The following is a 56,833-nucleotide window of genomic DNA, read 5'->3' on the forward strand; positions in this document are numbered from 1 at the left end:
AGAATCCAGAATCCAGAATCCAGAATCCAGAATCCAGAATCCAGAATCCAGAATCCAGAATCCAGAATCCAGAATCCAGAATCCAGAATCCAGAAACTGCTCACTGCTCACTGCTCACTGCTCACTGCTCACTGCTCACTGCTCACTGCTCACTGCTCACTGCTCACTGCTCACTGACAACCCATGACCCATCCTCATACCTTTCTTATCAATCTCGGACGTCGTGACGATCGACGGGGAGAAGTGGAGTGGCAACTTCTACAAGCAGGGATTGAAGCCGAGCGTTTTCCAGCCATCGACGCGCGCTTTGTCAAGTCAGCCCGCGGCTACGAACATAAAGGACGCTATGCCCTCGCTCTGACCAAGCGGTTGGCCCTGCGGGCGGCTCGCCAACGAGGGGCAAAGGCCGTGCTTCTACTGGAAGACGACGTCCGCCTACATCCTAATTTTCAGGAACTGGTCTCCCGTCTCTCTCTGCCTGAGGACTGGGGGATGTGTTATCTGGGCTGCTCCCACGAACAAAAGCCAGAGATCGTGGCCCCCGGTCTGGCGCGCGTCTGTTATGCCGTCGACAATCATGCGCTGATGGTGAACGCCCGCTACTACAACACTCTCATCCAAGCTCTCGACCTCACCTCCCGCTACCGAGCGGGCGACGATCCCAAGGCTGCCTCCGATCGTATTCTGGCCCGCCTACAGGAAACGGTTCCTACCTACGCCGCCATTCCCAATTTGGCTTGGCAAGCGGAAGCCCCTTCTGATCTCGTCGGCAAAACCTACACCCTCTACACCGCCAACGGAACGCCCAAACAGCATCTCGCTCTCAATCGCCAGGTTCTCAACGAAATGGTAACAGGCTGGAAAACTCCGCCGGAACCCAAGCTGGGCTTGCTCTTCCTCACCCGGGACGAGGTGAATCATCCCGAGATCTGGCGCGAGTGGGTGGCGCAAGCTCCCGAGCGGGTGAGCATCTGGAGCCATCCCAAGGATCCAGCGGCCCTCGCACCGGAGGCCTTTCTCGCTGACACAATCATTGAAGACCATCACGAAACGGCGTGGGGCGACATCTCGCTGGTGCGGGCCTCGCTGGCTTTGCTCAAGGCCGCCCTCGCGGATGAAAGCGTGACTCACTTTGCCCTCCTCTCCGAGTCGTGCCTGCCAGTGCGGCCCTTGGGTGAGGTGCTCCGGCGCTTGCAGTTCGATCCCCGACCGCAGTTCCGCCCTCTTCCCTGGGACAAATCACCCAAACGCTTCCGAGTCAAGGTGGCGAAACAAGAGAGTATCCCACCCGAATTGTGGCGCTTCCATGCCCAGTGGTGGTTACTGGACCGCACTTGTGCCCAACTGGTCACGAGGCGGGATTATACCGAGGCGATGAAAACGGTCTTTGCCGCTGATGAGGGCTACTTTGGCACCGTGCTGAATCTGGAAGGCTATCCACTGGACGACCATGTTTTAGCGGAAGATGTGACCTGGACCCATTGGCAGAAAGACGCCGGTAGTCCGGACAGTCATCGCACCATCACCCGCGAGCATCTCGCCGCCATCGTCAGCAGCCGCGCCCTCTTCGCCCGCAAATTCCCGCCCGGTGCCGACCTCGGGAACTACGGCCTGCATCGTCCGTTTTAAAGAAAAAAGTGTAACCGCAAAGGTTCGCGAAAGCATCAAAGAACTGGAATCGCGGCTCCCGCGCGTGGTTACTGCAATTTCTCAGAGCCCCCGTTGGTGTCAGCACGTCGGTAGGGCTGAGTCACGGCGCGGCGAGCCGCTGAGCCCTACCAACTATTGAGTCCTTTTGTCACCAAATCGGCTCCGATTGATGCGAGGGCACTCAGTACGCCACTCCGAAGGTGACTTCTTGCCAGAGAATGGTCTCGCCTTCGAAGACGAAGCGCCCGCGAAAGCTCTGCCCGGCCAGCACCTCACCCAACCAAAAGCGGTCGTCAGCCCACATGCGCTCGAAGGGAATGGCATTGACCGGAGTCCAGAGCGGGATCGCCTCCGGGGTGGCGGTGGGAGTGCCTTCATAGCCATCGGCCACAAAAACGTGGCAATGGATATCCGGAATATCGGACATGGCAAAGAAGAGTTCTCCCCGTTTGCTCACCCCGGTGGGAGTGATGCAGAGTTCCTCCTGGGTCTCGCGGATGGCGCATTCCAGCGGAGTCTCGCCCGGATCGATTTTGCCCCCCGGACCGTTCACCTTGCCTGCGCCAATGCCACGTTGTTTCTCGATAAGGAGAACCTCATCCCCCACGCGGACAAACATCAGGGTGGCCCGCATTCCCGGGGTCCATTTTTCCCAATCGACAAGGCTCTCGGTCTGGCTCGGGGCAATCATCAATTCGATTCAGTCTTCAGCGTAAGCATCCATGCCTTCGCAGGTGCAGACCAGGTTGCGGTCTCCGTGCACGTTATCGACCCGACCTACGGGTGACCAGAATTTCCATTCGCGCAGACCCGCGACCGGCCAAGCCGCTTCGCTCCGGCTGTAGGGATGGTTCCATTCATCGGCCGTCACCATGGCCGCGGTGTGCGGGGCATTCTTGAGCACGTTGTCCTCGGGATCTTTCTCTCCGCCGGCCACGGCTTCCATTTCGGCGGCAATGGCTCTCATCGCTTCACAGAAACGGTTGGCCTCGCGCAGGCTTTCCGACTCGGTGGGTTCGATCATCAGGGTGCCCGCCACCGGCCAGCTCATCGTCGGGGCGTGGAAGCCGTAGTCGATGAGCCGCTTGGCGATGTCCTCGACGGTCAGGCCACTGGCTTTGCTGACCTCGCGCACATCGATAATGCACTCGTGGGCCACCAATCCGTTGCGTCCTTTGTAAAGAACCGGGAAAGCGGACTCCAGCTGGCGGGCGATGTAGTTGGCCAGGAGCAAAGAGACCTGCGTGGCCTCGGTCAGTCCCTGCGCCCCCATCATGCGGATATACATCCAGGAAATGACGTTGATGGACGCACTGCCCCAGGGGGCCGCCGATACGGGATGGCTCTCGTCGGGCAAGAAAGGCACGAGGTGGGAAGCGACCCCGATGGGACCGATGCCAGGGCCTCCCCCGCCATGAGGAATGCAAAAGGTCTTGTGGAGATTGAGGTGGCACACGTCCGCCCCAATCAAGCCGGGGCTGGTGAGGCCCACCTGGGCATTCATATTGGCCCCATCCATGTAGACCTGCCCCCCGAGCTGGTGGACGGTCTCGCAAATTTCCAGAATTCCCTCCTCAAAGACCCCGTGGGTGGAGGGATAGGTGACCATGAGTGCGGCCAGCTGATCGGCGTGTTTTTCGGCCTTGGCCCGCAAATCGGCAAGGTCGATGTTGCCGTCGAGGTCGCACTTCACCGGCACGACTTTCATTCCCAGCATCACCGCGGAGGCTGGATTGGTGCCGTGGGCAGAGGTGGGAATGAGACAGATGTGGCGGTCGTGATCGCCGCGCGACTGGTGGTAACGGCGAATGGCCAGCAAGCCCGCGTATTCGCCCTGCGATCCCGCATTTGGCTGCAGGGAAACAGCGGCAAACCCCGTGATCTCGGCCAGCCAATCCTCCAGCAGGGTCAGCATTTCGGCATAGCCCCGCACTTGCGCGGCGGGGGCAAAGGGATGAATCTCCCCGACCTCGGCCCAGGTGACCGGAATCATCTCGGCTGCGGCATTGAGCTTCATGGTGCAGGAGCCGAGCGGGATCATGGCCTGATTGAGGGCCAAATCTTTTCCTTCGAGACGACGCAGATAGCGCATCATCTCGGTCTCGCTGCGGTAGCGGTGGAAGACCTCGTGGGTGAGAATCTCGCTTTCCCGGGAAAAGGCAGGCAGGGTGCAAGGAGTCTTCTCGCCCGCCTGGGCCCCGAAGAAGCCCAGCAGATCGGGAAGCTCGGCAGCAGTGCTCAACTCGTCAAAAGCGAGCGACACCTGATCCTCGCCAATGAGGCGGAAGTTGTAGCCCGCCTCGCCCGCGCGCTGGACGATGGCCTTGGCCTCGGCAGTGCGGACCGTGACGGTATCGAAGAAAACCTCCCCCACCGGAGCCAGGCCCACGGTGCGCAGACCGTCGGCAAAGCGATGCGCGAGACCGTGGGTGCGCCGGGCAATCTCACGCAACCCCTCCGGACCGTGGTAGACGGCATACATGGAGGCAATGACGGCGAGGAGAACTTGCGCGGTGCAGATATTGGACGTGGCCTTGTCCCGGCGAATGTGCTGCTCGCGCGTCTGCAAGGCGAGACGGAAAGCGGGCTCGCCCTGACTATCGCGGGAAATCCCCACCAGACGGCCGGGCAACTTGCGCTTGAGAGCATCCTTGACCGCGATGTAGGCGGCGTGCGGCCCCCCCCCTCCCATGGGAACGCCAAACCGTTGCGTGGAGCCCACGCAAATGTCGGCTCCCCAGGCTCCGGGTTCTTTGAGCAAAACCAGCGCCAACGGATCGGCCGCCACAATGACGAGGGCCTTCGCGGCATGGACTTTCTCCGCAAAAGCGGCGTAGTCGTGAACCTCGCCCCGGGTGTCGGGATACTGCACAAGAGCGGCGAAGAGTCCTTCACAAGCTGCGGGATCGAACTCCCGCCAATCTCCCACCCTCACCTCGAGGTCGAGAGGTTCGGCGCGGGTCTGCACCACCGCGAGCGTCTGGGGGTGACACTGTTCGTCGACGAAAATAACGGTGCCCTTGGGCTTGCCCGCGCGGGCCAGAGTCATGGCCTCGGCCGCGGCGGTGCCCTCATCGAGCAAGCTGGCATTGGCCACATCCAAGCCGGTGAGATCGGTCACCATGGTTTGGAAATTGAGCAAGGCCTCGAGGCGTCCTTGCGCGATCTCGGGCTGATAAGGAGTGTAGGCGGTATACCAGCCGGGATTCTCCAGCAAATTCCGCTGGATGACGGGCGGCAGAATGGTGCCGTGGTAGCCTTGGCCAAGGTAACTGCGGGCGACCTGATTCTGGGAAAGAATGCCCTTTAGCTCAGCGAGTGCCTCCCGCTCTCCCAAGGGCTCCGGCAAGGAAAGACTGTCTTCCTTGCGGATGGCCTCGGGAACAATGGCCGCCGTGAGTTCCTCCAGAGAAGAATAGCCCAAACGGGCGAGAACTTCGGACACTTCCTCGGAACCGACTCCGAGATGACGATGTTTGAATTCGGTCTGCGCTGACACGGCGGCACTTTCAACAATTATTCGCGGAAATCAACCAATTTGCTCCTCGTAATCATCCGCGGTGAGGAGGCCTTCGACGATTTCCATGTCATTGACCCGGATTTTGAACAACCAACCCGAGCCATAGGGGTCTTCGTTGATGTTGCCGGGCTCTTCTTCCAAATCGGTATTGACCTCGACCACGGTGCCGCTGACGGGGGCGTAGATGTCGCTGGCCGCTTTCACGGACTCGACCACTCCGATGGCCTCTTTTTCTTCCACTTCGCGATCGACATCGGGGAGTTCGACGAAGACGACGTCGGAAAGTTCTTCCTGGGCGTGGTCGGTGACCCCGACGGTTGCGATGTCACCGTCCATGCGGACCCACTCGTGTTCTTCGGTATATTTCAGGTCTGAAGGTATAGCCATGTCTGCTTTCTATGATGGAGTTCTCAGGCAACGAAAGGTTTTTTCACAACTTTTGCCGCCATCTTTTTTCCGCGTGCTTCGATGAAGACTTCCTGTCCCACCTTGGCTTGGGAAGCGGGCAGGTAAGCCATTCCAATGCCAAGTCCCAGACAAGGTGAGAGGACCCCACTGGTCAGGGTTCCGAGGGGCTGTCCGTCGCTATCAAGCACGGCATAACCGGGCCGGGGCGGAGCTCCCTTCTTGAGGCATTGGATCGCCACCAGCCGTTCGGCAGGCTTGTCTTCTTTTTGGCGGCGGAGAACTTCGTGACCCGTGAACTCTTCTTTGTCGAGTTTGACAAAAAAGCCCAAACCGGCCTCCAGGGGGGTGCGGTCGGGGCTGAGGTCGGAGCCATTGAGGGGGTAGCATTTTTCCAAGCGCAAGGAATCGCGCGCGCCCAGACCACAGGGCGCGGCCCCGGCCTCGGCAAACTCCTCCCACCAGCGGGCGGCGGAGGAGGCGGGACAAAAAAACTCGAAGCCGTCCTCACCAGTGTAGCCCGTGCGGCACACCCAGGCGATCTGACCATCGAGCTGCAACTCGTCGATGCCATTGCGCGAGGGCAAGGTGCGCCCCCCGAACACGCGGGAAAAGACATCCACCGTATTCGGTCCCTGCACCGCGATCCCGGCCAAGCCTTCGCTCTCATTACGCAGAGTCACGCCCTCGACGGCATGCTGACCGAACCAGGCCAGGTCCTCTGCCAGACAGGCGGCATTGACGACCAGAAAGTAATGGCCCTCACTGAGTCGGTAGATGATGAGGTCATCGATGACTCCTCCCCGCTCATTCAGGAGGAAAGTGTATTGCCCCTGGCCATCTTCCAAGGCCGCAACGTCATTGCTCAGGAGCTTGTTGAGCCACTCCTCGGCTTCTTCGCCCTCGACGAAGAGTTGCCCCATGTGGGAAATATCGAATTGGCCCACCGCTTCGCGCACGGCCTGGTGTTCGCTCAGGATGGATTGATACATCACAGGCATTTCCCAACCGGCGAAGGGCACCATGCGCCCACCCGCTTCCCGATGAAGGTCCGCCAGGGGACTCTGCTTCAGCTCGCTCATGGCGGGACCCTGCCCCTCTCCCCTCGCAATGTCAATCTTGGGAAAATCACTCGTGTCAGCATGAAAACGCTTTCTGATCACAAAACATTGGCAATCCACGCCAGCAGGTATTCACTGGCCTCTCATGTCTTTCCTCACCACCTTGGAAAATCGTCTCCCCTGGCTCGCATTCCCCAGTTTGCTGCGGGGTTTTGCCATCATTCACTTTGTGATGGTCCTGCTCCTAATGGCGCGGCCGGACCTGGGAATAGCGATGGCCTTCGACTGGCCCAAGATCATGGGAGGTGAGTTCTGGCGCATTCTCTCTTTCCTCTTCCTCGTCGATGTGCCCCATCCCGAAAGCGTGGCCGGCTTCCGCATGCTCCCGGTGCTCTTCGCTTTCTTCGCCCTCCTCATCGCTTTCATGTTCAATGACACCCTCGAGACCACCTGGGGTGTCTGGCGCACCTCCCTCTACTTTTATCTCGTCATTTTGGGCCAAATCGTCGCCAACTGCCTCCTGGCCCTCATGGGGGCACGGGTCGAGCTGGTGGGCGGCTACTACCTCTATCTGGCTGCCTTCTTTGCCTTTGCCACTCTCTTTCCCAAACACACCTTCCTGCTCATGCTCATCATCCCGGTGCAGGTCTGGGTGCTGGCTGCCATCGCGGCCTTTTTCCTCCTCGCCAAGGCCGCCGGACAGCCCAGTTTTTTCCTCTATCTCGGGCTCACTTTTGCTCCCTTTCTTGCCTGGGCCATCCCCCAGTGGCGGCGGGCCGGGGTGCAACGCAGCTCCGTCGCCAAGCGCCGGGTCGCCTTCGAGTCCAAGAAAAAAGCGGGCCAGCAAGGCTCCTTCCACCTCTGCAAGGTCTGCCAAGCGACCGAGAACAGCCACCCGGATCGCGACTTCCGGGTGACTGCCGAGGGGGACGAAATCTGCAGCGCCTGCCTGGACCAGGACTAGCAGAGTTCTCCGCGTTGCTCGTGATTGAGAAGAAAGCGCTTGCGCTCCAGACCGCCGCCAAATCCGGTCAGACGCCCGTTGGCTCCGATCACGCGATGACAGGGCACGATGATGGAAATGGGGTTCGCGCCATTGGCCAGACCCACCGCGCGCACGGCTGTCGGTTGCCCAATGGCCTGCGCCACCGCCTGGTAGCTCCAAGTCTCCCCAAAAGGAATGGTGGCCAGCACCTGCCACACCGCACGCTGGAAATCCGTCCCCCGGGCCGCACAAGACACCGAAAAAACCTCCCGTCGACCGGCGAAATACTCGTCCAGCTCCTCCTCCGCCTGCGAAAGAATCGCACTCTCCCCCGCCTCCCAGGGCTCCTCACAGCGGCCCGCGAAGTAAAGACCGGTCAAGCCCTGCTCGTCCGCCAACAAAGTGAGCGGACCCACCGGAGAAGCCACTTCCCGCCCCCACGCGAGCGCTGATCGAGGTGTTTTCATCTTTCCAAGAGTCGCATGGCTTCGCGGCGACTACGAGGAAATCCACCAGCCAAAACCTCCTCCAGACGCGCGACATAGCCCGCGCCCCGGCCCACCCCGAGCCTTTCCGCCAACTCTTTTTCAAAAAAAGGCAGAGCCCGGGCCAGCTCACCCCCCCCGGCCAAAAAGTCGAGCGCCCGCCGCAGGAGGTCGTGAATCTCGGGCACCGCCGCCTCCCCCTCCACCGCACGCTCCACCAATTCACCCAAGTAAGCCGCGACCACCGTGCGGGCATACTCCCTGCGCAGGGAAGCGCGCAAATCGACCACCCGCAGCTCCCGCAAGGCATGCAACTCGCTCGCCCGGCTGCGCACCCAGGCAAATTCCGCCTCCACGAAGAGATCGAGTTGGCCCGCGAAAGCACTGCGCCGCCCGCGGGCCCCTTTGGCCACGGTCTTGAGCAACCCCCACTCCACCGTGCACCAACTCACAATCAGGCTGGTCTCGGTCAACTTGCGGGTGCGGATGATGATTCCCTGCGCGGTCTCCACCCGGCCAAACTAGAGCGAAAAGAGATCCGAGGCCACGGCAAATCAAACCGAGTTTTCGCCCACTCCTCTTCCTCTCTGAAAAAAAACCTGCTAATTTCAGAGCAAATAGAACAACTTCTGCTACACTTTACCGAAATGACAAGATTGCTCTTACCCCTTCTCCTTCTCGGCACTCAGGCCTCCCTTCTTTCCGGAGCCCCCGAGACCCACCCCACCACCATCAAAACCCTGGCCGCCCAATCCTCAATTCCTCCTTCGCTGCGGGTCTTTGACGAGCTGGCGCTGATGCGGGAGCAGCAGACCGCTTTTGATGCGGTAGGCCCCACGGCTCCCCCCTTTGTCGAGCTCGCTCCCGGTCTCGACACCAAGCGCGCGCCCTTCCCCGTCCACGTGGATTCCACGCCTGCTGCCGAGGCCCGCCCCACCGACCTTTATGACCGCCACGCGCCCGCCACCTTTCTCCTCAATCGCCTCTATCAATGCGGCAAGTGCGACCACTGGCACAGTGGCGGTGGCGGGACCGCCTTCGGCATCAGTGCCGACGGACTCATTGCCACCAATGCCCACATCTTCGAAGGAGCGGGCAAAGACGACCGCTTCGTGATCGTGACCATCGATGGCGAAGTCAGGCCCGTGGTCGACATTCTGGCCGCCGATGGCGACAACGACGTCGCGGTGGCCCGGGTCGCCCTCCCGGAGGGGGAATCGCTCCCCCACTACGAGCTGACCTCCCTGCCGCCAACCGGATCGTCCATTTTTGTCCTATCCCACCCCGCCGGTCGCAACTGGGTGCTCACCTCGGGGGTCGTCAGTCGCCATCACATGATCTATCCCGAAGGGGCCAAGGGGCCGGCAGTGCAACGGGTGGCCATTGATGCCGATTTTGCCCGCGGTTCTAGCGGTGCCCCGGTCCTCGATACCCAAGGTCGCGTGGTCTCTCTCGTGGCGTCCACCAACAGCGTTTATTACAAAGGTCAACAGGGAAAGAACGATGAGGGCGGCAACCCGCTCCAGATGGTCTTTCACGACACGGTGCCCATCAAGAGCCTGCTGGCTTTGCAGGGAGAAGAGGAGCCCGTCAGCCCTCCCGAAGTGGTGGCCGCCACCCCAGCGCAGCCGGAAAACGCCGACAGTCCACAGGAAGCAGAGCCCCCGGCTGCCACCTCTCCCGTAGAAGACACTCCCGTAGAAGACACTCCCGCAGCAGAAGCCCCGGCGGAGGAAGCTCCGGTCGAGGACTCGTCTCCTCGCGAGAGCGCTGCTACCGCACCCACTCGTTGATGGTGTAGTAGCTTTTGGGATGCCAGAGCGAGGCCCCATCGGGACCCGTCACCCTGCTGGCATCCAGCTCGTGGACATGACCCTTCACCCGGCCTTCCACGGTCAACCGCACCGAGAGCCGATCCTCCGCGACCTCGGCCCGGACGACCTTGGGGGTAGCGGCATCCACTTGCGGGCTCCCGTAGCTACTCTGGTAAATGTAAGTCCAGGCCGCCATCTCGTAAGAAGCCGGATCGCCTGCCCGCTCGGCATTGACCGGTTGGGTAAAGACCAGCTCCCAGCCCTCTTGGGTCAGACGCATCTCCTTCATCTCGAAGGGCACCTTGCCCGTCCAGCGGGTGCGCTCGAAGGTGAAGGGTTTCCCTCCCCGGGCCGCCCAACCGCGATTGGTGCCACCGACAAAGAGCGTGCCGTCCTCACTCAACCGCAGGGGCACGATGCCCGAACGATAGCCTTCCAGAAAGTGCCAGACCGCTCCCTGGTAAACGCCATTCACTTTCTCCAAAAAGACGCGCTGGACCTGTGAATGGGTCTGCTCTCCCACCAAAGTTTGCCCGGCGAAAGGACCAAAACGGCCCGCCGAGTCCTCTGGAATAATTCCCGTCGGAGATTGCCCGATGAGGCCGTGGGGAAAGACCACCGCCGGAGGCACCAGCTCGGGATACTTGGCCCGCTCGGTCTCGATACGTGAGCCCGACTCCGGGGTCGGCGGCTCCGGCAAGGTGTCTTGCAGCGTATGATACTTATTGCCGGTCGGATTGCCCATGAAGCCACCCACCCGCATGTGCTTGAGCGAGGAGCTGCCATTCCAGAGGCCTTGGTTGTCGCAATAAAAAGTGTCTCCCGCCGCATTGAAGCCAATGCCTCCGGGGGAACGGATTCCCGTCACGGTGGGGAGAGCCTCCCCCTCCGGCGTGATGCGGAAGCCCCAACCTCGGAAAGGCGAGTTATCCGCCGCGCCGCCCGAACCCGTGAGGCACAAAGCCACCCAGACATTGCCATCCCGGTCCGGATCGGAGCCAAAGGCATACTCGTGGTAATCGCCATTGATGCCCCAGGGAGCGGACACCGTGACGAACTCATCGGCCCAGCCATCACCATCACTATCTCGCATCTTGGTCACCTCCGGCCGCTGGGTCAGCCACAACCAGCCATCGCGCCAAAACATGCCAAAGGGCTCGTGCAAGCCTTCCGCAAATTTGCTCCAGCTCACTTGAGACAAATCGTCCCCATAAGCGCCCTCACAAATCCAAACATCTCCCCGGCGGCTGGCCACCGCCACCTTTTTCCCGGGCAAAAGGGCAATGGAGCCCACTTCCATCACCTCGCCTTCCGGCATGGGAATTTCCTCGGTGCGATAATAGTCATCTCCCCAACCCGGGCTGCAGCCAAGGGCCAGGCCCAGCGCGATCGCTTTCGTCTTCATCTTGCTCACAATCATTCTCGTCCTTCTCACTTCCACTGGTAACTGACCCGCAGACGATTCTCTCCGGGCTGTAAATTCAAGGGTAGGACCACGCCTTCCCGCGTCACCACCGGCTCACCCAAATCCCCGCTCTCGAGCACGATCTGTCCGCCCGGCCCGATGGCAAAACGGTGTGAGCCCAGACTACGGGCCCCGGGACCACTCAAGCGCAGACTCAGATTCGCCGGGGGCTCCTCGCCCGCCCTTAGGCTGATTTCCCGCCGCAGCTCCCCCGCATCGCCCTCCATCGCCTTGTCCCTGATGGAGAGCCCGGCCACCTCGTAGCGGAACTCGGGCCGGCGGCGTTCATCGAGCACATAGCCCCGGAAGCGCGGCTTGAGCTCCTCCTGCCACTGCCTCGGCCAAGGGGTGGTCTCCTCCCCGCGGTAGGCAAAGGCCGGCCCCGTCGCCAAGGCCTGCACCTGCTCCCCGGCCGGGGGCTGAAAGCCCTTGCCGCGCGCCGTCCAATGCAATCCACCGTCCATAAAGGCTCCCTGCCAAACCAGCGGAATTCCCAAATCATCGGCATCAAAGGCCAGATTCACTCCTCCGGGATATCCCACCCCGATGGCCCGCGCGCCACTGCCTTTAATAAAGTTGCGATAAATGCGCGCCTCGTCGGTCACCACGATGGGCAGGGAAGGAATCACCTTCTCTTCCACCGACTTGGTCGCGCTCAGCTGGGTCCATTGGTTTTTGAGCATCATGGCCAGCGAAATGCCTTCCTGCCCCTCGAATTCAAAGTATTCCACCCGAATCTTCACCGGGCCCGGTTTCAGCCAAAGCTTACCCTGCTTGGCCCGCCCCATCGGCCCCGTGCCCTTCACTTCCGCAATCTTCCGCCCGTCAATGAACAGGCGCGATCCATCATCGGAGTCGAGCCGGAAAAAGTATTCCCCCTTCTCCGCAATGTTCAGCACGCCCTCCCAGACCACGGCGAAATGCTGCTTTTCCCCGAGAGTGGACAGGTCGAGCAACCCGGCCGCCTCTTCTTCCACCGCCGCCACCTTCAATTTGCTAAAGTCCGGCATGGTGGTGAACTTCCCCTTGTAAACGTGGGCCACCAAATCCTGGATGGGCCCGGAATCATGGGGCAGGGGCCAGCGCTTGAGCAGCTCGGGTGCCTTCCACATCGTCTTGCGATCCGCCGAACGACCTCGCGCCGCTTTGACAAAACTCGCCTCAATTGGCTCCTCCGTATGCCCCCAGGACGTGCGCACATAGCTGACGATGCGGGCAATCTGCTCATCAGAGAGAGCCGCTCCCTGCGGCGGCATGACGAGGTCAAAACTCTTACCCGCAACCGAAACGGGCCCCTCCAGCCCATGCAAAACCAGCTGCACCATGCGCTCGGCATCGCCCCGCACCCATTCGCTGCCCGCCAAAGGAGGAAAAGCCCCTTCCCCAGCCCCCTTGCCGTCGGGATTGTGGCACGCGCCACAGAACATCTCATAGTCCTTCTGCCCCGTTTCCCCCGCCGCCGGCAGAACCACCGCCGCCAGAAAAATCGCTCCAAGTAATTGACCTCTTTCCATCTTGAGAAAAAGCAATACGGCAACTAAGCCCGAAAACTAACCTCTCTTACTTATCAAAATTCGTCACCAAAGTCCCACGCCTCGAATAGTGTTAATTTTACACTTAACACTTGCCCTGATGACCCCCGCCGCTTAGCCTCCTGACAACCACCCTACCCTGCCCCCTTTACATGAAAACACTCCTCCTCATCGACCTTCAGAACGACTTTCTCCCCGGGGGAGCCCTCGCGGTGAGAGGCGGGGATGAACTCATTCCCCTCATCAACAACCTCATGCCCGGCTACGACCACATCCTGGCCAGTCAGGACTGGCACCCGGCGAATCACGGAAGCTTCGCGGCTAGTCATCCCGGCCAGCAAGAGGGAGAGGTCATTTCCCTGCACGGGCTCCCGCAAGTTCTCTGGCCCGTCCATTGCGTGCAAAACACCCCCGGAGCCGATTTCGCGCCGGGCCTGCACACCCAAGACATTGCCGAGGTCATCCTCAAGGGCACCGACCCCGCCATCGATAGCTACAGTGCCTTTTACGACAACGGTCGCCGCCAATCAACAGGTCTGGCCGAAACCCTGCGCACGCGGGGAACCAGCGAGCTCCATGTCTGCGGATTAGCCACCGACTACTGCGTCAAGTTCACGGTCCTCGACGCCCTCGCCGAAGGCTTCGCCACCACCCTAATTGCCAACGCCTGCCGGGCAGTGGAACTCACCCCGGGCGATGGGGAAAAGGCCCTCGCCGAGATGGCCGCGGCTGGCGCTCGCATCATCACCACCAACGAGCGATGAAAGATCTGCAGGACAACTATCGCGGCACGCTGCTGGGCCTGGCTCTGGGCGACGCCCTTGGCACCACGGTGGAATTTCGCCCCCCGGGAAGCTTCGAGCCCCTGACTGATTTGACCGGAGGCGGGCCTTTTCACCTGCAGGCGGGACAATGGACCGATGACACCTCGATGGCCATTTGTCTCGCAGAGTCCCTTATCGCCTGCCGGGGCAACGACTTGACGGATCAATGCCAGCGCTATCTCGACTGGTGGCACCAAGGCACCAACAGCGCGACCGGAAGCTGCTTCGACATCGGCAACACCGTGCGCAGTGCTCTCGCCACCTTTCAAGCCACCGGAAATCCGCAATCCGGATCGCGTGACCCACAGAACGCGGGGAACGGCAGCTTGATGCGCCTGGCTCCCGCCGCTCTCTATTACGCCTGCCGACCCCGCCACGAATGCCTCCAGCGTTGTGAGGAAAGCTCCCTGACCACCCATGGCGCGGACGAGACTCTCTGGGCCTGCCGTCTCTTTGGCAATTGGATCGTGCAAGCTCTCACCGCCACAGACAAGAAGGACGCCCTGAGCCTGGAGGCCGGACTTCTCACCCGGGCGGACTACGCAGGGCCCTTGAGTGATGCCCTGCAAGCTGTGGTCGCGGGCTCCTACCGGCACCACGAGCCCCCCCGTATTCGCGGGACCGGGTATGTCGTCCACTCGCTGGAAGCTGCTCTGTGGGCCTTTTGGCGGGCGAAAGATTTCCGCCACGGTGCCCTGCTGGCCGCCAACCTGGGGGATGATGCCGACACCACGGCAGCGATTTACGGACAACTGGCCGGAGCCTTCTGGGGCGGCGATGCGCTTCCTCCCGACTGGCAGGCCAAGCTCCACTGGCGCGAGAAACTCTCCACCCTCGCAGAGACTCTCCATCAACTGGCCACGAAAGCTTCTTCCCCTCCCTCCCTTCCTTGACCCCGCTCCGGGATTGTGGAAGATAATGGCGTGTTTCAACCGCCTCCCCATCCGCCCCAAGTGTCGCAGGGAGATTTGCTCCTTGCGGATCCCTCCCTCCGGGATGGGATTTTCAACCGCTCCGTCATCCTACTGGCCAGCCACTCCCCGGAAGGCTCCTTCGGCCTCATTCTCAATCAACCGAACGGGCACTTGGTGGGAGACGTTTTACAAGAGCCGAAATACGCCGCCCTGTCCCGCATCCCCATCTACAACGGGGGCCCGGTTGGGCGCGAGCACCTCACTTTCGCCGCTTTCTGGACCTCGCCGGACAACGAACTCCGCTTTGCCATCCGCATTCCCGCCGAAGACGCCATTGAACGCAGCAAGAGCCCGGGCACTCTGGTGCGCGCTTTCGTCGGCTATTCCGGCTGGTCTGCCGGCCAGTTGGAAGACGAGCTGGAGCACAATTCCTGGGTTGTTTCCCCCGCGCCTCCCAATTTCCTCAGCAGCGAGCACGACGATGAGCTGTGGAAGAATACTCTTCGCAAACTCAGCCCCTACCATCACCTCCTGGCCCTCTGCCCGCCCTCTCCCTGGCTCAACTAGAAAAGGCCGCTCTCCCCGGGGAGAACGACCTTTTCAGATTCAGAATTTTTCCAAAGCGGACAGTGCTCAGGCCAGGGACTCGAGCTGCTCGCGAAGACCATCCTGCGTCACGCGGGCCCCAACGATGGTGTCCACCACTTCGCCATTTTTGAAGAACAGGAAAGTCGGGATGGATTGCACGTTGTATTTCTGAGCCAGTTCCCCGGCCTCATCAATGTTCACTTTGCCTACCTTGGCCTTTCCTTCCACCTCGCCGGCAACGGCGTCGATGATGGGAGCGACGCTTTTGCAAGGGCCACACCACTCCGCCCAAAAGTCCACCAACACGGGGACATCGGACTCAAGAACTTCGGATTGGAAATTGTCGTTTGTAAATTGCTCTGCCATGCCGAGAACTATGGACAGCAAAAAGGCGGCGTCAAGCGCCGCCCTTGTCTCGTGGAAAAGGAATTCGTTCAAGTTCCTGCTGTGCCGCTTACGCCCCGGAGGCCATGAAGGCGACCAAGGCGGCGACGAGAGCAAGAATGAAAGTAATGATGGGTACTGCCATGAGAGAGAGTCTTTCTTGAAAGATTAAAGTTCAAAATACTGAGACCAGTCGCGGGGCTGAGGCTCTTCGGTGTCGACCCAAGTCTTGGCAGTCAGGAACTGGCTGGCGAAAACGGCCAAGGCCGCGACCAATGCGAGGATGGCCAACACGGACGTGATGGTGCCATTCTCTTCCGCTTCATCGTCGTCATCAAAGCCTCCGATCGTGGCGGGGGCGGATTGCATGCCGGTGCCTGTGGGAGCGCCCAGCTGGGAAGTGCCGCCGGACTTCAAAGGCACGGTCGCCGTAGGCTTGGGGCTACCGCCCAATTGCGGAGCGGGACCGCCGCCAACTTTCAAAGGAACGGTCGCCGCAGGCTTGGGAGCCGCAGTGCCGCTCGGGGCCGGTGCGCCACCGGTCTTCAGTGCCACAGTGGGTGCGGGTGCCGGGGCGGCCGGCTTGGGAGGACCAGCGGGAGCCGCTGCGGAGGGAGGGGCGGGCGCGGCAGGAGCCGAAGCACTGGGAGGCTTGGGCGGACCTCCAGCTGTGGGAGCGGGTGCCGAAGGAGGCGCGGGCGCGCCGGGCGCGGGAGGCCCCCCCGCAGTCGGGGGCTTGGGAGCCGCTCCTTCAGGGGCATCAGAGGCCTTTAGGGTGACCCGAACGGTTTCTTTCTTCAAGGGAACGGCCGAAGTTTTGGTCTCCGGCTTTGGTGGTTGTGGTGCCTCGTCGCTCATAATTTACGCTTGGTGTGTGTAGAAAATTCAGAGGGCCCGGAACAGGCCCTTTCGATCATCGTCCTGACAGTTAACTAAACTTCGCCCGTGGCTGTCAAATCCACAGGACAGATTTTTCGCCATCTTTCTGCCCCCGCATTCATGGTCATTACAAACAAGCGACGATTTTCTCCCCAAAAGAAGGAATATTGTCCCCTCCCACCCCGATTAAGGAGTAGACTCTAAAAAACCACCCTCTCGAAATCATGACCACAACCCCACGAAAATCCCTCCCCCGTGTCCGCCGCTGGCGCATTCCCCTCCTCATCCTCGCCCTCCTCGGTTTGGGCGTGCTGGCAGCCGGGGCCGCCCTCTGGTGGTTCAACCGCCCCATTCAGGCCACCGTCCTGACACCGCCCGAAAAAGCCGTGCTGGAGGAGAAAATGACCGCGCTGGAGGAAGCCCCCCCGACTTCCCCCGGCTACACCCCCGGCGACAAGGAAATCATTCTCAGTGAACGCGAGCTCAATGGCCTCATCCACGAAAACACCCAGCTGGGCGATCAGCTCAAATTGGAGCTGGCCAAGGATGCCGTGCATGCCCGCCTCAGCCTCGATATCCCGGAGGACTTTCCCCTCATGGCTGGCAAGAAGCTCAAAGGCCGGGCCCGCTTTCTCGTTAAAGACGCCAGCGAGGCTCCCGCGCTCATCCTCGAAGATCTGACCCTCTGGGGCATTTCCCTACCCAATGCCTGGCTCGGCGATCTGAAAGGACAGAATCTACTCGCCAACCTGCTCAGCAGCGATGGTTCCTCCCTCGCCGGGGTGGAAGAGATCTCCATCGACGCGGGCCAACTGGTCATTCGCCTGGCGGAGTAGCCCGCCCCCATCCTTTCTGAAAATGCGGTTGCTCCCCGGCCTCCGAGGGAGCAAGCTCAGTGCCGATGTCTTCCAAAGTCCTTACCGTCTTTCTTGCGGTCCTCGCTCTGGCCAGCGGGGCGATGGCCTTTCTCCATTTTACCCAAAAGAATCTCGCCAGCTTGTTCGGGGAGCCGGCCCTGCCAACCGAAAGTCTTCTTTTCGCGCTCAACCCAAGCGAAATCCGGCAGATCACCATCACCACCCCCCAGGGAAGCCATGACTATGAAGAGCGGCAAGGCCAGTGGCTGCTCAAGAACGGCTCCACCCTGGACCGGGCCGACTACCGGGTGCTGGAGACCCTGCTGGCCTTCTCTGCCGACCTCACGGTGCTGGAGAGCCTCCCAGCAAAAAACAACGACCTCAAGGCCATGGGCCTGGACCCCGCCTTGGCCACCATCACCTTGACCAATGGCGACGGAGAGGAAGTCGCCAGCTACCACCTGGGAGAACGGGCCCCCTGGCAATCCCTGCGACCCGCCAAAGACCAGTTCAGCCAACCCTACAACCAATCCAGCCTCTACCTGCGCCCCCGCGGAAGCGACCATCTCTACCTCTGCACCTCCCCCTATCTGGATGAAGTGGTGGCCAATGGCTTCCGCCGCCAGCGCGACCTGCGCCCCTTCTTCTTTCCTCCCGAGCTGCTGGCAGAAGTCACCATCACCCGCCCCAATGGCAAACTGGTCCTCGCCCGCGAAAGCCCGGTCGACGGCTGGCAAATCGAAAAACCCTTCAAGCTCGATGCCGATCCCACTGCAGCCGCCGAGCTGGTGGCCGGTCTCTACAATCTCACCGCACGCAAAGCCCTCAACAAACCCGCCCCTCCCCTGGATGAAACAGCCTTGGAGCTCGCCTTGCGCTTCTTCTCGCTGGACGGCACCATCCACGAGACCCCAGTGACCCTCTCCCTGGCCGAGCCGGAGCCCGATGAACACAGCTACTACATCGGCCGCCTGGATGACTGGCGAAGCGCCATTGAGTTCGAGATCCCCCGCGCGGCCACCGATGAGCACCCGGGAGTGGATGCCCTCCCCCTCACCCTTGAGCGCCTGCGCGGGGCCCGCCTTTCCGGACTCGATCTGCGCTACTTGAAAAAACTCACCATCCGCACCCCCGAGCTGGCCACTCCGCTGGAAATCGAAGTGGCCAAGAGCCCCATCTCAGGAGAAATGCGCGTGCAACGCACCCTCGCTGGTCGCACCGAACCCGCTAACGAACTCACCTTCTACAATGTGAAAAAAACCCTGCTCGCTGACGAAGGCGTGAGCGCGGTGGCCGATGCGGTGGAAGACTTTTCCTCCTACGGCTTGGACCAGCCCATCCTCGTCCTCGCTATGGAACTCTTCGACGGCACTCGCGAGACTCTCTTTTTTGGCGAGGTGATCGATGAAGAAGGCATTCCCCACTACTACTTCCGTCGCAATGAAGCCCGCAGCGTGCTGGAACTCCAGTCCAATGCCTTCTACAATCTGGCCACCCGCCCCTACCAGTGGCGCGATGCCCTGGTGTGGAACTTCAACATGATCGACCTCAAGACCTTGCGCTTGGAAACCAGCGGATCTCCCGCTCTTACCCTCAAATACAGCGACTTGGCACAAACCTGGGAAGCGCGCATTGAGAACGAGGACGTCACCGCCCTGCTCAACGAAAACCGGGCCAATCGCTACCTCGAAACGCTGGAAAGCTTGAGCGCGGTCCGCTGGCTGGGACCGGACCACCGCCCGGCCCAGCTCGCTCTGGAAAGCCCGGTCTACACCCTCACCGCGCTTTTCGATAAACCCGACGACGAGGAGATCATCATCGAGAGCAAACAGCTTTCCCTCGCCGGGGCCGCCAGCCAATCCGGCAGCAGCCCTTTCTACTATGGCAAAATCGAGAACGATCCCAACTACTTCATTCTCGACCTGGCCACCGTGCGGAAACTGGCCCAGCCCCTTCTGGAGCAGGAATGACTGCGGCGGGCACCTCCCCCACCCGGTGGCCGCGAACGGGCTAGGCCCACCCCGGCAGCTCCATCTCGAAGCGAGGAATAGGGACAGAGATGCGGCGTCCGCTTTCCGTCAGGCCGTAAAATGCCCCTTCGGCCCAACCCTTAGCCGCGAGGACGTGGTAACTATTGTAGGAAAAGCGCTCGCCCGGCCCCAATGAGGGCTGCTCCCCCACGATGCCATCCCCTTCCAAAACGAACACCTCGCTCTCCTCGCGGACGATCCACTTTCTTCCGAAAAAGGTGATCTCCTCGCTGCCTTCGTTGAGAATAGTGATGAAGTAGACGAAGGGATGAGGTTTATCCTCGGGTGCGTCCAAGCTGGGCACGTAAACCACCTCGCTCACGTCCACGGAGAGTCCCGCCATTTCCTGCCAATGTCCTGCCACGGGATCACTCTTGCCTTGCCAACCCCTTTTGCCAAGTCCCCAGGCAGGCATGTCCCGCTTCCTCCCCTCAGGAAGAAAGGGCCTCCAGGAGCGCCCGTGGATTGGCATAGGCAAATTGATAGCCCGTCTCTTGCAACACCTTCGGCTCCACCCGTTGGCTGGATAAGAGCGCGCTACTGAATCCGCCCAAGACCACCTTGAGGGCAAGGGCCGGGACCGGAAAAAGCGTGGGCCGGTGCATGACTTCTCCCAACATACGGGTCATTTCGCCGTTGGTCACCGCCCCAGGCGCCACCAGATTCATGGGCCCCACCACCTCATCAGTTTCCAGAGCATGCACCATCCCGCCAGCCACATCGTCCAGATGAACCGGGGACCAATACTGCCGGCCATCGCCCAATCTCCCCCCGAGCCCCCACTGGAAGACCTGCTGCAGGCGCTCCCAAGCCGGAGCCCCCGGCCCCAGAACCACTCCGATTCGCCCCAACACCACCCGCACCTCGAGAGCTTCCGCCTCCCGGGCCGCCGCCTCCCATTCCAGACACAGGCGTGCGAGATAATCCGGGCCCGCCTCCTCGCCCTCAGTGAGGAGCTCCTCCCCCCGATCGCCGTAATAGCCCACCGCCGAGGCATTGAGCAAGACGCGGGGTCTCTCCTCAGCCGCCATCGCCGCCAGACTGGCTACGATTCTTTCCGTTACTCCAATGCGGCTCTCGTGAAATTTCTCCCGATTCTTCTGGGTCCAACGTTTGTCGATGGCCTCCCCGGCCACATTGACCACCCCGTCCAGGCCTCCAAAGCCATCGTCCAGAGACCGCCATTCCCCTTCTCGTCCCTCGGGGGCACGACTAAACCCAACCCACTGGTGATGAGAAGATTCAAGTTTCCCACGCAAGGCCTTCCCCAGCAGTCCCGCAGCTCCCACGATGCCAATTTTCATGCCCCCAGCATAGCCCCGTTTTCCCTTCCGCTCAATCTTACGCAAGCCCCCGCGCCCGCGCCCCCTTCTCCTCATGTCCAAGAAGCAGAAAACTCTGTCTTTACAGGTTCGAGCCCACTTCGGAGACTCCGCCCATGGACGACAGGTTGAGGACTCTTTTGATGCTTTCGCTGGCGGCGGCGCTCCCCTCGACCGCTCAAAACCGGGCCAATGCCCCCGCCCAGACCATTCCCACCCTCCCCGAACCTGAAACGAGCGCCCAACCAGGGGAAGGGCTGCTAATGCCGGAGACCGGCCTGCCCAATGGCTTTTCCTTCCGCGCCGACCAACTGGAATTGGTGGAGGGGGACTCCATCAAGCTCGCTGCCAGCGGCAACATTCTTCTACGCACCAATCGCGGCGACGTGCTGCGCTCGCAAAAGGCCTTCCTCGACTACTCCGAGGAGGCCAACTCGGCGGCCACCTTTTCCGGCCATGTCCGCCTGCGCTCGGACAATGGCATCGAAATTTTCGCCGACCGGGCCCATCTCGATGAGGAAAGGAAGAGCATTGTCTTCAGTGGCAATGTCTCCGCCTACCAAGGCACGGCCCTTCACCGGGGGGAAGAGGTCATCTACCAATACGAACGCAAAGAACTCAATACCCGCAACTTGCGCACCTCTTTCGCCCCTCTTTTGCTCGAGGCCGGACAGTTTCAAGCCCAAGAGCGCGAGGAAGGCAACTTCTACCAAGGACGCAACGCCGGAGTCACCACCCACGATGCCGAGAAACCGAACTACTGGATGCGGGGCGATGAAGTGACCGTGATTCCCGGGGAATCGGTTCACTTTCGCAACCTCCGCTTCTACGCCGCCGACCGGCAGGTCTTCTGGCTTCCCGGGCTCACGCAGGACTTCGATGGCGAGTTCAATTACCGCCCCACCCCGGGTATCCGCTCCAACTGGGGACCCTACCTCCTCAACCAATACAGCCATGACTTCGGTGGCTTGGAGGATCCGGCCACCGGCCTCAAAAATGACCCCACCCACGAAGCCACCTGGCACTTTGATCTCTACGGCCAACGAGGGGTCGGGCTCGGCTTGGACCTCGATTCCTATGCCCGCAAAGACAATCCCAATCTGGGCTGGATCTCGGGCTATCACATCTATGACCTCGACCCCGGCGAACAGCGTTCGTCCGAATCCCGGGACGGCTTTGACGACCCGAATCGCTACTATTTGCAAGCGAGACAACGAATCGATGCCAATTGGCTCCCCGGCGCGGAGGGCTTCATCGATCTGAATAGCACCTTGCTCTCAGACCGCTTCTTCATGGAAGACTTCCGGCCTCGCGACTACACCACCGACTACCAACCCGACAACACCCTCATCTTCTCCCAAGCCTGGGAGGAATCTCAGCTCCTGACCGCGTGGACCCGCTTTCGCCTCAACGAGCACTATCAAAGTGACTTGAGACTTCCCGAAGTGGTCCTCGACCAGGTGCGCCGCCCCATTCTCGGCTCCGCCCTTTTGCATGAAAGCCAGAACATGGTCGGACTTTACCGCGAAGAATTGGCCGATTTCCGCGAAGAGCGATTGCGGCGCGAGTTTGCCCAACCGGCCACCACCGCCGCCCGCCGCCGTCAAATCGAAGGCATTCTAGCCGATACCGGTTTTGCCCGCTTTCACACTTACCACGAGATTTCCTATCCTCTCACCTTGGATTCCGGGCTGCACCTGACACCCCGCCTCGGGGCTGGCCACACCCGCTACCACGATGTGCAGGGCCCGCTCGATAGCGAAAGCCGCACCCACCTGCATCTCTCGGTGGACGCCTCCCTCAAGTTCACCCGCCAATATCCCGATTGGATTTCCCAAAAATGGGGGCTGGACTCGGCCCTCCACGTCTTTCAGCCCTACGCCACCGCGACCTCCCTCACCACCGACAATCTGGATGCCTCCCTGCGGCCCATTGATCGCCTCACCCCTTCCACCCGCCCCCGCGCTCTCCACCTGGGCCGCTTCTCCGCCATCGACGACTTTGCCGATTGGCAGATTCTCCGCCTCGGCACCCGCAACCGCATCCTGACCCGCCGCAATGGCTCTTCCCACCAATGGCTCGAGGTCGACTCCTACATCGATATCTTCGGCAACGACCCCGAGTTCGACCGCGCGGTGTCCAACTTCTACACCGATGTTCACTGGTCACCCCTCCCGTGGCTGGACCTCACCTTGGAAACGCAAATCCCCCTCTTCTCTTCCTCCAACTTCACCGAAATCGCTACCGGGGTGGACTTCATGCTCGATGAAAATACCGAGCTCTCCCTCAATCACCGCTTCCTCCACGATCACCCCATTTTACGCGACTCCAATCGGCTGGAATTCAACGCCTATCATCGCTTCAACGAAGAATGGGGCCTGGGCGCGACCCAGCGTTGGGAGTTTGAGGACAGCACCTTGGAATTCCAAGAATACAGCCTGCACCGCAACCTCGATTCCTGGATTTTCACCATGGGCCTCTTCTCTCGCGACAACTCCGGAGAGACCGAATACGGGCTTCTTTTCGGGCTCACTTTGACAGACTTTCCCACTGTCTCCCTCCCCCTGCAAGTTGACAATTAGCGCTTGCTCCCGAAAGTAGGCGCCATGCCGACCTTATCCAACGAGCAACTCATCGAGGCCTTCAACTGGCGTTACGCCACCAAAATTTTCGACCCGACGCGCACCCTCTCTCCAGAAGATTGGGCCACCTTGAAGGAGTCGTTGCGCCTCTCCCCCTCCTCCTTCGGCCTGCAGCCCTGGCATTTTGTCAGCATCACCTCTGCGGAAATCAAAGCCCGCCTCCTGCCCCACAGCTGGGGTCAGGTGCAGATCACGGACTGCTCGCACCTGGTCGTCCTGTGCACCCGCACCGATATCGACGACGATTTCGTGGATTCCTTCATTGCCTCCACCGCTGCGCAACGCGGGGTCAGCAGCGAATCCCTGCAAGGCTACCGCAACGTGGTCGTCGACTTCATTCACCGCATGTCCATCGAAGAACGCATCCAATGGAGCAAGCAGCAAACCTATCTCGCCCTCCAGCGCCTGATGGATGCGGCGGCCCTCTTGGAAATCGATGCCTGCCCCATCGAAGGATTTATCCCGGGCAAATACGACGAGGAACTCGCCCTGCCCGACAAAAACCTGACCGCCAGTGTGTGCTGTGCCCTCGGCTATCGCTCCAGAGTGGACAAATACGCCGAACTGGCGAAATCTCGTTTCGCCAGCGAAGAGCTTTTCACCGAGCTCTAACTAGAACTGATAGTCTTCCGCCACCACGGCGTCCTCTTCCCCAGCTGACGACGCTTCCACCGCCGCCGCTGCGGTTGCCTCCACCTCCGCAGGGGTTTCCGCAGGGGCCGCAGGCGCGCCCAAGGCGGTCACTTTCGCCGAAAAGGCAAGGAGGGCGACGAAGAGCAAAGCCAGCAAGCCCGCGAAAATCCACAAGCCTCGTTGGGTATTGCGCTCGAGGTCGCGCACCACACTCAGCACGTCGCCACTGGATTTCTCCATGCGCCGCGCGCTCTCGCGGGCTTCCTCTCCCGCTTCCTGGAAGCGCAAATCAATCTGTTGACCCAAGGCCCCCAAGCTGGCCTGAGTCCCTTGTTGACCGGAGGCAATCCCCGCCACCACCTCGGCAATGCGGTCCATCCCCACCTGCACCCCGTTCACTCCGGTCTGCAATTGACCCACCCCCGTCTGGATTCCTTCCACCCCGGCTTGCAGCTGTCCCACTCCGCCTTCCACCCGATCCAGGTTTCCCAGCAAGGTCTCTTCCCGCCGGGCACTTTGAAGGGCGGACTCGTGGAGCACGCTCAGCGACTCCTCCGCCTTGACCTGGTGACTTTGGATGGTCGCAATTCCTTCCACCGCAGCAGGAAAGGGAGACAAAACCTTTGCCATAAGCTGCCGGTTTTTTTCCTCTTGATCAAAGCGCTCCCGGAACTCGTCGGCCGAGTCGAGCAGGGACTCATAAGTCACCCGCAGCTCCTGCAGCTCGGCCGTCAGCTTTTCCTCCCGGAGGCGGCGCTCTTTGCCAGCGCTCAACATGCGCTTCCACCAGGCCGTCTTTTTCTCCTCCTGCACCGCTGCGGCATCGAAGGCTGGAGTGTCGGCAGAGAGAGGAACCTCGGAAAAAGGCTCGGCGGATTTGGGAAAGGACGGCACGCTCATAGGATTCATGGGGTCAGTAAATTGGAAAAGAAAAGAAACTCAATGCGGAGTTTAGCGTCGCCAGTCATAAGAAAGGCGCGCTCTCAAGTCAAACCCGCAGCTTGGCAAAAGAAGGCCCAAAAAAGCCCGGAGGTCTCCCCCCGGGCTGGCAACAACGGTCAATCCTTCCGCAAGCGCGTTAGTCCGCCAGGAAGGAAAGAACCCTTTGATTGAAGTCGGCCAGATTTTCCCAGTGGAAAGCATGACCGGATTGCGGGTAGAGATGCAGGGTGCTCTCCGGCAAAGCCGCGTGGATTTCCTCCGCCATCCAGCGGGGGGTGAACTGATCGTCCTCCCCCCCTATCACCAGGCAAGGTTGCTTGATTTTCCCCAGCTGGTCGTAAACATCATGGGTGATACAAGCCGCAGCCTGCCCTTCCAAACCGTGCAAAGGCTGAGGGTTCTCGTTTTCCATCGCCGCCTGCCGCCCTTCCAACAGGGACTGGTAGGTTTCCTCATCGTCCCAGCTCTTTTTGGCAAAAATGAGTAACTGGATGTATTCCATGAACTCGGCCGGGGTGACCTTGGCCTTCAGCGTCTTGAGATGGTTGAAAACCGACTTGGCATAGGCATCACACCGGGCCCAGGAACACATCAGCACCGCCTTCTTCACCTTCTGGGGATGGCGGAGAGCCAGCTGCTGGGTGATGATGCTGCCCATCGAGCAACCCACCACCTTCACGCTCTCAATCCCCAGGGCATCGAGCAGACCGGCGTAGTCATCCGCCATCTGGGCGCTGCTGTAGTCACCTTCAGGCTTGTCGGTATTCCCCACGCCGCGGTTGTCCGGAGTAAGGCACTGGTAGTGCTTGCTCCACTCCTTGACGTGCTCCTCCCAAACCTCACCCGGGGCCGTGATTCCCATGATGCAGAGGAGAGGCTCGCCCTCACCCTGCACCTCGTAGTGCATCTCTATTCCATTTGTCTGAACTGTTGGCATCGCTTTGTCGTTATTTAAGTGAAGGAAGCAAACTTTCCCGGATCCATTGGCCATCATGCAAGGTCACACCATCGGGATCGTCGACCGCCCGGGGCGCTTCGTCTTCACAAATGATCCAGCCTTCATAGTTGCGGTCCTTGAGCCACTGGGTCACTCCGACGAGGTCGACCTTGCCTTGCCCCATGAGGGCAAACTCCGGATCGCCATCCCAATCCTTGTAATGAACGTGATTAATGAGCCCGGCGTATTCCTTCATCTTGCCCAGCGGATCCATGCCGCCATTGATGATGTGCCCCACATCGGGAGTCCAACCGGTCACGGAGGCATCGAGGCCCTCGAGAATGACGCGATAATCCTCCTCCGTGCGATTGGTGGAAGTCTCCGGCGAGTTGGGGTGAAAACTGCAAGGAATGCCGGCCTCGGTAGCCCGCCGCGAGACCGCATTGACATTGGCGACCAGATTCTTGCGCCGCTGCTCCAGCTCGTGACGACCTGTGGGCAATTGCACCGTGCAAAGAATGGCTCCCGGAAAGCGCTTGAGCAACTCGATGGCCCGGGCCGCACTTTCCTTCTCAGCCTCGGTCTCCTCCGGATGGTTCCACTCCTCGACAAAGGCGATGGCCGCGAGTTCGACCCCGTGCTTTTGCAAGCTCTCCGCCAGAAGGCCCGGATCCGCGAGGTCTCCCATCCAGGGAAAAATGGGCTCGATGCCCTTCATCCCCGCTTGCGCGGTGACCGCGATCATGTGATCCAGTTTGTTTTCCCAAAATTTGCCCGATTCCTTCATGAACCAGGTGTAACATTCATTTCCAAACTTCATCTTTATCCTTTGTATTTGGAGTGCATTTCTTTCACGAAGCGATACCCATCACGGCAAATATCCATGCGGGGATTGTAATCGCGCCAGACATTGATGGCATTGGCGAAATCGACATCATCGCGGGAGAAGGCCTCAATGGTGTAGTAGCCATCGTAGCCAGTCTTGGCGATGGCGGCAAAAATCTCATCAAAATCGATGTGCCCTTCGCCCGGCGTGCCCCGGTCATTTTCACTGATGTGGACGTGAGCCATCACCGGAGCAATGGTCTCGATGGCTTCCGCAAAGGACTTTTCCTCCACGTTGGCGTGATGACTGTCGAACATTCCCTGCACATGGGGATGGTCCACCAAATCGACGAGGTGGCGCAATTGGGCCATGGTGTTGCAGAGGTAGCACTCGAAGCGGTTGAGAGACTCCGGAGTGAGGGTGATGCCAGCCTGCTGGGCATGCTCCCCAGCCGCCCGCAAAATCTCCGCCGAGCGCTCATACTCAAAATCCTGAGGAGCATTCCGCGAGAAGTTGGCAAAGGCCGAGTGGAAAGGTCCGCAGATGTTCTTGCCGCCAGCAGCATGAATATTGTCGATGGCCTCTTTGATCTTATCGAGACCAGCTTGGCGAATCTTGGGGTCGTCGGAAATAGGGTCTTGGTCCGGGCCCATCCCGAGACAGCCATTGACCTCCATTCCAATGGACTGGGTGAACTTGGCCAGCTCGTCGTAGCTCGCCCGCTCGGGACTGGCGAGAAAGACCTCCACCCCGTCGTAGCCAATCTCCTTCAATTCCTCAATGGCTCCGAAATGCTCACTCGTGATGTGGGTCGACCACAAATGCATGTTTAATCCGATTTTCATGATACTCTAAACAAAAAATTCTTACCCGTGGGCCACATTGATATCCTGCATCACCGCGAGAATATCATTCCAAGTCTGCTGCTGTTCCAAGGTCGCATTCGGGAACATGCAACCATCCCAACAGATATGCTTCATCTCGGGACGGGCTTGCCCATTTTCGTCAAGCAACCAGTAGGAAGCACACTTCACGATGTCCAGCTTGCCATTCGGATCCTGAGCCGGGCAATGGCGACCGGTTTTGTCGTGCGCGCCCGTGCCATGGACGGTGCCATCGTTCTGGGCCACGTGAAAATCATAGGTCCAGGGGGCCAGCTTGGCGGTCATCTCCGCGTAGGCGGCCGCGAATTCCTCCTCGTCGTGCCCTTCCTTGAGCAGAGCATGCTCTTCGGCATTGTATCCCAGCAGGTAAAGATAGGTGTGAGCCAAGTCGGCCTGAAAGCCGAGACGGCCAGGCTGGCCAACCGCCTCGAGGAGGTCGAGCATGTCCTTCCAAGAATGCATGCCGCCCCAGCAGATTTCTCCTTCCGCGACGAGAACCTCGTCGTGATCGGCGGCCACTTTGGCCGCTTCGGCAAAGGTCTCCGCGATCAGCCTGGTATTTCCAGCCGGATCTTTGGCCCAATCTTCCACGCTGCAAGCGGAGTCAATGCGAATGCTGCCATACTCGCGCACCCCGTGCTCGCGCAGGATGCCGGCATAGCGACAGCCTTTGCGCACGGCCTCCACAAAACGGCTCCGCTCTTCCGCCGACCCCATGGCGCTCCCGCCCCCGGTATCGGACCAAATGGGCGCGACCACGGTGCCGACCTTCAGCCCCAGCCCCGCGATCTTGTCGGCGAGACGGCGCACTTCCTCCTCACTAGCATTGATATCGAGATGGGGATGATAAAGAAACAAGTCCACCCCATCGAATTTTTTCCCCTCCACTTCGCTCGCCACCGTCAGTTCCAGCATCCGGTCCAAGCTGATTGGTGGCTCCGCCGAGCCCTCTTCCTTCCCGACCAAGCCGGGCCACATCGCATTGTGTAATTTCCAAGACATGACTGTTCCTACGCGTGCTTTCGGGCGATCGCCATCGATTCCCGAGGTCACCATGCCCCAAGGTCAGGCAGTCTCTACCGTGATTGCAAAACCTTTCCTCCCAACTGCGCCTTGCATCCAAATAGTTGACGAAAAGAGTTAAATTCGTTTCCACCCCGCGGTGGGAACGCGCGCTGGTCAAAGCGGCCCCTCCTTGCTTAGCTGGGCAGGCGATGTTCCGGTGGTCCACCCTCCTTTTTTTCTACGGAGTTCTTTCTTTGCAAGGACAACTCTCCCTGGAGCCCTACCGGGCGGACGAGCACACCCTGCATCTCTGGCATCTCGACGAGCTTTCCCCCCCGTTTGCCAATGCCAACACGGCGGGCAGCCCGGCCTTGCAGGGACTTTTCCACGGGGCGGAGGCGGGCCGCCCCAGTCTTCCCGGCTTGGCCAGAGCGATCTCTTTCCACCATCATGAAGGGGGGCTGCCCGGAACCTCCTCCTTGCGGGGAGCCCTGCTGAGTTTGTCCCCCCAGATGGACAGCGGCCCCGGAGACAATGCGCCTCCTTCCTTCCGCTACTTCGGGCCCGATGGAGCCTTTACCTACGAAGCCCTCATCAAACTCGCCCTCTTGCCCCACGAGGCCGAGGTCATCGCCTTGGGCATCCTCTCCATGGACGGCGAGAACGACGATCGAATTTTCAACTTTCGCATTGAAAAAGAGGGCTTTCTGGTCCTGACACCACTCCCCGACAGCGGGACCACGGGAGGGGCAATGGCCACCATCCCCACCGAGGGCCCCCACGCGCTCAACACCCTCGACTGGTTCCATGTCGCGGTCACCTACGACGGTCGGGAGAGCACCACCAACAACACCCGGCTCTACTGGACGCGCCTTGCCGGGTCCCCGCGTGCCGCCCACCACATCGGCAGCGGCACGCTGAGCCACGACTTCAATGGTCGCCAGGGCGACTTCGTCATCGGCAACGAGGGGCGCAGCTTTCTGGAGCAGGGAGGAGAAGAAAACAACGCCTTCGGAGAGCCCTTCCCGGGCCTCATCGACGAGGTGCGAATCAGCTCGGTAGCCCGCCAGCCAAGCGACTTCCTGTTCGTGCCCTCCTCCCGGCGGGTCCCTTCCCGCCCCTGGAGCGAATCGGAGCAAGACCAGTCACCCTTGCCCCGCCATCTCCACTTCGGCGGCATCGCGGTGGATGAAAAAGTCACCCCTCTGCCGGCGGCGGGGAAGCTTCTGGTCACCTCCCCGGGAGCCCGCCGTCTCGATTTCGACTTCGGTCTCCCCACCCACCTCCCCGGCACCCTGGGAGCCTCCTTGCGCTATCAGCTCGAGGGCTATGACGAACAATGGCACGAGATTCGCCAAGGCATGGTTCTCTCCTTTCAATTCCTCGACGCCACGGACCACACTCTTTCCAAGAACGAGTTCCAGGCCTTGGGTAACTCCCCCGGCTGGAGCGACCGGCTCTCGGAGGCCACCCTCTCCGAGCGCAGCGAGCCCCTCTTCGTCCCCCCTGGTTCGCACACTCTCCAGATCGTCCTCTCCTCGGGTTCCGCGACCAACACGGGCAGTTTTGCTCTCGACGATCTGGCCATCCGCGTGTCTGAATCCAGCGAAAATCACTGGCCGAATGGCAGCTTTCACGAGGGGAGCAATCTCACCAGCCCGGCCGGCCTTCCCCGTCCCTGGCAGCGCGATGGCGATGATCCCGCCATTGCCCAGGTGACTTGGGTGGAAAACAGCACCGCTCTTTCCCTCGTCGACGGCAGCCAGAAACATCGCGGCCGATGGGTGGCCCGCCTGCCCCTCAGCGAGGAGATGCGGCAGGAAACTATTCTCCAAGCCACCTGGCGGGAAGCCTTCAACGTCATCGGCGGCGTGCAACACCGGGTCAGCTACCAGAATGTGCCGCCGGGCGACTACACCTTCCGCGTGATTGGCGCTCTCGCCGACCACACCCCCTTGGGCGGAGTCATATCCCAGCCCCTGCGTGTGCCCGAGCCCATTTTGCAAAGGACGGAATTCTGGGTCGGCATTGCCATCCTGGCCATCGGCCTCCTGGCGGCCTATCTTCACGATTTGGGCAGGCGGCGGGCTCGCCGCGAGTTGCGCCAGCTGGAATTCGAACACCGCCTGGAGCAGGACCGCGCCCGCATTGCGCGCGATATGCACGACGATCTCGGCACCCGCATCTCCATCATCAATCTGGCCGCCTCTCTCGCCAGAGGCAGTCTGCGCAAAAATGCCGAAAAATGCGAACAACAGCTCGAGCGAGTGACCCGCTCGGCCCGCGACCTCGTCACGGCCATGGACCAGCTGGTCTGGGTCATCGACCCCGCCCACGATAATCTGGAAGATTTTGCCAGCCATCTCATGCGCCTGAGTGAAGAACTCTTCCAAGACCATCCCATTCGCTGTCGCCTGGAGATCCCCGACCGCCTCCCCGCCCTTGTGCTACGCTCCGACCAGAGGCACAATCTGGCTCTCGCCGTGAAAGAAGGTCTCCACAACGTCCTCCGTCATTCGCAAGCCCGGGAAGCCCGCCTGGTGCTGCGCCACGAGCAGGACACCCTCCTCATCCGCATCGAGGACGACGGCCGCGGCTTCTCTCCCGGGGCCGCCGGACACGGCAACGGGCTGCAGAACTTCCACTCCCGTTTGCAGGAAATCGGAGGCCGGGCCGAGCTGGTCAGCACCCCGGGCCAAGGAACCACTCTCACCTTCTCCCTGCCCCTAGCCAGCGACCCTAACCAGCCATGACACCGACTCCAGTCTCTCTCGTCGAGGACGACGATCTTTTGCGGGAAACCCTCTGCGACCTCTTGAGTGAGGAAGCCAGCTTCGAGGTCCATTCCGTCTTTTCCAATGCCGAAGACGCCCTGGCCAAGCTGCCCGATGATCCACCCCGCCTGGTCCTGATGGACATCCAGCTACCGGGGGCCTCGGGCATCGAGTGCGCCGCCCGGCTGAAAGAACAGTGCCCCGATCTGCAAATCCTCATGCTCACCGTTTACGATAACAATGACCGCATCTTTGAGGCCTTGTCAGCGGGGGCCAACGGCTACCTCCTCAAGCGCGACGTCTCCGAGAAGCTCATTGACGCCCTCTCCGATCTCCGCGACGGGGGCTCTCCCATGTCCAGCGCCATCGCCCGCAAGGTGGTGCAATCCTTCCGCCGCCCGACGGAAAAGAACCCCGACCTCAAGTTGACCCCCCGGGAACAGGAAATCCTCGACCTGCTCGTCAAGGGCTCCCTCTACAAGGAAATCGCCTGGGAATTGGCAATCGGCGTGGAAACCGTGCGCACCCACCTTCACAACATCTATGGCAAACTGCATGTGCGCACCCGCACGGAGGCTGTGGTGAAGTATCTCAAAGCCCAAAAGTAAACCTCCCGCCCGGCTCTCCCCTTTTCGTGGGAGAGAGTCGCTCTCTCATTGCCAAACTATGGAAAGATATGGTCTAGGGTAGGAGATCCGACTGCTTGCACGACTCGGGCGACAGGGCAAAAAAGATACCATGAAAGCAAAATCCATTCTCTTCTCTCTCGCCGCTTCGGCGGGGTTCTCCCAGGCCGCACTCATCTACAGCGACGATTTCTCCGGCGATGGCAGCGCGAGCCTCAATGGCCTCGCTCCCGACACTGCCAACGGCGTCGATGGCGGCACCGCAGGCGCGACCTGGTCCTCGCACAGCAGCATCTTCAATAATGGCAACGTCAATAACAGCACGGACGGCAGCGCCCTCCTCCCCATCTCTCTGGTCGCGGATCGCATCTACTCCCTCACCGTCACCTTGACTCCGGGCAGCACCACCGTGGACACGGACTGGCTCGGCTTTGGCTTCAATCAATCAGCGACCGTCGGAGGAGGAGCAGGCACCAACCCCGCTACGAATGCCGGACGCTTCACCGATAATGGCATCAATGGCAAAGTCTGGGCTATTTTCCGGGAAAATTCGAGCGACGCTGGCAGCGGCGGGGACATCGAGTTTTTCTCCTCGGTCACGTCGGGACAAATCGCCACCACCGAGACCGGTGCCACCTTCGATGGCTTTGCCTCCCACACCGCCACCATCATGCTCGACACCACTGGCGGCGTTCTCAACGCGAACTTGCTCGTCGACGGGGTGAGCATCACCGCTGGCTACCAACCGGTCTCAGGGGTCGCCCTCGGCGACATTCAGGGCGTTGGATTGACTCACAACAACACCACTCAGGCCGGCGTTCGCTTCGAATCCTTCTCCCTGAGCTCCGTTCCCGAGCCCAGCTCGGCAGTCTTGGCAAGCATGAGCCTGCTCGCTCTTCTGCGCCGCCGTCGCTAGGCCTCTCCCCGCTCACCAGCTATTCACCAACAAGCGGCTTTCCTCAACGGAGCCGCTTTTTTTCGCTTTCTGGAAAAGGTCCGACCACGCCCTGTCAGCAGGCGGGCACCACCAGCAATTTTACTTCCTCCACCGGCCTGCAAGCAGATTCGATGGAGATAAGCAAATACCAACCTCCCCTTTTCGTGGGAGATAAAGGCAAACTGATTGTCGCCGGGCTAAAATTCCTCATCTTTAAAATCCTCTTATTCTGACAATCTTTATGAAAAAATCCATACCCTTGTTTGCCCTCTCTCTAGGCACGCTCCCCACCCTGCAAGCAGCCGATGTGACGCTCACGGCGGCTGATGCCATCAACACCTCCTCCTTCAACTCCGCCGGAAATTGGAGCAATGCCGAAGCCCCCTCCGCCGCCAACGACTATTTTATCAGCATCCAGCAACTCCGCACTCCTGCCAACGGCGAGGATCACACCTTTGCCGGGAATTCCCTCACCCTGGAACCGGGAGGCAAGTTCATGTATAAGGGCACTGGTGCCGTAGGCGTGCTCACCGTCGAGAACCTCATTCTCAACGGTGGCTTCATCCGGCACGCCAATGGCCCGGCCGATGTCATGCTACTCGACGGAGCAGTCAACGTCACGGCAGATTCCGCCATCATCCCCAACCAGGGTGCCATCACGATCCTCGCCCCCATCACCGGTAGCGCGAACCTCTCCACGGGTAACGAAGCCCATGCCAGTGGCTACACCCTGACATTTGCCTCCGATAGCAACGACTTTACAGGCAACCTCATCGTCACGGGAGGAACCTTTGCCCTCGAGTATCTCTCCAACTTCGGCTTTGTGATTGGAGCCAACGGCGAAGCCAACCAAATCTCCGGTCCCGGAACCGCCAATCTCAATGGTGTCTTCGCCATCGATCTCGGTGGTGCCTCCTCCTCCCCCGGCGACCAGTGGAACCTCGTCACCACCGCCAGCTCCTCTTTCAGATTGGATTTCGCCATTTCCGGCTGGACCGACAACGAAGACACCACCTGGTCGAGCCCCGGCGGAGCCTACCGCTTCTCCACCCTGAGCGGGACCCTCTTTGTGGATCCTGATGCCACCACCGACTCCGACAACAACAGCCTCCCCGATCGCTGGGAAATCATTTCCTTCGGAGCCTTGGGAAATGATCCCGACGGCGACCCCGATGGCGACCTTTCCAGCAATGCCGACGAATTCGCGGCCGGCACCCATCCGAATGACGACTTCGATTATCCCGACACCGACGAAGACTACCTGCCCGATGGCTGGGAACTGCTCTATTTTGGTAACCTCGACGGAAAGGAAGACGACGATCCCGATGGGGACTCCTTCACTAACGGAGATGAGCTGAACGACGGCACCGATCCGACCGACATCAAATCCAGCGGCGACTTTGAGAATGACGGCCTGGCAGACGGTTGGGAGATTCTATATTTTGCCGAGGATGGGGAAGACATTTCCGACATCCAAACGCTCGACGCCATTCTCGCCCGCCAAGACGGCTTGGGCGATCCCGATGGAGACGGAGCGAACAACGAGGCCGAAGAAACCGCTGACAGCGACCCCACCAACGCCTCCTCCACCCCTGCCGACACCGATGGAGATGGCTTGTCCGATGCTTGGGAACGGGCCAACTTCGGCGACCTCTCTGCCGAACCGGGACAAAATCCCGATGGCGATGCCTTTGATAATCTGGCCGAGCAAAACGGGTTTTCCGACCCCAATAACATCAGCTCCACCCCCAGCGATGCGGATGGCAATGGCACTCCCGACAGCGAGGAGAGCCCCCAACCCTACACCGTCGATGCCCATACTCTCATCCTTTACCACATGGACGCGAACTGGGGCTCGCTTGCCGTCCCCAACGCCGCCAACCCCGGCACCTTTGATGGCGTGGGCACCAGTAATGAAACTCCCACCACAGTCTTCCAAGCGGCCCCCAGCTTCCGTGGCTTCGGCGGTGCGGGGAGTCTCGCCGCCAACAAAGGCGTGGCTGTCGACAGCAATGGGGATGACCTCTTCCGCTACGACAGCTCGGAGAATCCCGATCATTTCGACATGTCACTGCTCGGCCCCGGCTTCACCCTGGAAGGCCTGATCAACGTGCCGGAACTCGTGGGAGCCCAGCACATCTGGGGTGGTGATGGCGCGGGAGTGCGCACCTTTCAATTCCGGCTCGCCAGTAGCAACATCACCTTTGACCCCCTCCCCAATGGGGGCGGCGATGGCCCTCTCGTGACCTTCGACCTCGCCACCCTCACCGGTGAGCACGCCTTTGTGCCCAACGAGTGGTTCCATGTCGCCATGACCTACGATAGCACCACCGGCGAGACCAAGTTCTACTGGACCCGCCTCGATAGCGGCGCCCAGCAGGCGAATCTCGTCCACACCGGCACCACCAGCAACTTCGATTTCAATGCCACTGGGGCCCCCCTCGTCTTTGGCAATGAAGGACGGAGCACCGGAGGGACCTCCGAGGGAGTGAAGGGTCTCCTCGACGAAGGACGCGTCAGCAATATCGTGCGCGAAGCCAACGATTTCCTCTTTGGCGATGGCACCCCCGTTGAGAGCGACCTCGTGCTGGCGATCGAATCCAAGGGACAACTGAGCTGGAATAGCTCTGCCGGAAAAACCTACACCATCGAGCGCAGCACGACCCTGCAGCCGCAGAGCTTCATCGTCATCGCAGACAACCTGCCCGCTTCGGGCACGGGCACAACCACCTACAATGACGGGGACGACCTCGAAAAGGCCTTCTACCGCGTGCGCGAGAGCAACTGAGCCCTCCCCCCCCACCACAGCAAGTCTATTCCCCCCGGGCACAACCGCCTGCGGGGGAATTTTTTTTGATGCCGTAGCTCCCAGATTGAAAACAAGAAACCCGCTAAGCCTCTGGGCTTAGCGGGTCATTTGAGAAGTACGTGGACTGGGACTCGAACCCAGGACCAATTGGTTAAAAGCCAACTGCTCTACCGACTGAGCTATCCACGCATTCGGTTGGTTTGTTTCCCTCCGGGGGGCCCGGCGGGGCGGCATCCTTAAGGGCCCCGGCCAGGGCTTGCAAGCACTTTTTGAAACAAAACCGAAAAAAGTTTCTCCCTCCTCGCAAGTGCCCCCTTTTTCCCTTGGGAAGCCCCTCCAAGTCACGAAAACCGCTCCTCAAGGGCCTGCTTTTGCCCTAGGATCGCCGCCCCACCGCTTCTATGACCGATTTCCTCGTCCTCGGGTCCGGAATTGCCGGACTCTCTTTCGCTATCAAGGCAGCCCAGCACGGCAGCGTGACCGTGCTCACCAAGGGCAAACTCATCCAATCCAATACCGCTTGGGCTCAGGGGGGCATCTCGGCCCTTCTCGGGCCCGATCTGCGCGAACCCGGAGACAGCTTGGAAAAACACCTCGCCGACACCTTGGATGCCGGAGCGGGGCTCTGTAACGAGGAAGCCACCCGCCTCATCCTGGCTGAAGCGGACGAAACCATCGCGGAGCTGGTGGCCTGGGGCACGGATTTCGATCGGGATGAGGAAGACCCGGACCGGTTTTCTTTGGGAAAAGAAGGCGGCCATTCCCAGCGGCGTGTGCTCCATGCCAAGGACACCACGGGACGGGAAATCGCCGAATCCCTCATCGAGACCGCGCGGCGAACACCCAACCTCACTCTCCTGGAGGACCACTTCGCCATCGACCTGGTCACCACCGCCAAGCTGGGCTCTTGCACCGAGGACCGCGTGCTGGGGGCCTACGTGCTCGATAAGGCCAGCAATGAGGTCAAAATTTTCCGCTCCGACCGGGTCATCCTGGCCACTGGCGGCTGCGGTAAGACCTATCTCTACACCACCAATCCCGATTCCGCGACTGGTGATGGTCTGGCCATGGCCTGGCGGGCCGGAGCCACCATCGCCAACATGGAATTCGTGCAATTCCACCCCACCTGCTTCTACAACCCCGGGGCCACGGGACCGGAAGGGCGCTCCTTTCTCGTCTCCGAAGCGGTGCGCGGCGAAGGAGCCCGCCTGATTAATGGCCAGGGACACGAATTCGTCAAAGATCACGATCCCCGGGGCTCGCTGGCCCCCCGCGACATCGTGGCCCGCGCCATCGACAAAGAGCTGAAAAAAACGGCCGCGCCCTGTGTCTACCTCGATATCTCGCCTCTTGGAGATCGCTTCGCGGACCGCTTCCCCTTCATTCACCAGACCCTCCTCGACCACGGGCACGATGCCACCAGAGAACCCATCCCGGTCGTGCCCGCGGCCCACTACCAGTGTGGCGGAGTCTCCACCGATACCGAGGGCAAGACCACCATCCGCGGCCTCTTCGCCATCGGCGAAGTCGCCTGCACCGGCTTGCACGGGGCCAATCGCCTCGCTTCGAACTCCCTCTTGGAAGGCAACGTAATGGCGCGCCGGGCTTTGGCCGAAATGCTGCGCCTTTATCCTCCGGGTAAAGACACCCTCCCCGCCCCGGACATCCCGCCGTGGGAATACGGCGACACCACGCCCCCCGACGAGCTCGTCAACATCTACCACAACTGGGACGAGCTCCGTCGCACCATGCAGGACTACGTCTCCATCGTGCGCACCAACAACCGCCTTCGCCGGGCCGCTACCCGTCTGCGCAACCTGAAAAAAGAAGTGCGGGAGTTCTACTGGGGCCACCGCGTCACCCCCGACATTCTCGAGCTGCGCAATCTGGTGGCCTGCGCCTCTCTCATCATCGACTGTGCCATCCGGCGCAAAGAGTCCCGGGGCATCCACTACACCCTCGACTACCCCGAGAGCAGCGAAGAATTTGAGCGCGACACCCTCTTGCGCCGCTTCTAGGCTTTCTCTCGAAAAAAGAAGAAAGTGCCATTAATTTAGAAATGTGTTCGACCAACTTCGGTTGAACAGTCTATCCTCACTTTGCCTATGAAATCGATTATCACCCTTGTCGGCGGAGCAGCGGCCATCGCGCTGGCTTCCTGCAATGCCCCTTACGGCAACGGCGTCCAGCAAATGACTCCCCGCGCCAACATTGAAGAAATCGAGCGTCTGCCCGCTCCCGCGCCCGCTCCCTCCGCAGGTCTCGATGGCTACAACGCCGTGCAATACGGCCTCGACAACCGTTACGGCAACTTCCACGGCTACGGCCGCCGCCACTACCCATACTAAATCCTTTTCTCTCATCCTGAGAAAGACAACCGAACACCAACTACTCCACATGAAGAAACTGATTCTCCTCGTGCCTGTTCTTGCCTTCGCCAGCTGTGCCTCGGTGCAGAACTCCTCCGTAGCCGACTACAACGGCGACGGCGTCATCTCTGACGCAGAAGCCAAGCAATACCACAAGCAAGCCGGCATCCAGGAACGCAATGTTTACACCGAGTCCGTCAAGCGCCGCAACGCGGTCAACACCGTGGGCGACGTGACCGAGACCGCAGGCAACGTGCGCATGCTGAAAGGCATTCTCCAGAGCTTCTAAGCCTTTCTATCGCCAAAACAAAGAACCTGACAGGCATGTCCAGTCGGGTTTTTTCTTGTCCGAAGGATGGCGGCCAAGCCTCTACTTCACTTCGGTCACTTTTAGGAAGTAGAGACGCTTCCACTCGCTATCAACCTGTCCCTCCTCGCTGATCTTGGGAATCATACCACCGAAACTCCACTGCCCGTCTGCGATGCGGAAAGAGGTGGTCATGCGAGAACTTGTAAATGTAGGCATGCTTATTCCTTCATTAAGCCAGGTCCTTTCTCCGACCAGTTCAACATTTTCAGGGCTCCAAACCACATCCCAGGTGGCCTCTTCGGCCTCCACCGTTTGAACCTCTATTCCGAAAGTCGATCCCGTATTACGCGTCTCGAATGCGGTGGGAGTCGCATTATTCACAATAAACTGAAGAAAACTCCACCGGGCATTCTCCCCTTCCCCTTTTGTCGGCTGTGTCTCTTTCTTCTCCGGCCCGTCAGTTCCAAGGGGCTGGATACCGGGAAATTCCGGTGGTTCGTATTCCGTAGGATAAATGGTCTCCGTGACCGCTTCCACAGTCACGGACAAGCCGGGATTGAAGCGAATGGCAGAAGAGTCGACCAAGACGATCTCCTCTTGATCCGCCAATTTGAGGAGATGCTGACGAAACTGGTCAGGTTTGAGTTCGAAATCATCCAGCAGTCTCACCGCCAACAGACTCCCTATTTCATAGACCTCCATCCGCGCCATCACCGTGGTCGTGGCCCTCCCTTTCTGCTCCTCGGCAATTGCCAAGGCCTTGGGACCACCCAAGAGAGAATGATCCGCAAAAGGATCGGCGTCCGTCTGAGACGGCTCCCCATCTTGCCCCCAAACCGCGTTGCCCAGCAAGCAAACGCCCAACACACAACCTCGAATCATACTCATGACCGATCTTAGACGAAGCAGCCCTCCCTACCTTCAATCTTTCCGGATAAAAACCTCCCTTACTCTCTCTAAGAAAGAGCCGCTTGACAGAACTTCACCACCGCACCATGGTTCAGTAATGAATCGACTGACCATCTCACTGGATGACGAACTCTATGCCGCAGCGCGGAGCCATGCCTACTCGCGCCATCTCTCTTTGAGCAAAGCCATCAACGAGCTTTTACGCGCCGCCATTTCCGGAGACAGCCAATTGAAAAATAATAACTTGGAAGAAAACCTGACATACTTCGACCCGGACCTGGGCTTTGCCGTCAGCCGTTCCCCCCAGCCCCTCAAAGGCGAAGAAATCGAACGAGCTTTGGCCGAAGAAGATGCCCCTGCCACCCTTCCCACAACATGACCTGGCTTCTTGATGGCTCTGTCTTGGTCGCCCTCATCCTCGCCGACCACCCCCAGCACCAGCGGGTCCGACGATGGAGACTATCTCAAAAAAATTGCCCCTTCGCCACTTGCGCCATAACGGAGGGCACCCTGCTGCGCCTCCACATGCAATTTGCCGCCGATACCAGCTCCGAGGCCGCTTGGCAGGCCCTGGCGACTCTCCAAGAACATCCCCTCCACCAATTCTGGGACGATTCCTTTTCCTATCAAAGAATATCTCCCCTGCGCTTGACGGGACACCGGCAAATCACCGACTCTTGGCTCGCAGAATTGGCTCGACTCAAAGGAGCAAAACTCGCCACCCTCGACCACGGACTGGCAGCCCTCTGGCCCCAAACCGCCGAACTGATCCCCGTTGTCTAGCTTCCTTTGCCGTAACTCTCCAACCCTATGCCCACGCAAATCGGACTCATCTCCCTTGGCTGTGCCAAGAACCTCATCGACTCGGAAATCATGCTCGGTCATCTCCAGAATGACGGCATGACCCTCATCCCTGACCCCGAGCTGGCCGACGCCCTCATCATCAATACTTGCTCCTTCATCGACGTCGCCAAGGACGAATCCGTGGGCACCATCATCGAGGCCGTCAACGCCCGCTCGCAGGACCCCGCCCGCACCAAACAGAAGATTCTCGTCGCCGGTTGCCTGTCCCAACGTTTCCAAAAGGAGTTGCCCGGCCTCATGCCCGAGGTGGATGCCTTCATCGGGCTGGATCAGATCGAAAACGTGACCTCCATCGTGCGCGAGGCACTCGAAAAAGACGCCGGCTCCGCCTCCATTGATACCGTCACCCCCAAGTCGCGTTACATCCCCGATTACAAAACGCCCCGCTTTCGGCTGACCCCCAACCACATGGCCTACCTCAAGATTGCGGAAGGCTGCAACCACACCTGCTCCTTCTGCATCATCCCCAAGATTCGGGGCCAACACCGTTCGCGCACCCAGGAATCCATCGTGCGCGAAGCCCGCGGCCTCATCGAATCAGGGGTGAAAGAAATCAACCTCATCTCGCAGGACACCACCTACTTCGGCATGGACCGCTGGACGGGCAAAGGCAATCGCCCCAACCCCACCTCCGGAGTGGACTCCACCCGGGGCGAAGCCCTCTCCTCCCTCCTCCGCGAGCTCAATGCCATTGAGGGCGACTTCTGGATCCGCATCCTCTACACCCACCCCGCCCACTGGTCCGACGAGCTCATCCAAACCATCGCGGAGTGCGAAAAAGTCTGCCGCTACGTCGACATCCCCCTGCAACACATCAGTGACCACATGCTCAAGCTGATGAACCGCAAGACCGACGGGCAATACATCCGCGACCTCCTCGAGCGCATGCGCGACGGCATCCCCGACCTCGCCATCCGCACCACCTTCATCACCGGCTTCCCCAACGAGACCCAGGCCGATCACGACGAATTGCTGGAGTTCATCGAAAGCTTCCAATTCGAGCGCTGCGGGATTTTCCAGTATTCTAAGGAAGAAGGCACCCGGGCCTACAAGCACGACGGCCATCTCCACCACATGACCATCAAAAAGCGCCACCGCGAGCTCACCAGCGCCATCGACCACATTGCGCAAAAGGTGAACGACAAGGCCATTGGGAAAAAGATTCGCGTCCTGGTGGAGGAAGAAGGCATCGCCCGCAGCATGTGGGACGCCCCCGACATCGACGGCCGTGTTTTCGTGCCTCTCGAACTACCGGTGGGAGAATTCGCCGACGTCACCGTCACCGACCAGCGCGGCTACGACCTCATTGCGAAGTAGGAGAAGCACCGTCGCCCCAGCGACCCCAGTGACCGCACGCCAGACTTCGCCGCTGGGGTCTACCCGCCCTTCCCGCAAGCAGAGCCGGAGGGTGGACGACGATGAGTTCGAGAGCGAAACGCTGCCCCCCCAAGGGCCCGCTTGCGACAACTGCTCAAGGATGGGTGCCGCGGATGGGATAGTCGTTCTCGTCGATCCATTCCACGCTCTCCAGCAGCTCTGACAAGTCAGCGCGGTTGAAAGGGGTGTTGGAAAGCTCAATCAATTGAATCTTGCCTTCCCGATTCAAGGCGAAGGTGGCGGGTTCGGCGAAAGGTCGATCGGTTTCTTGCGGGCCACGAGGCTCGGAGATGTAGAGACCCAATTGCTGCATCTGGGCAATGCTCAAGTCATAGGCCACCGGAAACTTGAGGTCGTGCTCTTCCACCATTGTGCGGGCTTTTTCCCAGGGATCGCCCGAGACGGCGAGGATCTCCGCCGAGGCCTTGGCAAAGTCTTCGCGAAGCTCCTCGAGACGTGCGAGATACTTGTGACAGATGGGGCAATGCAACCCACGGTAGATGATCACGATTTGCCACACATCCTCGGATCTCGTCTGGCCGAGGGTGGCCTCGCCACCCCCCGCCAAGGGGAGCGTGATAGCGGGCAAGGTGCCGCCTGAAGTCAATTTTTTACTCATGGTCGAATGGGCTGGAATTGGCTAGTTGATGAGAATCAGTCACGGTCCAAAATGATGCGGTAGCGAGCCTTTCCTGATTCGAGGTGGGCGATAGCCTCATTGGCTTGGCTCATGGGGAAATGTTCAGCAACGGGTGCAATCTGGTGCCGGGCCGCAAAGGTGAGCATCTTCCGGATCGTTGCGGGACTCCCGACCGGAGACGAACTGAGAGAGAGTTGATTGAACATCATGGGGATGAGGTTGAGGTCGAGTGGTTCGGTCACGGCGCCAAGCATGTGCATGCGACCCCGTGGCTTGAGAGCAGCGAGGTAGCTGTTCCAGTCCAGCGGAACGTTCACGGTGGAAAGAATGAGATCAAAGGTGCCCGCCGCATTCCCAATTGCTTCCCCATCACGGGAATTGATGGTGTGATGGGCTCCGAGACGACGCGCCTCATCCGCTTTCGAATCACTCGAAGTGAAGGCTGTGACTTCACAACCCCAGGCATTGGCGAATTTCAGTGCGAGATGGCCGAGACCGCCGATGCCAATGACTCCGACACGGGAGTTGGGAGAAATAGCGAGCTGAACGAGAGGATTGTAGACCGCCATCCCACCGCACAAGAGAGGACCGGCATCGCGCGGATCCAATTCGTCGGGCAAGCGGGTCACGCTGATGGCTTGGGCCCGGACCGTCTCCGCAAATCCTCCATGACGATGAACGATGGTCGGCTCGGCGGTGGGACACAGGTTGTGGTGGCCATCGAGACATTCATCGCAGGTTTGGCAATAACCGGCATGCCATCCGAGTCCGACCTTTTGCCCCACCTTGAGATGAGTCACCTCTGCCCCTACCGCTGATATCGTCCCGATAACTTCATGGCCCGGAACAAAAGGATATTCGGTCATCCCCCATTCGTTGTTGAGCATGCTGAGATCGCTGTGGCAAATTCCGCAATGCTCGACGGCGATATCGACTTCGTGGGCCCTGATAGCCGGAAGCTCAAACTCAAAAGGCTCCAGTTGTGAACCGGCGGACGAGGCAGCGTAGGATTGAACTGTCATGATGACTAGAATGCCCAATCTAGTTTCTCTTGTCAACCAGTGGACTTTTTGTAACCTGTAAACATGAATCCGAGTAGTGATAAGAACGAGCCTCCCATTTGCCTCCCCCCTTGTGATGAACCGTGCCCCATTGAGCGGGGAATGCGAATCATCGGTGGCAAGTGGAAAGGCTCCATTCTCTGGTATTTGCAAGACCGCCCCTTGCGCTTTAACGAACTCGCTCGCTTGCTCGGGGGGGCCAGTCGCAAGATGGTGAACAGCCGTCTGAAAGAGATGGAAGCCATGGGGATGATCACCCGCACCGTTATCAGCGACCGCCCGATTGCGGTTCAATATGAAATCACGAATTTCGGGAGGTCAGCCCTCGGAGTCTTGGACAAACTCAAATGCTGGGCAGAAGACAATTCGATCTAATCGCGGGTCACCATCTGCCAGACCATCCCTTCTTAAGCGGTCAGCGACAAACCTTCCCCCAACCAGGAGAAGGGCCGCACCGTGAACCCGGGGAGGAAATCAACCAGATTGCCCTCCATACGCTTGAAAAAGGGCGTGTCATTGTCGAGAGCCAGCGCGAAATGGGCCACCGCCCCAGCAGAAGGTCCCCGGCGTTGCCATCTGCGTGCTTGGGGATGGTGCGACCAATCAAGGCGCTTTTCACGAGGCGCTCAATTTGGCCGCTCTCTTCCGCCTGCCGATCGTCTCCATCATCGAGAATAATCAATTCAGCTTTTGCACTGCAGTCGACAGCCACTCCCGCTACCGGCAATGCCTTGCCCCCCGGGCCGAGGCCTACGACATGGCTTGGAACGTCATCGAGGATGGCAGCGACCTTCTGCTTTTGCGCGAACAGCTGGCCCCGGTCTTGCAGCGAGCCCGGCTGCGACAGGGCCCCACCTTGGTAGAGATTGCGACCTATCGCTTCTATGGTTTCACCTTGGGAGACGCCAACAGCAAAAAATACCGCACGCCAGAAGAGATTCAGTGGCACCGCGATCATCGTGACCCGGTCTTTCGATGGGAAAAGAAACTGCTCGAAGAGGATCTCCTCCCCCCCCGAGGACGCCAACAAAATCCGGAAGACTTATCGCCGACAGGACATGGACGCCGCAACAGAATTTGCCGAAATGAGTCCTCCCCCCACTCGGGATGATTTGCAAAAGCAGGTCTATTGGGAGGTGGACCAAGGTGGCGACAGCTTGGAGGGACGCTATTTCTTCGATTGACTTGCTTTTTCCGCCTTCTTTTCAGGAGCGGATTCTGCGAGAACGTCGCCATGAAACTCCTTGCGCTCCTTTTCCTTCTTCCCCTCTCCCTCTTGGCCAACGACACCGCGATGCACGATGGCGGGGCCGGTCCCGAGCCGGTGGGCTGGACCAGTGGAGAGGAAAGCGTGGTGCGCATGGTGCGGGAAGAAATCACGGTGGAAATGAACCCCATTGACTCGGCCGTGCATTGCCGCTTTGTCTTCGTGAACGAAAAGAAAAACGGGGTCGCAACCCAGCAGTTGGGCTTCCCCGACATCACGCGCAGCCAGCAAGACGGCGATATTATGGGAGCGATCAGCGAGATGCGCAGCTTCGTCAACGGCCAGGAAGTGGAAACCAGCTTGGTGAGCAAAGAATTGGCCGATTTCGGAAAGCAGACCTGGCACGTCATCACCGCGCAATTCCCTCCAGGAGAGGAAGTCATCGTGGAGCGCCGCTTCCGCACGGCCAATGGCGCGACTGCCGGCGGGCCGCACTTCTTTGGCTACACCACCCAGACGGGCGGAAATTGGCATGGACGTATCGCCAAGGGCACCTTCACCGTTCATCTGGCGGAAGGAATGCAGGCCGCGCGGCTGGAGCTAGAACCAGCGAACGGATGGCAACGCTCCGAGGATGGTCGACGCCTGCAACTCGTCTGGACCGACTTTGAGCCCCGCACCGAAGTCAATCGCCACTACTGGTCGGTGGGCTGGCATTTCCCCGGAGAAGCGTTTGGTGACAATGGCACCCTCCGTGACGCGCTCGCCAAGCCCTACCTCTCCCCCTCAAGTGACTGAGCAAGACCGTATTTCTTCCCCGTTCGCTAGACGATTTACATTGTCAACATCCACTAGAGGGCGTATTTAGTAGGACCTGATGGATCCTACCCCCGCTACTCTGTATCCCCCCACATCCCCCTCCCTCCGCCACTCCCCGCTCCCCCAACTTTATGTCGAGCGAGAAAGCGGCCAAATATTGGAAGCCAGCCCAAGCAGTCGGGAGTTGCTCCACTCCGACAATTTCCAGCTTCCCTGGTGGGAGCTATTGAATTGCCAGACTCCGGCAATCACCCAAAATATCCGTGCCACCCGTGGCGAAAACTACTTCCAGTCCCAGACCCCGCTGGTGATTCCCACCCGAACGGGGACTGAAAAGGCCTTCAAGCTGGTGAGCACTGTCTTCGGCGATTGCCAACTCCTCACCCTGACCCCCGTCGACCAACGAAACAAAAACATCCAGATGCTGGAGAAAGCCTTTCAATCGGGAGAATTTCGCCGGGGCGACGATTACTTCCGCTTCTGGGCCAAAACCTTCTGTGAGGCCATGGAAATGGACTACGCGCTGGTGGCCAAACTGGAAAGACACGGCGATCAGCGCATCGCCCGTTCCATCACCTTTTATAGTGTTCACGAAGGATTTCTTCCCAATTTGTGCTATAACCTGGCGGGCACGCCCTGCCTCTTGGCCTACCAATCCTTGGAGCCATCCTTTGTCCCCGCCAACCTGCAACAAACCTTTCCCGACGACCCCGATCTGGTTGAATTGGGAGCGCAGTCCTATCTCGGTATCTCCATTCTAGGCGAGAAAAAGGAAGCTCTCGGCCATCTTGCCCTGCTCAGCCGCAGCCCCATCACCCCCCCCTCGCACACGGAAAGGCTTTTTCTGCGTATCTTTGCCTCGCGTTCGGGAGCGGAATTTCTACGCGAAAGCACCGAAAAGAAACTGCGCCTCTCCCGCCGCAAAGCCGAGGAAGCCAATCAGGCTAAAACGCGCTTTCTGGCAAACATGAGCCACGAACTGCGGAGTCCCCTCAATGCGGTTCTCGGCTACTCCCAGTTGCTGGCTAACAGTAAAAGCCTGGAGGAAGAGGATCGGCAGCGAGTGGCCGACATCAATCGCAACGGTCGGCATCTCCTCTTCCTCATCAACGACATTCTCGACATGTCGCGCATTGAGCTCAGCCACATCGAAGTGAACCTCACCACTTTTGAATTGGCTGAGATTCACAAGGATTTGGAAACCATGTTCCGTCCCGAGACTGTCCGGCAGGAATGCGAGTTCGTCCTGCGAATCCCCTCCGACCTCCCCAAACACATTCTTTCCGACCGGGTCAAACTCCGGCAGATCTTGACCAACCTGATCTCCAACGCGCTCAAATATGGAGACAAGAGACTCATCACCTATGAAGTCGCACGGGAAACCGCAGGGGAAGGACATGAGCCTCATTTGCTTTTTCACGTCGCCAATTCGGGGGAACCTTTGACCAAAGAATCGAGGGAACGCGTCTTTCTACCCTTCGAGCGTGGAGACGATGTCAATCAAGGGGAGACTCCGGTGGACGGCACCGGCCTCGGTCTCTCCATCGCCCGCAGCTTTGCCCGCCGCATGGGAGGCGATCTTTTTCATAAACCACTCAGCACCGGAGAATTCAGAGGAAATCTCTTCACGCTAAAAATTCCCCTCATTCTGCCCACCGAGCAGCAACTGGAAGAAACCGCGCCTTCTTCCATTCCTCCCAATCATGAGCTTTCGGGAGTGGTTCTCGTAGTGGATGACAATGAAGCAAGCCGCGACATCGTGCGGCAACTTCTCACCTCGAAGGGATTAATCGTGCTAGAAGCTGCTGATGGTCAGGAGGGAATTGACCTGTGTCTCTCGCAACGCCCTGACCTCGTTCTCATGGATGTGCGCATGCCAAAAATGTCAGGCTTGGAGGCTTCTTCCTTGTTAAAAAACAAGTTAGCTGCAGAATGTCCTCCCATAGTCGGCTTCACTGGTGATTTGCTAGATGTGCAGGGAACTCCCATGAAACACGAATTATTTGATTTAGTTATCGGGAAGCCCTTCAACTTTGAGACTCTTATTGATACCGTCCACACTTTCCTCCAGTCCGACCCCGAATAACGCCCGAACCGCCGCCTTCCCATGTCCCTCGTTGATGCCTTTTCCACCAAAAGTGATTCCCAACAATTGCAGTCCCTTACTGCCAATACCGAGCATTTCCCCATGGGACCTGCCAACGACTACTTTTGCAAGCTGGTGCGGGGGCTGGTCCACAAGCACAATAATTTCCTCACCATTGCCCAAGGCTACTCCGACCTTCTCTTGAACAGCCCTGGCAATCCGGCCGATCGACAGAGCAGCTTGGAAGCCATCTCGAAGTGCACCCGGCGGGCTGTCGAACTCAATCACCGCGTCATTGCTTGTGCCAGCGACGACGAACCCCATATCAAATTAATTAGCATCAAGGACTTTCTCGACCCGAGAAAGCCCCTCTACCAAGGAATTGCCCGGCGACATGACCTTACCATCGAATGCCAGAATGAACTGCAGGACACCCAGCTCATCGCTACCGATCCCTATTGGTTGGAAGTGATTTTGGAGGAAATTTTTCACAATGCCTGCGAGGCCCGGGAGACCACCGAGGTGATCTACGCGGCCCGCTTAATCGCGGAAACCACCGTGCAGCTGGAGATTCGCGACAATGGGGAAGGAATCTCTTCTGACGTCCTGCCGCGGGTCTTCGATCCGTTTTTCTCCAAGAAAGAGCGGGAACACCTCGGCATTGGCCTCACCCGCGCGGGCATTCTGTCCGTCAAGCTAGGCATCACCCTCACTATCCATCAGCTGGAGCGCGGCACGCGAGTCTCCCTCGAAATCCCCACCCACCTGAACAATTCCGGCGAACAGGAATGACCAGAAGGCTGGCCAGCGACCTTGCCACCAGTCGAGACACCCTACTGGCAGCGGCCTCCGCCCTCCCCCGCCGGGACCAATTGACCCGCGAAATCGCCGATGCCGAGGCCGCACAAGCGCGAGGATACTATCTGCCTGACGAAGATGAACGCCTGCGCGAGGTCTTCGCCCGCTATCTGGAACTGCGCACCGCCCTCCGCACCGTCGTGGCCCGCATGGAGCCCTGGGTCGATCGAGGGGAGGAGCTGGACAAAAACCTCCGGCTCAGCGTCTTCCTGGTCGGCTTCACCGCCGCTTGCTTTCTTGTCCGTAGCGGAATCTTCATCATCAATATGGCTTCCGAGCACCGGGTGGTGCGCCGGAAGCTGGATGAAGCGGAACCCCGCTATGGGATTCCCCGCAAAACCTTTACCGAGGTCTACCGCCTGCAAAGCTCCGTGCGCAGAATGTGGAAATTCCATGAAGCGTGGCAATTTTATCAAAAGCACCGCACCGAAGTGCTCGCCCTCCGGAGCGATTCCGCCCTTGGTCCGGTAGCGGTGCTGCTGGAAGAGGAAGAACCCTTCATGGAAACCCGCCGCCGGGCCTACTGGCACCACCGCATCCACTACCGGCTTCACTCCTTCCGCCGTCGCCATCGCCAGGGCTTCGAGCAAACCATGTTTCACATCTTCGAGCTGGGGGGACGCACGGTGGCAGAACTCCGCGATCCTTTCGCCGGACTTTTCCCGCAACCCAAGCGGGCTCTGCGCCATTGCGAACTCGGTCATCAATACCTCGAGCCGGGGGACATCCTGATCACCCGGCATCGCGATGCTCTCAGCAACCGCTTTTTGCCCGGCTTCTGGCCTCATGCCGCCCTCCACGTCGGCGCCCTTGGCGATTGTGAGGGCCAGTTTGTGGAAGCCCGCAAGGATGGCGTCCGCCTCCGCCCTATGGAGGACACTCTCGCCGTCGACTCGGCCCTTGTTCTGCGCGCTCGCCTGCCACGCGAAATCCGTGAAGAAGCGGCCCGCCGGGCCCTGACCCACGTCGGTAAGCTCTACGATTTCGCCTTCGACTTCCGCCAGGCCACCCGGCTGGCCTGCACCGCCCTCGTCTACCGCAGCTGGCACGGCTTGGGCGGCATCCGCTTCGAACTCGGAGCCAAGGCCGGGCGACTTTGCCTCTCAGCGGAAGATCTCATCACCCAATCGCTCGCCCACAACGACTTCGAGGTCGTGGCCTATTTCGGTCCCCGATGTGAATCCGTCAGCTTGGGGAAAGCCGCCGCCGAGCAATTCCACGTCGATCGCGAGCAAGTGGCCGGTTGATTCCCGGGGTGGCTTTCTCGCCGCTTGACGATTCGCGTGCAAGCCCCACTCTGTCCCTCCGTCAGTCATGTCCACCTCTCTCACCCTTGGCACCCGCGGCAGTGCCCTTGCCCTTCGACAAGCCGAGATGACCGAGGCCGCTCTCGCCGGTCACTGCAAACTCACTCGCGAAGTCATCGTCACGACGGGAGATCGTCGCACCGACATTCCCCTCGCAGCGGTGGCTGCCGCCTCCGGAGTGGTTGACAAAGGGGTTTTCATCAAAGAGTTGGAGGTGGCGCTCCTCGACGGCGAGATCGACTTTGCGGTCCATTCCCTCAAGGACGTGCCCACCATTCTGGAACCGGACTTCGAAATCTGTGCCGTCCTCCCCCGCGCCCGCACCGGGGACGTCCTCATCACCCGGGGTCCCACCTTGGAGGAACTCCCCGCCGGCGCGACCATTGCCACTTCCTCGGTGCGCCGGAGGCTGCAGCTGCTGCGACTGCGCCCCGATTTGCAAGTGGTCGACATCCGCGGCAATGTCCCCACCCGTTTGCAAAAAGTCATTTCTGAAGAAGGCCTCGACGGCACGATCTTGGCCGAAGCCGGCCTCCTCCGCCTCGGCTACCCCACCAGCGGAACCCTGACTACCGAGCAAGGAGATTCCCTCACGGCCCACCTTCTCGATCGCGAGGAATTCCTGCCCGCCGCCGGACAAGGAGCGGTCGCGATGGAAATCCTCAAAAACAACAACCGGGCCCGGGAGGTGCTGGCCCACCTCAATGATGAGGAGACCATGGTCCGCATCACCGCCGAACGCCACTTTCTCGCTCTCCTGCAGGCGGGCTGCGACACCCCCGTCGGCATCGACTCCCGCCTAGTGGAGGGCGAACTCCACCTTTTTGCCCGCGTCTTTGAGGACGATGGCAGCCACCGCTCCGCCCGGGCCAAGGGCCGCGACGCCCTTGCCACCGCGCAATCCCTCTTCGACACTCTGGCCTAGAACCCACTCCCTTTCATGAAATCCCAAGGAATTTGCTATCTCGTCGGCGCCGGCCCCGGTGACATCGGCCTCATCACCGTCAAGGGCCGCGAATGCGTGGAATCCTGCGACGTGCTCGTCTACGACGCGCTCAGCAGCCCGGAGCTACTGACCTGGACCAAGCCCGGCTGCGAAAAAATCTACGCCGGCAAGCGAGCCAAAAATCACGCCATTCCCCAGGAGGGCATCAACGCCCTCATCGTCGAGAAGACCTTGGCGGGCAAAACCGTCTGCCGGCTCAAAGGCGGCGATCCCATGATTTTCGGGCGGGGAGGCGAAGAAGCAGCCGAACTCGCCGCCGCTGGCGTGCCCTTCGAGATCGTTCCCGGGATTTCCTCCACCATCGGCGGACCCGCCTACGCTGGCATCCCGGTGACCCACCGCGATCACTGCTCCCAGCTCACTCTGTTTACCGGCCACGAGGACCCCACCAAGGAGGAGACCTCGCTGGACTACGCCCACCTCGCCAAGACCCCCGGCACCAAGGTCTTTGTCATGGGCATCTCCCGCTTGCGCGAAATCACCGCCCAATTCGTGGCCCACGGAGCCGCTCCCGATACCCCCATCGCCTTGACCCGCTGGGCCACCACGGGCAAACACCGCACCATCACCGGCACCCTGGTCGACATCGCCGACACCGCTGAGCGCGTGAACTTCCAGTCCCCAGCAGTGGCCGTCATCGGTGACGTGGTCAAAGAGCGCGAGCGCATCAACTGGTTCGAAAGCAAGCCCCTCTTTGGCAAAAAAGTCGTAGTCACCCGCACCCGCGAGCAAGCGGGCAAGCTTTCCAAGGAATTGCACCAACGCGGGGCCGAGGTCCTTGAGCTCCCCACCATCCGCATCGAGGATCCCGATGACACCCGGGGCTTTGCCGAAGCAGTGCGCGATGCCCACACTTACGATTGGCTCGTCTTCACCAGCCCCAATGGAGTGGAGCGCTTTTTCGAAGGATTCTACGCCATCTATCAAGACGCCCGCAGCCTGGGAGGGCCAAAGATCGCGGCCATTGGCCCGGCCACCGTGGCCAAGGTCAAAGAGTACCGCTTCACCGTGGACCTGGTGCCCGAGAAGCACGTCGCGGAGGGCCTCCTGGAAGCCTTCAAAAACGAGTTTGTCGACAGCCTCACTGTCCTTTGGGTGAAAGCCGACGAGACCCGCATGGTCATCGCCGACGGGCTCAATGCCCTCAACGCCATTGTGGACATTTGCGTGGCCTACAAGACCGTGCCCGAAAGCGACGACCCCACCGGGGCCCGCGCCCTCCTCGCGGATGAAGGCGCGGACTACATTACCTTCACCAGCGGAAGCACGGCCCAGCACTTCTTCGCCTTGGGCATCGATCTACCTCCCCATTGCCGGCTCGCATCCATCGGCCCCATCACCACCCAAGTCCTCACCTCCCTCGGCCATCCCCCTCACTTGGAAGCGAAAAGCCACGACATTCCCGGTTTGGTGGCCGCCATTGAGGAGGATGCCCAAAGCCAACAAGAAACGGCGGCCTCCTGACCTCACCCGGGGTGAGGCCGAGATTTCGCAGACGAAACGGCCTGCCCCGCAACGTTCCCTCCCAGCCCATGGCAAAAAAGAAAGCAAACCGCCGCCGCCCGGCCAAAAAGAAGGCCACCCGCCAGCCCGCCAGTCCGGGATTCTTCGGCTGGCTCTTTTTCTGGCCCTACCATCTGCTCGCCCGCCTGGTCGCCAGCTGGCCAGCCGCCATTCGTTGGCCAGTCAAGCTGGGGGCCTTCGGAGCCGCCATGGGCTTTGTTTGCGCCCTCGTGATGGCGCTTTTCTACGCCGTGCGCGCCCTCCCCTACGACCTCGCCGAGGTGCGGGAGATGCCCGAACGCACCACCGTGCTGGACCGCAATGGCCGCGAAATCGCCCGCCTTCACGGCGAAAACCGCACCATCGTGCCCCTGAGCGAGATTTCCCCGCACTTTGAAAACGCCCTCCTCGCCCGCGAGGACAGCCGCTTCCGCCGCCACCCCGGGGTCGACCCCTTCGGCATCGCCCGCTCCATTCTAGAGAACATCAAACGCCGACGCTTTGCCCAAGGCAGCTCGACCTTGACCATGCAATTGGCGCGCAACACCTTCAACCTGCAAAACGGCACCCTGCTGCGCCTGAAGACCCCCGGGGCCCTCGTCGAGTTGGACCGAAAATTCCTCGAAATCGCAGTCTCCTTCCGCATCGAAGCTCGCTACAGCAAAGACGAAATTCTGGAAGCCTACGTCAACCGCATCTTCTGGGGCCACTCCTACCGTGGCATCGAGGCCGCCGCCCAAAATTACTTCGGCAAACCCGCCGCCGACCTCACCCTCTCGGAGTGTGCGCTCTTGGCCGGCATCATTCGCGGTCCGAATTCCTTCACTCCCCACCGCTATCCCGAGCGGGCCAAGCGCGAGCGCGACACCACCCTGGATTCCATGGTGCGGGAGAACTTCCTCTCTCCCCAGGAGGCTGAAAAAGCCAAACAGGAACCGCTGCGCATCAAGGAAACCCCACAAGTCAAGACCGGCTGGTCACTCAACATCATCCAACGGGAGTTGAATGAAATCCTCGCCCGCAAGAACATCAAGCAAGGCGGGCTCACCATCACCACTACCTTGGATGCCTCGTTGCAAAGCATCGCCGAAGATGCGGTGGAAGAACAACTGCGCACCATTGAGAGCCGGGCTGGCTACCCCCACCGCTCGCGGGCCAGCTGGCAGCGCAACCCCGGCACCACCCCGGACTACCTGCAAGCCGCCGTAGTCATTCTCGACACCAAAACCGGCGCGGTGCGGACGGTGGTGGGTGGTCGCGACGTTTCAGAGTCCGCCTACGATCGCGCCCAATGGTCGCAGCGCTCGGCGGGCTCACTCTTCAAGCCCTTCGTCTACCTCGCAGCCTACGAGAAAGGAATGCTTCCCGAAACCTGGGTGGCCGATACCCCCCTGCGGGCGGGAGAAGTAAAAAATGCCGCCGCCGGATGGCCGGCCAATGCCGATGGCAAATACTACGAGCGCATCCGCAGTGGCGACGGGCTCATCCTCTCCCGCAATGCCTCCACCATCCGGGTGGGCGATTTCGCGGGCATGGAGGAAGTGGTCGACACCGCCCGGGCTGCGGGCCTGCTGCGAAAAGCCGACGAGGATCCTTCCCTCTACTTGGGCAATTTTCCCGCTTCGCCCTGGGAACTGGCCACCGCCTACACCACCTTTCCCAATGGTGGCTCGCGGGTGGTCCCCTACCTCATTGACCGCATCCAGGACGACGAAGGCAAGGTTCTCTACCAATCCAGCAGCCTGAAAGCCCCCGTGGCCCGCCCCGAGACCGCCGGACTGGTCAACAATCTTCTCCGCGAAGTGACCGCCTCCGGCACGGCCCGCTCTCTGCGCAGTGTCTACGGCTTCTCCGCTCCGGCGGCGGGAAAAACCGGCACCACCAATGACTATCACGATGCCTGGTATGCCGGCTACACCAGCTCCTTGACCGCCTGCGTCTGGGTCGGCCTGGATTCCCCCAAGACCATTGTCGACAGCGGCTACGGAGGCTCCCTAGCCCTGCCCATCTGGGCTGATATCTTTCGCAAGGCAGCCTCCCTACGCGAGATCGATGGCAGCTCCCGCTACCCCGCGAACAGTCTCGATCCGGAGCTGGAATACGAGCGCGTGCGCCTCTGCCGCCACTCCGGCAAACGCGTGACCCCGGGTTGCGAAGCTGCGGGCACCGCCTACCAGGACCTCGTGCCCCGCGCTCTCGTGCCTGCCCACAATGACTTCTGCACCGTGCATCCTCTTCGAGCCCTGCCCGTGCCCTCGCAATCGGCCCCGCCCCGTCGGCAGCAGCAACAGCCCCTCCGCGCCCTCCCCGTGGAGTGACCTCACTTTTTAGCGGAAGAGAAGCACGGGAATGTGGCACTCGCGCACCAGGGCCGTGGTCGTGCTCCCGATGACGAAACGCCGGATGCGGGAATGCCCGTAGGCCCCCATCACCAGCAGGTCGGCCTGGCGATCCTCGGCCTCGCGAATGATCATTTTGTCGGGATCCCCTTCCAGTAAATCCGCCTGCACCTCGAAGCCCGCTCCCCGCAGCGCGGTGGCGGCCTTTTCCAGCTCCCGCTCCAGCTCACCGCCGGGCTTGCCGACCGCCACCAAATGAGCCTGCAGCCCCTTGAGCAAGGGATTGGAGGCCGCATAATGGACCGCCTTCAGCGCGCTATCGCCGCCATCAAAGGCCAGCAAAAAGGAAGTGATGGGATTGAAAGCACGCGCGGCCACCAGCACCGGAATCTCGGTCGCCCGCACCACGCGCTCAAGGTTGCTACCGAGATGACCCTTGGAAAAATTCGCGTGTTCCCCGCGTTTGCCGATCACGACCACTTCCGCGTCGCCCTCGAACTCGTCCACGGTATCAACGAGCGCTCCATGGCGTTGCAGGGTTTCCACCTGGCTCACCCCCAGTTCGCGCAATTGTTTGGCCGCATCTTCCAAAATGGCCTTTCCACGCAGACGGGCCACCCGGGCATGGGATTCCTCATGGCGCACCAATTCCTCCATCAGCTCCGCCCCGGCATCAAAGCCCAGGCTCCCGGTCAAATCCGTGGGCAAGGTCTCCTCCCGTTCGAGGACGTGCAGCACACGGACCAAGGACTCGTCACGCCGGGCCGCCCAGGCCGCGTGTTCGTAGATGCTGGGCGCGTAGAGAGAACCGTCAGTGCAGGCGAGAATGGGTTTCATAACAAAAAAGATAGCGGATTTTCGGGAGAAAAAAAGTCAATGCGCACCCGGCTCACCGGTCGCTCCCTCTTTATCGTGCGTGCCCAGTTTGCCCACGATGGTGGCACTGGCTTCGTTCATCCCCAGGACCTCCACCTCAGTGCCTTCGCGGCGGAACTTGAAGACCACTTTATCGAGCACACCCACCGAGGTGAGGTCCCAGAAGTGGGCCTCGGAAACGTCGATGACGACTTTGGAGACCACTTCCTTGAAATCGAAAAATTCATAGAACTTGTCCGAAGAGGCAAAGAAGAGCTGCCCCGAGACGCGGTAGGTGCGGCACTCCTTCGCTTCGTCCAGCTCGCTTGCCACCGCAATGAGCTGGGCCACCTTGCGGGCAAAGAAAACCGCACTGAGCAGCACGCCCACGCCCACCCCGATGGCGAGGTTGTGGGTGGCAATGACCACCACCACGGTGGACAGCATCACGATACTGGTGGTGGGCGGATGCACGAAGAGGTTCTTGAAGGACGCCCAGTTGAAGGTGCCGATGGAGACCATGATCATGACCGCGACGAGGGCCGGCATGGGAATCTTGGCCACCAAATCATTGAGCGCGATGCAGAGAATAATGAGCACGAATCCCGCAATGAAAGTAGAGAGCCGGGTGCGGCCACCCGATTTGACGTTGATCACGGACTGCCCAATCATCGCGCAGCCAGCCATGCCGCCGAAGAAACCGGTCACGAAGTTGGCAATCCCCTGCCCTCGGGCTTCCCGATTCTTATCCGAAGCAGTATCGGTCAATTCATCCACAATTTGCGCGGTCATGAAGGACTCCAGCAGCCCCACCGCCACCAGACTCAGGGAAACCGGCAGAATGATTTTCATCAGGTCCAGATTCCAGGCCACCTCCGGCAAGCCAAAGGAAGGAAGTGCTTTGGGCAATTCCCCCAAATCACCCACCGTGCGCACCTGCAAGCCCATGAAGTGACTCACCAGAGTCAAAATGATGATGGCGATGAGCGGCGAGGGCACGGCTTTGGTCACCAACGGAAGCAAATAGATGATGGCCAATCCCGCCCCTACGAGCAGGTAGCTGACCCAGGTCACCTTATCCACCGAGAGGTCCAGCTCCGGCATTTGGGCCAAAAAGATGACAATGGCCAAGGCATTGACGAAACCCGTCATCACCGATTTCGAAACGAAGCGCATCAACCCACCCACCTTGAGATAACCGAGGATAAACTGCAGCACCCCGGTCAGAATGGTGGCCGCAAAAAGATACTCCACCCCATGCTCTTGCACGAGGTGTTTCATGAGCAGGGCCATCGCCCCGGTGGCAGCGGAAATCATGGCTGGCCGTCCTCCCACGAAAGCGACAATGACCGCGATGATGAAGGAGGCATAAAGGCCCACCTTGGGATCCACTCCGGCCAAGATGGAAAAAGCGATGGCCTCCGGAATCAGAGCGAGTGCCACCACGAGCCCCGCGAGCACATCGGCCCGCACATTGGAAAACCACTCTTCTTGAATCGAACTTTTAGTCACAACGCATCACCCGGACCATCCGGAGCCCGCGCCATGCCAGAGATGTCTCCCCCATGCAAGACCGATCCCCAGCAAGCGACG

At 60.2% G+C, this 56,833-nt stretch carries 52 protein-coding genes and 1 tRNA gene; 29 read left to right on the top strand and 24 right to left on the bottom strand.

Features of this window, described 5'->3' with window-relative positions:
- Nucleotides 1–183 precede the first annotated feature (183 nt).
- Nucleotides 184–1,629: a beta-1,6-N-acetylglucosaminyltransferase gene (locus JIN78_RS10915; RefSeq protein ID WP_200392006.1), complete on the top strand. Its 1,446-nt coding sequence runs from the start codon at nucleotides 184–186 to the stop codon at nucleotides 1,627–1,629.
- Between the two features lie 202 nt (nucleotides 1,630–1,831).
- Here the strand turns inward: JIN78_RS10915 and JIN78_RS10920 are convergent, their stop codons facing one another.
- From JIN78_RS10920 to gcvT, 4 genes are read right to left on the bottom strand one after another with little or no spacing between them, the layout of a single operon-like run.
- Nucleotides 1,832–2,341: an 8-oxo-dGTP diphosphatase gene (locus JIN78_RS10920; RefSeq protein WP_200392007.1), complete on the bottom strand. Its 510-nt coding sequence runs from the start codon at nucleotides 2,339–2,341 to the stop codon at nucleotides 1,832–1,834.
- A 9-nt stretch (nucleotides 2,342–2,350) separates the two neighbouring features.
- On the bottom strand, nucleotides 2,351–5,149 hold the full coding sequence (gene gcvP / locus JIN78_RS10925) for an aminomethyl-transferring glycine dehydrogenase (protein WP_200392008.1): 2,799 nt from the start codon (nucleotides 5,147–5,149) through the stop codon (nucleotides 2,351–2,353).
- A gap of 30 nt (nucleotides 5,150–5,179) precedes the next feature.
- Complete coding sequence (gene gcvH, locus JIN78_RS10930) at nucleotides 5,180–5,557, bottom strand: glycine cleavage system protein GcvH (RefSeq protein ID WP_200392009.1); 378 nt, start codon at nucleotides 5,555–5,557, stop codon at nucleotides 5,180–5,182.
- Nucleotides 5,558–5,580: 23 nt separating this feature from the next.
- Nucleotides 5,581–6,657 carry a glycine cleavage system aminomethyltransferase GcvT gene (gene gcvT, locus JIN78_RS10935; RefSeq protein WP_200392010.1) on the bottom strand — a complete coding sequence of 359 codons (1,077 nt, stop codon included), beginning with the start codon at nucleotides 6,655–6,657 and terminating at the stop codon, nucleotides 5,581–5,583.
- Between the two features lie 124 nt (nucleotides 6,658–6,781).
- Between gcvT and JIN78_RS10940 the strand changes: the two genes are divergently transcribed.
- Nucleotides 6,782–7,600: a hypothetical protein gene (locus JIN78_RS10940; RefSeq protein ID WP_200392011.1), complete on the top strand. Its 819-nt coding sequence runs from the start codon at nucleotides 6,782–6,784 to the stop codon at nucleotides 7,598–7,600.
- Here the strand turns inward: JIN78_RS10940 and JIN78_RS10945 are convergent.
- Together JIN78_RS10945 and recO are read right to left on the bottom strand one after the other, a co-directional pair.
- Complete coding sequence (locus tag JIN78_RS10945) at nucleotides 7,597–8,088, bottom strand: methylated-DNA--[protein]-cysteine S-methyltransferase (protein WP_200392012.1); 492 nt, start codon at nucleotides 8,086–8,088, stop codon at nucleotides 7,597–7,599. The two genes, JIN78_RS10940 and JIN78_RS10945, sit on opposite strands and share 4 nt — an antisense overlap.
- Nucleotides 8,085–8,618, bottom strand: a complete 534-nt coding sequence (recO, locus tag JIN78_RS10950) for a DNA repair protein RecO (protein WP_200392013.1) — start codon at nucleotides 8,616–8,618, stop codon at nucleotides 8,085–8,087. The genes JIN78_RS10945 and recO overlap by 4 nt, the downstream gene beginning before the upstream one ends.
- A 135-nt stretch (nucleotides 8,619–8,753) precedes the next feature.
- On the opposite strand from recO, the gene JIN78_RS10955 reads away from it, so the two are divergent.
- Nucleotides 8,754–9,899: a S1 family peptidase gene (locus JIN78_RS10955; RefSeq protein ID WP_200392014.1), complete on the top strand. Its 1,146-nt coding sequence runs from the start codon at nucleotides 8,754–8,756 to the stop codon at nucleotides 9,897–9,899.
- On the opposite strand, the gene JIN78_RS10960 is transcribed toward JIN78_RS10955, so the two are convergent.
- On the bottom strand, nucleotides 9,880–11,325 hold the full coding sequence (locus JIN78_RS10960; RefSeq protein ID WP_200392015.1) for a DUF7133 domain-containing protein: 1,446 nt from the start codon (nucleotides 11,323–11,325) through the stop codon (nucleotides 9,880–9,882). The genes JIN78_RS10955 and JIN78_RS10960 overlap by 20 nt on opposite strands.
- Nucleotides 11,326–11,351: 26 nt before the next feature.
- Complete coding sequence (locus tag JIN78_RS10965; protein ID WP_200392016.1) at nucleotides 11,352–12,899, bottom strand: c-type cytochrome; 1,548 nt, start codon at nucleotides 12,897–12,899, stop codon at nucleotides 11,352–11,354.
- A 170-nt stretch (nucleotides 12,900–13,069) separates the two neighbouring features.
- Here JIN78_RS10965 and pncA point away from each other — a divergent pair, with 170 nt between their 5' ends.
- Genes pncA through JIN78_RS10980 form a run of 3 tightly spaced genes read left to right on the top strand, consistent with a single transcriptional unit; the run spans nucleotide 13,070 to nucleotide 15,222 of the window.
- Complete coding sequence (pncA, locus tag JIN78_RS10970; protein WP_200392017.1) at nucleotides 13,070–13,681, top strand: bifunctional nicotinamidase/pyrazinamidase; 612 nt, start codon at nucleotides 13,070–13,072, stop codon at nucleotides 13,679–13,681.
- Nucleotides 13,678–14,634: an ADP-ribosylglycohydrolase family protein gene (locus JIN78_RS10975; protein WP_200392018.1), complete on the top strand. Its 957-nt coding sequence runs from the start codon at nucleotides 13,678–13,680 to the stop codon at nucleotides 14,632–14,634. The genes pncA and JIN78_RS10975 overlap by 4 nt, the downstream gene beginning before the upstream one ends.
- Nucleotides 14,635–14,664: 30 nt before the next feature.
- Nucleotides 14,665–15,222, top strand: a complete 558-nt coding sequence (locus JIN78_RS10980; protein ID WP_200392019.1) for a YqgE/AlgH family protein — start codon at nucleotides 14,665–14,667, stop codon at nucleotides 15,220–15,222.
- Between the two features lie 66 nt (nucleotides 15,223–15,288).
- Here the strand turns inward: JIN78_RS10980 and trxA are convergent, their stop codons facing one another.
- Together trxA and JIN78_RS10990 are read right to left on the bottom strand one after the other, a co-directional pair.
- Nucleotides 15,289–15,609: a thioredoxin gene (gene trxA / locus JIN78_RS10985; RefSeq protein ID WP_200392020.1), complete on the bottom strand. Its 321-nt coding sequence runs from the start codon at nucleotides 15,607–15,609 to the stop codon at nucleotides 15,289–15,291.
- A 186-nt stretch (nucleotides 15,610–15,795) separates the two neighbouring features.
- Nucleotides 15,796–16,182, bottom strand: a complete 387-nt coding sequence (locus JIN78_RS10990) for a hypothetical protein (protein ID WP_200392021.1) — start codon at nucleotides 16,180–16,182, stop codon at nucleotides 15,796–15,798.
- Nucleotides 16,183–16,730: 548 nt separating this feature from the next.
- Here JIN78_RS10990 and JIN78_RS10995 point away from each other — a divergent pair.
- Nucleotides 16,731–17,342, top strand: coding sequence for a hypothetical protein (locus JIN78_RS10995; RefSeq protein WP_200392022.1), 612 nt, complete (start codon nucleotides 16,731–16,733; stop codon nucleotides 17,340–17,342).
- A 65-nt stretch (nucleotides 17,343–17,407) separates the two neighbouring features.
- A complete protein-coding gene (locus tag JIN78_RS11000) occupies nucleotides 17,408–19,333 on the top strand; it encodes a DUF4340 domain-containing protein (RefSeq protein ID WP_200392023.1) in 1,926 nt (641 codons plus the stop codon).
- A 40-nt stretch (nucleotides 19,334–19,373) separates the two neighbouring features.
- Here the strand turns inward: JIN78_RS11000 and JIN78_RS11005 are convergent, their stop codons facing one another.
- Together JIN78_RS11005 and JIN78_RS11010 are read right to left on the bottom strand one after the other, a co-directional pair.
- Entirely contained in the window at nucleotides 19,374–19,757 is a 384-nt protein-coding gene (locus JIN78_RS11005; protein ID WP_200392024.1) for an ApaG domain-containing protein, read from the bottom strand.
- Between the two features lie 67 nt (nucleotides 19,758–19,824).
- The gene (locus JIN78_RS11010) at nucleotides 19,825–20,697 is read right to left on the bottom strand and encodes a TIGR01777 family oxidoreductase (protein WP_200392025.1); all 873 of its coding nucleotides are present in this window, start codon (nucleotides 20,695–20,697) and stop codon (nucleotides 19,825–19,827) included.
- Between the two features lie 134 nt (nucleotides 20,698–20,831).
- Here JIN78_RS11010 and JIN78_RS11015 point away from each other — a divergent pair, with 134 nt between their 5' ends.
- Both JIN78_RS11015 and JIN78_RS11020 read left to right on the top strand, forming a co-directional pair.
- On the top strand, nucleotides 20,832–23,297 hold the full coding sequence (locus tag JIN78_RS11015; RefSeq protein ID WP_200392026.1) for an LPS-assembly protein LptD: 2,466 nt from the start codon (nucleotides 20,832–20,834) through the stop codon (nucleotides 23,295–23,297).
- A gap of 24 nt (nucleotides 23,298–23,321) precedes the next feature.
- Entirely contained in the window at nucleotides 23,322–23,969 is a 648-nt protein-coding gene (locus tag JIN78_RS11020) for an NAD(P)H-dependent oxidoreductase (protein ID WP_200392027.1), read from the top strand.
- On the opposite strand, the gene JIN78_RS11025 is transcribed toward JIN78_RS11020, so the two are convergent.
- The 5 genes from JIN78_RS11025 to JIN78_RS11045 form a co-directional block, all read right to left on the bottom strand.
- Nucleotides 23,970–24,899 carry a hypothetical protein gene (locus JIN78_RS11025; protein WP_200392028.1) on the bottom strand — a complete coding sequence of 310 codons (930 nt, stop codon included), beginning with the start codon at nucleotides 24,897–24,899 and terminating at the stop codon, nucleotides 23,970–23,972. It abuts the gene before it with no gap.
- 169 nt (nucleotides 24,900–25,068) lie between these two features.
- Complete coding sequence (locus JIN78_RS11030) at nucleotides 25,069–25,869, bottom strand: alpha/beta fold hydrolase (protein WP_200392029.1); 801 nt, start codon at nucleotides 25,867–25,869, stop codon at nucleotides 25,069–25,071.
- Between the two features lie 10 nt (nucleotides 25,870–25,879).
- Nucleotides 25,880–26,689 (bottom strand): sugar phosphate isomerase/epimerase family protein, encoded by an 810-nt coding sequence (locus JIN78_RS11035; protein WP_200392030.1) that lies wholly within the window; start codon nucleotides 26,687–26,689, stop codon nucleotides 25,880–25,882.
- A gap of 2 nt (nucleotides 26,690–26,691) precedes the next feature.
- Nucleotides 26,692–27,540, bottom strand: coding sequence for a sugar phosphate isomerase/epimerase family protein (locus JIN78_RS11040; protein WP_200392031.1), 849 nt, complete (start codon nucleotides 27,538–27,540; stop codon nucleotides 26,692–26,694).
- A 21-nt stretch (nucleotides 27,541–27,561) separates the two neighbouring features.
- Nucleotides 27,562–28,581: a TIM barrel protein gene (locus JIN78_RS11045; RefSeq protein WP_234037938.1), complete on the bottom strand. Its 1,020-nt coding sequence runs from the start codon at nucleotides 28,579–28,581 to the stop codon at nucleotides 27,562–27,564.
- A gap of 212 nt (nucleotides 28,582–28,793) precedes the next feature.
- Here JIN78_RS11045 and JIN78_RS11050 point away from each other — a divergent pair, with 212 nt between their 5' ends.
- The 4 genes from JIN78_RS11050 to JIN78_RS11065 all read left to right on the top strand — a co-directional run bounded on the left by JIN78_RS11050 (nucleotide 28,794) and on the right by JIN78_RS11065 (nucleotide 35,709).
- Nucleotides 28,794–31,337: a histidine kinase gene (locus tag JIN78_RS11050; RefSeq protein ID WP_200392032.1), complete on the top strand. Its 2,544-nt coding sequence runs from the start codon at nucleotides 28,794–28,796 to the stop codon at nucleotides 31,335–31,337.
- Nucleotides 31,334–31,966: a response regulator gene (locus JIN78_RS11055; RefSeq protein WP_200392033.1), complete on the top strand. Its 633-nt coding sequence runs from the start codon at nucleotides 31,334–31,336 to the stop codon at nucleotides 31,964–31,966. The genes JIN78_RS11050 and JIN78_RS11055 overlap by 4 nt, the downstream gene beginning before the upstream one ends.
- 130 nt (nucleotides 31,967–32,096) lie before the next feature.
- A complete protein-coding gene (locus JIN78_RS11060) occupies nucleotides 32,097–32,900 on the top strand; it encodes a hypothetical protein (protein ID WP_200392034.1) in 804 nt (267 codons plus the stop codon).
- A gap of 262 nt (nucleotides 32,901–33,162) precedes the next feature.
- The gene (locus tag JIN78_RS11065) at nucleotides 33,163–35,709 is read left to right on the top strand and encodes a LamG-like jellyroll fold domain-containing protein (RefSeq protein ID WP_200392035.1); all 2,547 of its coding nucleotides are present in this window, start codon (nucleotides 33,163–33,165) and stop codon (nucleotides 35,707–35,709) included.
- Between the two features lie 137 nt (nucleotides 35,710–35,846).
- Here the strand turns inward: JIN78_RS11065 and JIN78_RS11070 are convergent.
- A tRNA-Lys gene (locus JIN78_RS11070) sits at nucleotides 35,847–35,919 on the bottom strand.
- A 212-nt stretch (nucleotides 35,920–36,131) separates the two neighbouring features.
- Between JIN78_RS11070 and nadB the strand changes: the two genes are divergently transcribed.
- From nadB to JIN78_RS11085, 3 genes are all read left to right on the top strand, one after another.
- Complete coding sequence (gene nadB / locus JIN78_RS11075) at nucleotides 36,132–37,748, top strand: L-aspartate oxidase (RefSeq protein ID WP_200392036.1); 1,617 nt, start codon at nucleotides 36,132–36,134, stop codon at nucleotides 37,746–37,748.
- An 87-nt stretch (nucleotides 37,749–37,835) separates the two neighbouring features.
- Nucleotides 37,836–38,078: a hypothetical protein gene (locus JIN78_RS11080; protein WP_200392037.1), complete on the top strand. Its 243-nt coding sequence runs from the start codon at nucleotides 37,836–37,838 to the stop codon at nucleotides 38,076–38,078.
- A gap of 49 nt (nucleotides 38,079–38,127) precedes the next feature.
- Nucleotides 38,128–38,388, top strand: a complete 261-nt coding sequence (locus tag JIN78_RS11085) for a hypothetical protein (protein ID WP_200392038.1) — start codon at nucleotides 38,128–38,130, stop codon at nucleotides 38,386–38,388.
- A gap of 81 nt (nucleotides 38,389–38,469) precedes the next feature.
- Here the strand turns inward: JIN78_RS11085 and JIN78_RS11090 are convergent, their stop codons facing one another.
- Nucleotides 38,470–39,165: a hypothetical protein gene (locus JIN78_RS11090; RefSeq protein WP_200392039.1), complete on the bottom strand. Its 696-nt coding sequence runs from the start codon at nucleotides 39,163–39,165 to the stop codon at nucleotides 38,470–38,472.
- Between the two features lie 250 nt (nucleotides 39,166–39,415).
- On the opposite strand from JIN78_RS11090, the gene JIN78_RS11095 reads away from it, so the two are divergent.
- The 3 genes from JIN78_RS11095 to rimO are packed head-to-tail and all read left to right on the top strand — an operon-like array spanning nucleotide 39,416 to nucleotide 41,499.
- Entirely contained in the window at nucleotides 39,416–39,697 is a 282-nt protein-coding gene (locus JIN78_RS11095) for a DUF6364 family protein (RefSeq protein WP_200392040.1), read from the top strand.
- Complete coding sequence (locus JIN78_RS11100; protein WP_200392041.1) at nucleotides 39,694–40,101, top strand: TA system VapC family ribonuclease toxin; 408 nt, start codon at nucleotides 39,694–39,696, stop codon at nucleotides 40,099–40,101. The genes JIN78_RS11095 and JIN78_RS11100 overlap by 4 nt, the downstream gene beginning before the upstream one ends.
- Nucleotides 40,102–40,128: 27 nt before the next feature.
- On the top strand, nucleotides 40,129–41,499 hold the full coding sequence (gene rimO / locus JIN78_RS11105) for a 30S ribosomal protein S12 methylthiotransferase RimO (protein ID WP_200392042.1): 1,371 nt from the start codon (nucleotides 40,129–40,131) through the stop codon (nucleotides 41,497–41,499).
- Nucleotides 41,500–41,653: 154 nt separating this feature from the next.
- Here the strand turns inward: rimO and JIN78_RS11110 are convergent, their stop codons facing one another.
- Entirely contained in the window at nucleotides 41,654–42,178 is a 525-nt protein-coding gene (locus JIN78_RS11110) for a peroxiredoxin-like family protein (protein WP_200392043.1), read from the bottom strand.
- Nucleotides 42,179–42,213: 35 nt separating this feature from the next.
- Nucleotides 42,214–43,224, bottom strand: coding sequence for an NADPH-dependent aldehyde reductase Ahr (gene ahr / locus JIN78_RS11115; protein WP_200392058.1), 1,011 nt, complete (start codon nucleotides 43,222–43,224; stop codon nucleotides 42,214–42,216).
- Between the two features lie 60 nt (nucleotides 43,225–43,284).
- Between ahr and JIN78_RS11120 the strand changes: the two genes are divergently transcribed.
- Nucleotides 43,285–43,635, top strand: a complete 351-nt coding sequence (locus JIN78_RS11120) for a winged helix-turn-helix transcriptional regulator (protein WP_345778148.1) — start codon at nucleotides 43,285–43,287, stop codon at nucleotides 43,633–43,635.
- Nucleotides 43,636–43,667: 32 nt separating this feature from the next.
- On the opposite strand, the gene JIN78_RS11125 is transcribed toward JIN78_RS11120, so the two are convergent.
- On the bottom strand, nucleotides 43,668–43,805 hold the full coding sequence (locus JIN78_RS11125) for a hypothetical protein (RefSeq protein ID WP_200392045.1): 138 nt from the start codon (nucleotides 43,803–43,805) through the stop codon (nucleotides 43,668–43,670).
- Nucleotides 43,806–43,834: 29 nt separating this feature from the next.
- Between JIN78_RS11125 and JIN78_RS11130 the strand changes: the two genes are divergently transcribed.
- The 8 genes from JIN78_RS11130 to JIN78_RS11165 all read left to right on the top strand — a co-directional run bounded on the left by JIN78_RS11130 (nucleotide 43,835) and on the right by JIN78_RS11165 (nucleotide 54,364).
- Nucleotides 43,835–44,371: a thiamine pyrophosphate-dependent enzyme gene (locus tag JIN78_RS11130; RefSeq protein WP_307832997.1), complete on the top strand. Its 537-nt coding sequence runs from the start codon at nucleotides 43,835–43,837 to the stop codon at nucleotides 44,369–44,371.
- Between the two features lie 123 nt (nucleotides 44,372–44,494).
- Nucleotides 44,495–45,265, top strand: coding sequence for a hypothetical protein (locus JIN78_RS11135; RefSeq protein WP_200392047.1), 771 nt, complete (start codon nucleotides 44,495–44,497; stop codon nucleotides 45,263–45,265).
- A 79-nt stretch (nucleotides 45,266–45,344) separates the two neighbouring features.
- Entirely contained in the window at nucleotides 45,345–47,372 is a 2,028-nt protein-coding gene (locus tag JIN78_RS11140; protein WP_200392048.1) for an ATP-binding response regulator, read from the top strand.
- A 21-nt stretch (nucleotides 47,373–47,393) separates the two neighbouring features.
- Entirely contained in the window at nucleotides 47,394–48,164 is a 771-nt protein-coding gene (locus JIN78_RS11145) for a sensor histidine kinase (RefSeq protein ID WP_200392049.1), read from the top strand.
- Nucleotides 48,161–49,477 (top strand): YiiX/YebB-like N1pC/P60 family cysteine hydrolase, encoded by a 1,317-nt coding sequence (locus JIN78_RS11150; protein ID WP_200392050.1) that lies wholly within the window; start codon nucleotides 48,161–48,163, stop codon nucleotides 49,475–49,477. The genes JIN78_RS11145 and JIN78_RS11150 overlap by 4 nt, the downstream gene beginning before the upstream one ends.
- A 67-nt stretch (nucleotides 49,478–49,544) precedes the next feature.
- Nucleotides 49,545–50,462 (top strand): hydroxymethylbilane synthase, encoded by a 918-nt coding sequence (gene hemC, locus JIN78_RS11155; protein ID WP_200392051.1) that lies wholly within the window; start codon nucleotides 49,545–49,547, stop codon nucleotides 50,460–50,462.
- Between the two features lie 15 nt (nucleotides 50,463–50,477).
- Nucleotides 50,478–52,007 (top strand): uroporphyrinogen-III C-methyltransferase, encoded by a 1,530-nt coding sequence (gene cobA, locus JIN78_RS11160; RefSeq protein WP_200392052.1) that lies wholly within the window; start codon nucleotides 50,478–50,480, stop codon nucleotides 52,005–52,007.
- A 68-nt stretch (nucleotides 52,008–52,075) separates the two neighbouring features.
- Nucleotides 52,076–54,364, top strand: coding sequence for a transglycosylase domain-containing protein (locus tag JIN78_RS11165; RefSeq protein ID WP_200392053.1), 2,289 nt, complete (start codon nucleotides 52,076–52,078; stop codon nucleotides 54,362–54,364).
- A 9-nt stretch (nucleotides 54,365–54,373) separates the two neighbouring features.
- Here the strand turns inward: JIN78_RS11165 and JIN78_RS11170 are convergent, their stop codons facing one another.
- The gene (locus tag JIN78_RS11170; protein WP_200392054.1) at nucleotides 54,374–55,222 is read right to left on the bottom strand and encodes a universal stress protein; all 849 of its coding nucleotides are present in this window, start codon (nucleotides 55,220–55,222) and stop codon (nucleotides 54,374–54,376) included.
- Nucleotides 55,223–55,258: 36 nt separating this feature from the next.
- A complete protein-coding gene (locus tag JIN78_RS17750) occupies nucleotides 55,259–56,752 on the bottom strand; it encodes a SulP family inorganic anion transporter (protein ID WP_200392055.1) in 1,494 nt (497 codons plus the stop codon).
- Nucleotides 56,753–56,833 lie beyond the last annotated feature (81 nt).

Source organism: Roseibacillus ishigakijimensis (genome assembly GCF_016595415.1).
In the GTDB taxonomy this organism is placed as follows: domain Bacteria; phylum Verrucomicrobiota; class Verrucomicrobiia; order Verrucomicrobiales; family Akkermansiaceae; genus Roseibacillus; species Roseibacillus ishigakijimensis.

Excerpts from the sequence above, each read along its gene's own strand:
- JIN78_RS11140 (WP_200392048.1), top strand. The coding sequence starts at position 45,345 with ATGGATCCTACCCCCGCTACTCTGTATCCCCCCACATCCCCCTCCCTC.
- JIN78_RS11080 (WP_200392037.1), top strand. The coding sequence starts at position 37,836 with ATGAAATCGATTATCACCCTTGTCGGCGGAGCAGCGGCCATCGCGCTG.
- JIN78_RS10965 (WP_200392016.1), bottom strand. The coding sequence starts at position 12,899 with ATGGAAAGAGGTCAATTACTTGGAGCGATTTTTCTGGCGGCGGTGGTT.
- gcvH (WP_200392009.1), bottom strand. The coding sequence starts at position 5,557 with ATGGCTATACCTTCAGACCTGAAATATACCGAAGAACACGAGTGGGTC.
- JIN78_RS10995 (WP_200392022.1), top strand. The coding sequence starts at position 16,731 with ATGACCACAACCCCACGAAAATCCCTCCCCCGTGTCCGCCGCTGGCGC.
- nadB (WP_200392036.1), top strand. The coding sequence starts at position 36,132 with ATGACCGATTTCCTCGTCCTCGGGTCCGGAATTGCCGGACTCTCTTTC.
- JIN78_RS11040 (WP_200392031.1), bottom strand. The coding sequence starts at position 27,540 with ATGAAAATCGGATTAAACATGCATTTGTGGTCGACCCACATCACGAGT.
- JIN78_RS10960 (WP_200392015.1), bottom strand. The coding sequence starts at position 11,325 with ATGAAGACGAAAGCGATCGCGCTGGGCCTGGCCCTTGGCTGCAGCCCG.
- JIN78_RS11145 (WP_200392049.1), top strand. The coding sequence starts at position 47,394 with ATGTCCCTCGTTGATGCCTTTTCCACCAAAAGTGATTCCCAACAATTG.
- JIN78_RS11055 (WP_200392033.1), top strand. The coding sequence starts at position 31,334 with ATGACACCGACTCCAGTCTCTCTCGTCGAGGACGACGATCTTTTGCGG.
- JIN78_RS11165 (WP_200392053.1), top strand. The coding sequence starts at position 52,076 with ATGGCAAAAAAGAAAGCAAACCGCCGCCGCCCGGCCAAAAAGAAGGCC.
- JIN78_RS11060 (WP_200392034.1), top strand. The coding sequence starts at position 32,097 with ATGAAAGCAAAATCCATTCTCTTCTCTCTCGCCGCTTCGGCGGGGTTC.
- JIN78_RS11085 (WP_200392038.1), top strand. The coding sequence starts at position 38,128 with ATGAAGAAACTGATTCTCCTCGTGCCTGTTCTTGCCTTCGCCAGCTGT.
- trxA (WP_200392020.1), bottom strand. The coding sequence starts at position 15,609 with ATGGCAGAGCAATTTACAAACGACAATTTCCAATCCGAAGTTCTTGAG.
- JIN78_RS11100 (WP_200392041.1), top strand. The coding sequence starts at position 39,694 with ATGACCTGGCTTCTTGATGGCTCTGTCTTGGTCGCCCTCATCCTCGCC.
- JIN78_RS11010 (WP_200392025.1), bottom strand. The coding sequence starts at position 20,697 with ATGAAAATTGGCATCGTGGGAGCTGCGGGACTGCTGGGGAAGGCCTTG.
- JIN78_RS10955 (WP_200392014.1), top strand. The coding sequence starts at position 8,754 with ATGACAAGATTGCTCTTACCCCTTCTCCTTCTCGGCACTCAGGCCTCC.
- JIN78_RS11065 (WP_200392035.1), top strand. The coding sequence starts at position 33,163 with ATGAAAAAATCCATACCCTTGTTTGCCCTCTCTCTAGGCACGCTCCCC.
- JIN78_RS11045 (WP_234037938.1), bottom strand. The coding sequence starts at position 28,581 with ATGTCTTGGAAATTACACAATGCGATGTGGCCCGGCTTGGTCGGGAAG.
- JIN78_RS10945 (WP_200392012.1), bottom strand. The coding sequence starts at position 8,088 with ATGAAAACACCTCGATCAGCGCTCGCGTGGGGGCGGGAAGTGGCTTCT.
- JIN78_RS11170 (WP_200392054.1), bottom strand. The coding sequence starts at position 55,222 with ATGAAACCCATTCTCGCCTGCACTGACGGTTCTCTCTACGCGCCCAGC.
- JIN78_RS11095 (WP_200392040.1), top strand. The coding sequence starts at position 39,416 with ATGAATCGACTGACCATCTCACTGGATGACGAACTCTATGCCGCAGCG.
- JIN78_RS11150 (WP_200392050.1), top strand. The coding sequence starts at position 48,161 with ATGACCAGAAGGCTGGCCAGCGACCTTGCCACCAGTCGAGACACCCTA.
- JIN78_RS11135 (WP_200392047.1), top strand. The coding sequence starts at position 44,495 with ATGAAACTCCTTGCGCTCCTTTTCCTTCTTCCCCTCTCCCTCTTGGCC.
- JIN78_RS11015 (WP_200392026.1), top strand. The coding sequence starts at position 20,832 with ATGGACGACAGGTTGAGGACTCTTTTGATGCTTTCGCTGGCGGCGGCG.
- gcvT (WP_200392010.1), bottom strand. The coding sequence starts at position 6,657 with ATGAGCGAGCTGAAGCAGAGTCCCCTGGCGGACCTTCATCGGGAAGCG.
- JIN78_RS11020 (WP_200392027.1), top strand. The coding sequence starts at position 23,322 with ATGCCGACCTTATCCAACGAGCAACTCATCGAGGCCTTCAACTGGCGT.
- JIN78_RS11025 (WP_200392028.1), bottom strand. The coding sequence starts at position 24,899 with ATGAATCCTATGAGCGTGCCGTCCTTTCCCAAATCCGCCGAGCCTTTT.
- JIN78_RS11110 (WP_200392043.1), bottom strand. The coding sequence starts at position 42,178 with ATGAGTAAAAAATTGACTTCAGGCGGCACCTTGCCCGCTATCACGCTC.
- JIN78_RS11050 (WP_200392032.1), top strand. The coding sequence starts at position 28,794 with ATGTTCCGGTGGTCCACCCTCCTTTTTTTCTACGGAGTTCTTTCTTTG.
- JIN78_RS11030 (WP_200392029.1), bottom strand. The coding sequence starts at position 25,869 with ATGCCAACAGTTCAGACAAATGGAATAGAGATGCACTACGAGGTGCAG.
- JIN78_RS11000 (WP_200392023.1), top strand. The coding sequence starts at position 17,408 with ATGTCTTCCAAAGTCCTTACCGTCTTTCTTGCGGTCCTCGCTCTGGCC.
- JIN78_RS10915 (WP_200392006.1), top strand. The coding sequence starts at position 184 with ATGACCCATCCTCATACCTTTCTTATCAATCTCGGACGTCGTGACGAT.
- rimO (WP_200392042.1), top strand. The coding sequence starts at position 40,129 with ATGCCCACGCAAATCGGACTCATCTCCCTTGGCTGTGCCAAGAACCTC.
- JIN78_RS11120 (WP_345778148.1), top strand. The coding sequence starts at position 43,285 with ATGAATCCGAGTAGTGATAAGAACGAGCCTCCCATTTGCCTCCCCCCT.
- pncA (WP_200392017.1), top strand. The coding sequence starts at position 13,070 with ATGAAAACACTCCTCCTCATCGACCTTCAGAACGACTTTCTCCCCGGG.
- cobA (WP_200392052.1), top strand. The coding sequence starts at position 50,478 with ATGAAATCCCAAGGAATTTGCTATCTCGTCGGCGCCGGCCCCGGTGAC.
- JIN78_RS11035 (WP_200392030.1), bottom strand. The coding sequence starts at position 26,689 with ATGAAGTTTGGAAATGAATGTTACACCTGGTTCATGAAGGAATCGGGC.
- hemC (WP_200392051.1), top strand. The coding sequence starts at position 49,545 with ATGTCCACCTCTCTCACCCTTGGCACCCGCGGCAGTGCCCTTGCCCTT.
- JIN78_RS10940 (WP_200392011.1), top strand. The coding sequence starts at position 6,782 with ATGTCTTTCCTCACCACCTTGGAAAATCGTCTCCCCTGGCTCGCATTC.
- JIN78_RS10975 (WP_200392018.1), top strand. The coding sequence starts at position 13,678 with ATGAAAGATCTGCAGGACAACTATCGCGGCACGCTGCTGGGCCTGGCT.
- JIN78_RS10920 (WP_200392007.1), bottom strand. The coding sequence starts at position 2,341 with ATGATTGCCCCGAGCCAGACCGAGAGCCTTGTCGATTGGGAAAAATGG.